The 57,671-nt window shown below is 42.2% G+C and carries 54 protein-coding genes and 2 riboswitches (1 of these 56 running past the window's edge); of the genes, 35 read left to right on the top strand and 19 right to left on the bottom strand.

Features of this window, described 5'->3' with window-relative positions; genetic code table 11:
• Positions 1 to 1,109, bottom strand: partial view of an MFS transporter gene (locus V6259_RS13405; RefSeq protein ID WP_341584953.1) — the 5' portion only. Its footprint begins 70 nt before the window's first position; the window shows 1,109 of its 1,179 coding nt (coding positions 1-1,109); its start codon is at positions 1,107 to 1,109; the stop codon falls past the left edge of the window.
• Between the two features lie 142 nt (positions 1,110 to 1,251).
• Between V6259_RS13405 and V6259_RS13400 the strand changes: the two genes are divergently transcribed.
• Positions 1,252 to 2,136: a LysR family transcriptional regulator gene (locus tag V6259_RS13400; RefSeq protein ID WP_341584952.1), complete on the top strand. Its 885-nt coding sequence runs from the start codon at positions 1,252 to 1,254 to the stop codon at positions 2,134 to 2,136.
• A gap of 143 nt (positions 2,137 to 2,279) precedes the next feature.
• Here the strand turns inward: V6259_RS13400 and V6259_RS13395 are convergent, their stop codons facing one another.
• The 4 genes from V6259_RS13395 to V6259_RS13380 form a co-directional block, all read right to left on the bottom strand.
• Positions 2,280 to 2,951 (bottom strand): energy-coupling factor ABC transporter permease, encoded by a 672-nt coding sequence (locus tag V6259_RS13395; RefSeq protein ID WP_341584951.1) that lies wholly within the window; start codon positions 2,949 to 2,951, stop codon positions 2,280 to 2,282.
• Between the two features lie 67 nt (positions 2,952 to 3,018).
• A riboswitch (cobalamin riboswitch) is annotated at positions 3,019 to 3,211 on the bottom strand.
• Between the two features lie 136 nt (positions 3,212 to 3,347).
• A complete protein-coding gene (gene yegD / locus V6259_RS13390) occupies positions 3,348 to 4,712 on the bottom strand; it encodes a molecular chaperone (RefSeq protein ID WP_341584950.1) in 1,365 nt (454 codons plus the stop codon).
• Between the two features lie 252 nt (positions 4,713 to 4,964).
• Positions 4,965 to 5,546, bottom strand: a complete 582-nt coding sequence (locus tag V6259_RS13385) for an NnrU family protein (protein WP_341584949.1) — start codon at positions 5,544 to 5,546, stop codon at positions 4,965 to 4,967.
• A 145-nt stretch (positions 5,547 to 5,691) separates the two neighbouring features.
• Positions 5,692 to 7,014 (bottom strand): Na+/H+ antiporter family protein, encoded by a 1,323-nt coding sequence (locus tag V6259_RS13380; protein WP_341584948.1) that lies wholly within the window; start codon positions 7,012 to 7,014, stop codon positions 5,692 to 5,694.
• A gap of 355 nt (positions 7,015 to 7,369) precedes the next feature.
• On the opposite strand from V6259_RS13380, the gene nspC reads away from it, so the two are divergent.
• The 6 genes from nspC to V6259_RS13350 all read left to right on the top strand — a co-directional run bounded on the left by nspC (position 7,370) and on the right by V6259_RS13350 (position 15,735).
• Positions 7,370 to 8,467, top strand: coding sequence for a carboxynorspermidine decarboxylase (gene nspC, locus V6259_RS13375; RefSeq protein WP_341584947.1), 1,098 nt, complete (start codon positions 7,370 to 7,372; stop codon positions 8,465 to 8,467).
• A 46-nt stretch (positions 8,468 to 8,513) separates the two neighbouring features.
• On the top strand, positions 8,514 to 9,752 hold the full coding sequence (locus V6259_RS13370; RefSeq protein ID WP_341584946.1) for a saccharopine dehydrogenase family protein: 1,239 nt from the start codon (positions 8,514 to 8,516) through the stop codon (positions 9,750 to 9,752).
• A 324-nt stretch (positions 9,753 to 10,076) separates the two neighbouring features.
• Positions 10,077 to 10,907, top strand: a complete 831-nt coding sequence (locus V6259_RS13365) for a phosphatase PAP2 family protein (RefSeq protein WP_341584945.1) — start codon at positions 10,077 to 10,079, stop codon at positions 10,905 to 10,907.
• Positions 10,908 to 11,216: 309 nt separating this feature from the next.
• Complete coding sequence (locus tag V6259_RS13360) at positions 11,217 to 12,593, top strand: hypothetical protein (protein WP_341584944.1); 1,377 nt, start codon at positions 11,217 to 11,219, stop codon at positions 12,591 to 12,593.
• 221 nt (positions 12,594 to 12,814) lie between these two features.
• Positions 12,815 to 13,783, top strand: a complete 969-nt coding sequence (locus tag V6259_RS13355; protein ID WP_341584943.1) for a serine/threonine protein kinase — start codon at positions 12,815 to 12,817, stop codon at positions 13,781 to 13,783.
• On the top strand, positions 13,780 to 15,735 hold the full coding sequence (locus V6259_RS13350) for a RecQ family ATP-dependent DNA helicase (protein WP_341584942.1): 1,956 nt from the start codon (positions 13,780 to 13,782) through the stop codon (positions 15,733 to 15,735). Before V6259_RS13355 ends, V6259_RS13350 begins: the two co-directional genes overlap by 4 nt.
• Positions 15,736 to 15,790: 55 nt before the next feature.
• Here V6259_RS13350 and V6259_RS13345 read toward each other — a convergent pair whose 3' ends face one another.
• Genes V6259_RS13345 through V6259_RS13335 form a run of 3 tightly spaced genes read right to left on the bottom strand, consistent with a single transcriptional unit; the run spans position 15,791 to position 16,923 of the window.
• Entirely contained in the window at positions 15,791 to 16,072 is a 282-nt protein-coding gene (locus V6259_RS13345) for a GIY-YIG nuclease family protein (RefSeq protein ID WP_341584941.1), read from the bottom strand.
• 39 nt (positions 16,073 to 16,111) lie between these two features.
• A complete protein-coding gene (locus tag V6259_RS13340) occupies positions 16,112 to 16,723 on the bottom strand; it encodes a LysE family translocator (protein ID WP_240536909.1) in 612 nt (203 codons plus the stop codon).
• Complete coding sequence (locus tag V6259_RS13335; RefSeq protein WP_341584940.1) at positions 16,720 to 16,923, bottom strand: DUF1127 domain-containing protein; 204 nt, start codon at positions 16,921 to 16,923, stop codon at positions 16,720 to 16,722. Before V6259_RS13335 ends, V6259_RS13340 begins: the two co-directional genes overlap by 4 nt.
• A 291-nt stretch (positions 16,924 to 17,214) precedes the next feature.
• On the opposite strand from V6259_RS13335, the gene V6259_RS13330 reads away from it, so the two are divergent.
• The 8 genes from V6259_RS13330 (at position 17,215) to thiE (ending at position 24,634) form a co-directional block, all read left to right on the top strand.
• A complete protein-coding gene (locus V6259_RS13330; protein WP_341584939.1) occupies positions 17,215 to 18,633 on the top strand; it encodes an aminotransferase-like domain-containing protein in 1,419 nt (472 codons plus the stop codon).
• A gap of 169 nt (positions 18,634 to 18,802) precedes the next feature.
• A riboswitch (TPP riboswitch) is annotated at positions 18,803 to 18,904 on the top strand.
• A gap of 111 nt (positions 18,905 to 19,015) precedes the next feature.
• Positions 19,016 to 19,906 (top strand): bifunctional hydroxymethylpyrimidine kinase/phosphomethylpyrimidine kinase, encoded by an 891-nt coding sequence (thiD, locus tag V6259_RS13325; protein ID WP_341584938.1) that lies wholly within the window; start codon positions 19,016 to 19,018, stop codon positions 19,904 to 19,906.
• Positions 19,903 to 20,658 (top strand): ABC transporter ATP-binding protein, encoded by a 756-nt coding sequence (locus V6259_RS13320; RefSeq protein WP_341584937.1) that lies wholly within the window; start codon positions 19,903 to 19,905, stop codon positions 20,656 to 20,658. The genes thiD and V6259_RS13320 overlap by 4 nt, the downstream gene beginning before the upstream one ends.
• The gene (locus tag V6259_RS13315) at positions 20,651 to 21,475 is read left to right on the top strand and encodes an ABC transporter permease (RefSeq protein WP_341584936.1); all 825 of its coding nucleotides are present in this window, start codon (positions 20,651 to 20,653) and stop codon (positions 21,473 to 21,475) included. The genes V6259_RS13320 and V6259_RS13315 overlap by 8 nt, the downstream gene beginning before the upstream one ends.
• Positions 21,476 to 21,547: 72 nt before the next feature.
• Entirely contained in the window at positions 21,548 to 22,495 is a 948-nt protein-coding gene (locus tag V6259_RS13310; RefSeq protein WP_341584935.1) for an ABC transporter substrate-binding protein, read from the top strand.
• A gap of 11 nt (positions 22,496 to 22,506) precedes the next feature.
• Positions 22,507 to 23,172: a thiaminase II gene (gene tenA, locus V6259_RS13305; RefSeq protein ID WP_341584934.1), complete on the top strand. Its 666-nt coding sequence runs from the start codon at positions 22,507 to 22,509 to the stop codon at positions 23,170 to 23,172.
• 10 nt (positions 23,173 to 23,182) lie between these two features.
• Positions 23,183 to 24,016: a hydroxyethylthiazole kinase gene (thiM, locus tag V6259_RS13300; protein ID WP_341584933.1), complete on the top strand. Its 834-nt coding sequence runs from the start codon at positions 23,183 to 23,185 to the stop codon at positions 24,014 to 24,016.
• Between the two features lie 6 nt (positions 24,017 to 24,022).
• Positions 24,023 to 24,634: a thiamine phosphate synthase gene (thiE, locus tag V6259_RS13295; RefSeq protein ID WP_341584932.1), complete on the top strand. Its 612-nt coding sequence runs from the start codon at positions 24,023 to 24,025 to the stop codon at positions 24,632 to 24,634.
• A gap of 65 nt (positions 24,635 to 24,699) precedes the next feature.
• Here the strand turns inward: thiE and V6259_RS13290 are convergent, their stop codons facing one another.
• Positions 24,700 to 26,019, bottom strand: a complete 1,320-nt coding sequence (locus V6259_RS13290; RefSeq protein WP_341584931.1) for a methyl-accepting chemotaxis protein — start codon at positions 26,017 to 26,019, stop codon at positions 24,700 to 24,702.
• 377 nt (positions 26,020 to 26,396) lie between these two features.
• Positions 26,397 to 26,813, bottom strand: coding sequence for an acyl-CoA thioesterase (locus V6259_RS13285; RefSeq protein WP_133010220.1), 417 nt, complete (start codon positions 26,811 to 26,813; stop codon positions 26,397 to 26,399).
• Between the two features lie 135 nt (positions 26,814 to 26,948).
• Here V6259_RS13285 and V6259_RS13280 point away from each other — a divergent pair, with 135 nt between their 5' ends.
• Positions 26,949 to 28,133, top strand: coding sequence for a winged helix-turn-helix domain-containing protein (locus tag V6259_RS13280; RefSeq protein ID WP_341584930.1), 1,185 nt, complete (start codon positions 26,949 to 26,951; stop codon positions 28,131 to 28,133).
• A gap of 76 nt (positions 28,134 to 28,209) precedes the next feature.
• On the opposite strand, the gene V6259_RS13275 is transcribed toward V6259_RS13280, so the two are convergent.
• The gene (locus V6259_RS13275; RefSeq protein WP_341584929.1) at positions 28,210 to 28,728 is read right to left on the bottom strand and encodes a Spy/CpxP family protein refolding chaperone; all 519 of its coding nucleotides are present in this window, start codon (positions 28,726 to 28,728) and stop codon (positions 28,210 to 28,212) included.
• Between the two features lie 217 nt (positions 28,729 to 28,945).
• Between V6259_RS13275 and V6259_RS13270 the strand changes: the two genes are divergently transcribed.
• Both V6259_RS13270 and cpxA read left to right on the top strand, forming a co-directional pair.
• Positions 28,946 to 29,650, top strand: a complete 705-nt coding sequence (locus tag V6259_RS13270) for a response regulator (RefSeq protein ID WP_341584928.1) — start codon at positions 28,946 to 28,948, stop codon at positions 29,648 to 29,650.
• Positions 29,647 to 31,077, top strand: coding sequence for an envelope stress sensor histidine kinase CpxA (cpxA, locus tag V6259_RS13265; protein WP_341584927.1), 1,431 nt, complete (start codon positions 29,647 to 29,649; stop codon positions 31,075 to 31,077). Before V6259_RS13270 ends, cpxA begins: the two co-directional genes overlap by 4 nt.
• Before the next feature lie 79 nt (positions 31,078 to 31,156).
• Here the strand turns inward: cpxA and V6259_RS13260 are convergent, their stop codons facing one another.
• Positions 31,157 to 32,440 carry an amino acid permease gene (locus V6259_RS13260; RefSeq protein ID WP_341584926.1) on the bottom strand — a complete coding sequence of 428 codons (1,284 nt, stop codon included), beginning with the start codon at positions 32,438 to 32,440 and terminating at the stop codon, positions 31,157 to 31,159.
• Positions 32,441 to 32,553: 113 nt separating this feature from the next.
• Between V6259_RS13260 and V6259_RS13255 the strand changes: the two genes are divergently transcribed.
• The 5 genes from V6259_RS13255 to V6259_RS13235 all read left to right on the top strand — a co-directional run bounded on the left by V6259_RS13255 (position 32,554) and on the right by V6259_RS13235 (position 39,526).
• A complete protein-coding gene (locus tag V6259_RS13255; protein ID WP_341584925.1) occupies positions 32,554 to 33,570 on the top strand; it encodes a LacI family DNA-binding transcriptional regulator in 1,017 nt (338 codons plus the stop codon).
• Positions 33,571 to 33,817: 247 nt separating this feature from the next.
• Entirely contained in the window at positions 33,818 to 34,774 is a 957-nt protein-coding gene (locus V6259_RS13250) for a sugar kinase (protein WP_341584924.1), read from the top strand.
• Positions 34,775 to 34,778: 4 nt separating this feature from the next.
• The gene (locus V6259_RS13245) at positions 34,779 to 35,756 is read left to right on the top strand and encodes an NAD(P)-dependent oxidoreductase (RefSeq protein WP_341584923.1); all 978 of its coding nucleotides are present in this window, start codon (positions 34,779 to 34,781) and stop codon (positions 35,754 to 35,756) included.
• Positions 35,757 to 36,252: 496 nt separating this feature from the next.
• Positions 36,253 to 37,635: a glutamate decarboxylase gene (locus tag V6259_RS13240; RefSeq protein WP_341584922.1), complete on the top strand. Its 1,383-nt coding sequence runs from the start codon at positions 36,253 to 36,255 to the stop codon at positions 37,633 to 37,635.
• A complete protein-coding gene (locus V6259_RS13235) occupies positions 37,628 to 39,526 on the top strand; it encodes an aspartate:alanine exchanger family transporter (protein WP_341584921.1) in 1,899 nt (632 codons plus the stop codon). The genes V6259_RS13240 and V6259_RS13235 overlap by 8 nt, the downstream gene beginning before the upstream one ends.
• A gap of 108 nt (positions 39,527 to 39,634) precedes the next feature.
• Here the strand turns inward: V6259_RS13235 and V6259_RS13230 are convergent, their stop codons facing one another.
• The 3 genes from V6259_RS13230 to V6259_RS13220 form a co-directional block, all read right to left on the bottom strand.
• Positions 39,635 to 40,504: a DUF2076 domain-containing protein gene (locus tag V6259_RS13230; RefSeq protein ID WP_341584920.1), complete on the bottom strand. Its 870-nt coding sequence runs from the start codon at positions 40,502 to 40,504 to the stop codon at positions 39,635 to 39,637.
• Positions 40,505 to 40,812: 308 nt separating this feature from the next.
• Positions 40,813 to 41,121, bottom strand: a complete 309-nt coding sequence (locus V6259_RS13225) for a DUF6172 family protein (RefSeq protein ID WP_133013376.1) — start codon at positions 41,119 to 41,121, stop codon at positions 40,813 to 40,815.
• A 190-nt stretch (positions 41,122 to 41,311) separates the two neighbouring features.
• The gene (locus V6259_RS13220) at positions 41,312 to 42,211 is read right to left on the bottom strand and encodes a LysR family transcriptional regulator (RefSeq protein WP_341584919.1); all 900 of its coding nucleotides are present in this window, start codon (positions 42,209 to 42,211) and stop codon (positions 41,312 to 41,314) included.
• Positions 42,212 to 42,335: 124 nt separating this feature from the next.
• Between V6259_RS13220 and V6259_RS13215 the strand changes: the two genes are divergently transcribed.
• The 5 genes from V6259_RS13215 to V6259_RS13195 all read left to right on the top strand — a co-directional run bounded on the left by V6259_RS13215 (position 42,336) and on the right by V6259_RS13195 (position 49,516).
• Positions 42,336 to 43,484, top strand: coding sequence for an alpha-hydroxy acid oxidase (locus tag V6259_RS13215; protein WP_133013374.1), 1,149 nt, complete (start codon positions 42,336 to 42,338; stop codon positions 43,482 to 43,484).
• Positions 43,485 to 44,100: 616 nt separating this feature from the next.
• Positions 44,101 to 44,574, top strand: a complete 474-nt coding sequence (locus V6259_RS13210; RefSeq protein ID WP_341584918.1) for an Lrp/AsnC family transcriptional regulator — start codon at positions 44,101 to 44,103, stop codon at positions 44,572 to 44,574.
• A gap of 127 nt (positions 44,575 to 44,701) precedes the next feature.
• Positions 44,702 to 46,381: an aminotransferase class V-fold PLP-dependent enzyme gene (locus tag V6259_RS13205; protein WP_341584917.1), complete on the top strand. Its 1,680-nt coding sequence runs from the start codon at positions 44,702 to 44,704 to the stop codon at positions 46,379 to 46,381.
• A 345-nt stretch (positions 46,382 to 46,726) separates the two neighbouring features.
• Entirely contained in the window at positions 46,727 to 47,743 is a 1,017-nt protein-coding gene (locus V6259_RS13200; protein WP_341584916.1) for an amino acid ABC transporter substrate-binding protein, read from the top strand.
• A 54-nt stretch (positions 47,744 to 47,797) separates the two neighbouring features.
• Positions 47,798 to 49,516, top strand: coding sequence for a sensor domain-containing diguanylate cyclase (locus V6259_RS13195; RefSeq protein WP_341584915.1), 1,719 nt, complete (start codon positions 47,798 to 47,800; stop codon positions 49,514 to 49,516).
• Between the two features lie 6 nt (positions 49,517 to 49,522).
• Here the strand turns inward: V6259_RS13195 and V6259_RS13190 are convergent, their stop codons facing one another.
• The 3 genes from V6259_RS13190 to V6259_RS13180 all read right to left on the bottom strand — a co-directional run bounded on the left by V6259_RS13190 (position 49,523) and on the right by V6259_RS13180 (position 51,104).
• Positions 49,523 to 49,972 (bottom strand): MOSC domain-containing protein, encoded by a 450-nt coding sequence (locus V6259_RS13190; protein ID WP_341584914.1) that lies wholly within the window; start codon positions 49,970 to 49,972, stop codon positions 49,523 to 49,525.
• 64 nt (positions 49,973 to 50,036) lie between these two features.
• Complete coding sequence (locus V6259_RS13185) at positions 50,037 to 50,555, bottom strand: GNAT family N-acetyltransferase (protein WP_341584913.1); 519 nt, start codon at positions 50,553 to 50,555, stop codon at positions 50,037 to 50,039.
• A 309-nt stretch (positions 50,556 to 50,864) separates the two neighbouring features.
• The gene (locus V6259_RS13180; RefSeq protein ID WP_133013367.1) at positions 50,865 to 51,104 is read right to left on the bottom strand and encodes a DUF6500 family protein; all 240 of its coding nucleotides are present in this window, start codon (positions 51,102 to 51,104) and stop codon (positions 50,865 to 50,867) included.
• A gap of 168 nt (positions 51,105 to 51,272) precedes the next feature.
• On the opposite strand from V6259_RS13180, the gene V6259_RS13175 reads away from it, so the two are divergent.
• The 7 genes from V6259_RS13175 to V6259_RS13145 all read left to right on the top strand — a co-directional run bounded on the left by V6259_RS13175 (position 51,273) and on the right by V6259_RS13145 (position 57,009).
• Positions 51,273 to 51,533, top strand: coding sequence for a DUF4212 domain-containing protein (locus V6259_RS13175; protein WP_133013366.1), 261 nt, complete (start codon positions 51,273 to 51,275; stop codon positions 51,531 to 51,533).
• A gap of 6 nt (positions 51,534 to 51,539) precedes the next feature.
• Positions 51,540 to 53,306, top strand: coding sequence for a sodium:solute symporter family protein (locus V6259_RS13170; protein ID WP_133013365.1), 1,767 nt, complete (start codon positions 51,540 to 51,542; stop codon positions 53,304 to 53,306).
• Between the two features lie 105 nt (positions 53,307 to 53,411).
• Positions 53,412 to 53,927 (top strand): hypothetical protein, encoded by a 516-nt coding sequence (locus V6259_RS13165; protein ID WP_341584912.1) that lies wholly within the window; start codon positions 53,412 to 53,414, stop codon positions 53,925 to 53,927.
• 430 nt (positions 53,928 to 54,357) lie between these two features.
• Positions 54,358 to 54,921, top strand: a complete 564-nt coding sequence (locus V6259_RS13160) for an acetate uptake transporter (RefSeq protein ID WP_133013363.1) — start codon at positions 54,358 to 54,360, stop codon at positions 54,919 to 54,921.
• 205 nt (positions 54,922 to 55,126) lie between these two features.
• On the top strand, positions 55,127 to 55,783 hold the full coding sequence (bluB, locus tag V6259_RS13155; RefSeq protein ID WP_341584911.1) for a 5,6-dimethylbenzimidazole synthase: 657 nt from the start codon (positions 55,127 to 55,129) through the stop codon (positions 55,781 to 55,783).
• A 159-nt stretch (positions 55,784 to 55,942) separates the two neighbouring features.
• Positions 55,943 to 56,146, top strand: coding sequence for an RSP_7527 family protein (locus tag V6259_RS13150; RefSeq protein ID WP_133013361.1), 204 nt, complete (start codon positions 55,943 to 55,945; stop codon positions 56,144 to 56,146).
• 395 nt (positions 56,147 to 56,541) lie between these two features.
• Positions 56,542 to 57,009, top strand: a complete 468-nt coding sequence (locus tag V6259_RS13145) for a GNAT family N-acetyltransferase (RefSeq protein WP_341584910.1) — start codon at positions 56,542 to 56,544, stop codon at positions 57,007 to 57,009.
• Here the strand turns inward: V6259_RS13145 and V6259_RS13140 are convergent.
• Positions 56,978 to 57,568: a uracil-DNA glycosylase family protein gene (locus V6259_RS13140; RefSeq protein ID WP_341584909.1), complete on the bottom strand. Its 591-nt coding sequence runs from the start codon at positions 57,566 to 57,568 to the stop codon at positions 56,978 to 56,980. The two genes, V6259_RS13145 and V6259_RS13140, sit on opposite strands and share 32 nt — an antisense overlap.
• Positions 57,569 to 57,671 lie beyond the last annotated feature (103 nt).

The following is a 57,671-nucleotide window of genomic DNA, read 5'->3' as shown; positions in this document are numbered from 1 at the left end:
ATTACCACACCTAACCAACCATCCGCTCGCCAAAAGGGGTCTAGGTAATAACCGCCGATACTCGCCCCTAAATAATAAAAAACGAGATACAACGACGATGCACTGGCCTTCGCAAATTTCGCATTACGACTGACAAAACTGCTGGCTGTCGAATGGCACAAGAAAAAACCAAAGCTGTTAATTAATAACCCTAAAATAATCGTCCAAAGCGAACCCCCTAAGGTCACTAAAGAACCTAACATTAAAATACAGGTTCCTAACACCATAATATTTGGCTGTGGCCAACGTTTTGCTAAACGCCCCGAAATAGCAGACCCTAGTGTGCCCGATAAATAGGTAAGAAATAACATGCCAATGTATTTGGATGATAAATGGTAAGGCGCTTCTTCAAGCACAAAAGTGATATAGCTGTACTGATTAATAAAAATAAAAAAGCTAAAGCCGCCGATGAAGTAACACGTAATTAAGCGACGATTTTTTAAATGTCCCAACATATTAGAAACAATATGTGACACCCGCAAAGGCTTAGGTTCAAAACCTTGAGACTTAGGCAACAGTATAATAAACGCGGTCATACAGATAAGACTAATAACACTCATCACACCAAAGGTAGAAGCTCTCCCTAACCACTCGCCAACAAAACCACCAATCAAGCGTCCACCGATACCACCGAGCGTATTTCCGCTTATATAAAGACCTACGGCAACCATCAATGCCTCAGGAGTGTACTCATCGCCTAAATACGCCACCGCCATAGCGGGTAGTCCAGCTAAGAAAAATCCTTGAAGCCCGCGCAGTAATAAAAGCGACTCATAACTTTGGACAAAAGAAAGGCATAAGGTGGTTAGCGTGATGCCAACCATGGTCATTACCATAATCCCCTTTCGACCAAAGGCATCCGAGATTGGTCCATAGAACAACAACGAAATCCCTAGGGTTAAGGTGGTAATAGTAAAACTGGCCGTCGCTTGCAAAGGACTAATGTTAAATTCCTTGGCAATCATTGGCAAAAGCGGCTGAGTAACATACACATTGGCAAATACCATAAAGGAGCCAATCACCAATGCGAGCGTGCCACGCCAAAAAACATTACTGCCAACTTCGATCACGTTCTACCCCAAGATATTAGTGTGCTGAAGGGAAAGTGCGCAGAAGAAAAACACACTGAATGCCTAATAATGCTGGCCACTATACTCTGAGTCTAATTATCAATAAAATATATCTTATTTATTAATTGGATCAAATATATTGATGGATATAAAGCCATTAAGGTACCTTCTCGCGATTGCGAAAACCGCCAGTTTCACACGAGCTGCCGAACAATTAAATGTTGCTCAACCTGCGGTCAGTATGGCGATCAAAAAACTAGAAACAGAATTGGGTTTGACCTTAATCCATCGTGCTGATCGTAAAATAAGTCTAACGGATGAAGGCAAACGCCTCCTGCTGCATGCTGAAAAAATTGTCCAAGCCACCGATGATGCCTTATTAGAAATGAATGAGCTTAAAGGCTTGAGCCAAGGAGAAGTTCGTGTGGGCATTCCAGGTATGCTGGGATCTTACTATTTCCCTCCGATCCTAATGGCCTTTCGTCACCGTCATCCAACCATTAACCTAAAAGTCGTTGAAGGTGGTACTTGGCAGCTACAAAGGATGTTAGAACAAGGCGAGCTGGATTTAAGTGTTATCGTTGCTGAAACCTTACCTAATGGTTTAGAAACACACCGCCTACTGAAAGAAGAAATGCGCGTCACCATTGCTAAAGATCATTCTTTCAGTCAACTAGATAGCATTACACCAGACGCTTTTTTTGACGAAGAATTAGTCATGTTTAAAGAAGGCTATTTTCATCGTCGCGTGGTAGATAGACTCGCCAAGGAAACGGGTAAAATCCCCAAGATAGGCTTCGAAACAAACTTAATTCCACTGATTAAATCCATCACTCAACAAGGTTTTGGTGTGTCGACTCTTCTCAGTATGGTGGTCGAAAGTGATGACGATTTAATCTCTCGGCCTTTTGATCCGCCTATTTGGCTCGACTTAGCCATCGCTTGGCGACAAGGTGCCTATCTCTCTCAAGCGAACCAAGCCTTTTTAGATTTCGTGTGCGAGCAAGGTCGCGAGCCAAGCACTTAATTCTCGAGCGGTAAGTTTATTTTTTAGCGATAGTGATTTAACTCAAAAAAAGCGCCCAATGTTAAAATCAACATTAGGCGCTTTATCTTCATTTTATGATGGGCGCGTAATAAGAACGCCTATATAAGAGTTAAATACTTATCTTAATTGAAGAGACGACGCTCAACCAAACGTGAATACTTAAGGCGTTTTAGTCCTTTTGCACCCGCCAATATAATAAGATCAAGAATCGGCTCAACCAATACGATGCTCAAGTAAGCGATACCAAAACTGGCCACAGAAGAAACATTAGACGCAGAAAAACCTTGTCCGTAGAAGGCCCAGAACGCGACCCACAAAACAATACCACCTTGATAAGTCAAAGACAGTTTCAGCGCTTGTGTATAACGAATGTCTACATAAGCAGTGCGTTCAGAGATAATACGACGTGACACAGCGGCCATCGCAAAGAGCGGCACAAGCAAGGTTGTCACATTCATACCATATTGAGGCAGATCAAACGGTGCGAAAAATACACCTTGAATTAGTAGCCCCATAAATAGGCCAATGGATGCCGCAGCGGGTCCAAAAATCAAAAATAAAGTCGATCCAAGAATAAGATGCACTTCTGATACACCGACTGCTTGATGAGGTAACACCTGAAAAAAGAAGAGTACTAAAGCACTTGTTATTACACTTCTTCCTAACAAGTTAATGAGGCCATTTTCACGAATCGCTTCAATCGAAGCTTTAGCGGAAAGTCCTAATGCTGCAAATGCTGTTGCGTAACTCAAAACAATTTTTACGCCGGTAACGACGCCTGGTTCAATATGCACGATGTGCCTCCAATAAATGTTTCATACTCACCCGTATGATTTCAATTAATCGTTTTTTGCTTGGCAAAAAACATAAAAAATAAAGGCCGGTCTCCGGACTCATAAGCAGTAACTTGTCCCTTCCCATTTTCACAGTGAGAGCAAGCGTGACGTCCTAACTTATTTACCGTTGCGGGGGCAGTACCAGATTAACTTCGTCCTGAAGCGCACTCGTTTCCCGTTTAATCAGTCAAACTGACACCTTTATTCGTACTGCTCATAATATGAGCAGATTCGCAAAGCCTACGAATTTAGTCATGAGTATGCAATGTAAAAAATTCATCGTAAGGCTATAAATGAAAACACGACACCTTGCTCGTGATCCCATTCAATTTTATTTATCTACTACAATGCGTATTAGCGAAAAAGACGCTGCGCCCAAACGGTTAATCCCGCCGCGACACTACCAAAGTGGTCTCCATCTAAAACAGGAACATCCCCTATTCTTTTTTGAATTGCCTCTCTGATAATAGGTGATTTTGCCGAACCACCGGTCATATAAATCACATCAGGTTGCACGCCCGCTTGCTTAATTGATTCGCTCATTAAAGAAAGCATTTTTTCTAACGGTGGTTGTATTGAATGAGAAAATTGCTCACGAGAAATACGACGATTTAGGCCCTTTTCAATGTAATCCAGCAACACATCATGCTCTTGCTGATCAGACAGTGCTATCTTCGCTTCTTCAGCGTTGCGAACCAAATGATAGTTATGTTTTTCCTCACGAAGATGCAAAAAACGTTCTAAAAGTTTTGGTTCAACAGCGTCTAAACGTAATTGTTCAATCTGCAGCTTGGTTTCTAAACTGTTAAACGTCGCGAGTGCGGTTACATCATTGGTGGTAACCGCATTCCAATAAATTTGTGTCGGCATGGGTAAGCTGGTTTTTAAATTAGACTCCATGCCAAACAAAGGCATAAGATGCTTGCCCGCAACACGAATATCTAGGTCATTACCGCCAATTCGCTCTCCAGTATGACCTAGAAAGTCAGCCGTTCTATCTTCTTTGGAAGAAAAATCTGGGCCCATTTTCACCATGGCACAATCGGTTGTACCACCACCAATATCGACGATCAGCACGGTTTGGTTTTGCGTCATTTTCGCTTCAAAATCCAACCCTGCTGCAATCGGTTCATAAAGAAATTCGATTTCTTTAAAACCGGCTCGCTTGCCTGCCGTCGTTAGGATATCAAGCGCTTGCCGATTACTCGCTTCGGAATCGATGCCTTGAAAGTTAACAGGCCGACCGATAACTGTATGCGTAATTTCTTCACCTAGGTTTTTCTCAGCTTGTTGCTTGATGTTTTGCATCATCGCAGTGACGACATCCTCAAAAAAGTGGATGTGTTGCTCACGAAGCCCACTGCCGCCTAAAAAAGACTTTGGTGATTTTACGAAATAGCCGTCTTCTGGCCACTGATAGTATTCAGCAAAGGCGGCGCGCCCAAAGAATAACGTTTGCTCATCGTTCGCAATGTCTTCTTCTCGGCGCACACGCTGTGCTCGGGATAGAATCAATCGACGCTGCTCAACGAATAATTCTCTCGCCTGAGGATCGGTAAGATTGCGAGCGACTGATTCAGAAATTAAATCTCTATCAAGCGCATAAAGAGTAGAAGGTAAAAAAGTATTTGTGCCTTCAAGAGGCACCAGTCGAACCGCGTCATCTTGTTCAATACCGATTGCACAGTTCGATGTACCGTAATCAAATCCACAAATCATGTTAAGCCACTGCCTATCTTTACAACCAAAAAGGGCGCGGAAGATAACACATTCAAGTAAAAGCTGTCAGCAATCTATTTTGTTGAAAAACGCCAAAAATGTAAGCCTATAATAAGCGTGCTAATACGAGCATGACAGTTAACAACAATTTCAACACGCTAACGACCCAGCATTGTTCATTTTCTATACACATAAAAAAACCTCCCATTAGGCAAACTAATGGAAGGTCTATAGACAAGATTTCGCAATAGATTAAACCAGTGGAGAAACACCGATCAATAATTTATGTAAGAAAAATACCATAGCGAACCAACAAACCATAGTCAGTACAAAAGCAGCCAAATCCATATGAACGCCAATGTATATTGGCTTTTCTACACCCGCAGCTCGATCACGACGACGTGCAACGGCAAAACTAACGATAGCCCAAATCAAAAAACTACCAAACAGAATCACATCAGCTAATGTGCCATTACTTATTAAATGCGCCAGTGCCCACACTTTAATAGCAATTAACAAAGGATGCCCGATCATTGATTTCACTTTAGTGCCAGGAATAATCGCGGCCGCAGCAAAGTAGAAAGAGATCAACATTAGTACCGCTGATATTTGATGAGTCCAAACCGGTGGATACCAAAGCCAAATTGGAGACGGTCGCAGTTGCATATAACCAATAATAATTGAGGCAATGGCCAACAGTGATATTAACCCAAAACGAATACGCCAGCGCATTGCACCACTTTTCGCCATGTTGCGGTCACGCCATTCTGGGGCAAAAATATGAATAGAATGCAACCCAAAGAAAATAACCAAACCAATAACTAAATTCAACATAGAGCAGATTTCCTTAACCATTGAGAGACATCAAGGCTGCATTCTATCATTATGAGAAGCAGCCACGTTAAAAAATGAAAACCTAAATACCTTAGCTACATGCACTCAAAGCATCGCCCTATGCTCTGTTTACATTAATAGCACGTTAAAGCACTAAGGAAGCCACCCAACCCATAACTAAAAGTGGCAAGTTATAATGCAAGAAAGTTGGTATAACACTGTCGCGAATATGGTCATGCTGACCATCGGCATTTAAGCCAGAAGTTGGTCCTAACGTGGAATCTGAAGCGGGCGAGCCTGCATCACCTAATGCGGCGGCGGTACCAACCAAAGCAACAATTGCGATCGGACTAAATCCTAACTGCATGGCCAATGGCGTATAAATCGTCGCGATAATAGGAATCGTACTGAATGATGATCCAATGCCCATAGTTACAATCAAACCCACCAGCAACATACTTGCAGAAGCCACCGCTTGGTTTGAGCCCATCCAGCCACCCAGAACATTCACAAGCGAATTAACTTCACCTGTTGCACGAATAACAGCGGCAAAACCAGCAGCACTGATCATAATAAAGCCAATCATGGCCATCAACTCAACACCACCCGTAAAGACCGTTTGTGATTGCTTCCAACTAATCTGTCCAGTGATGAAATACATCGCCAAACCACTTAGTGCCCCGAAGATCATCGAGCCAGTATACAGCTGTGTCACCAATGCCACGACAATAGCAATAAAAGACACAATAATAGCGCTGCGACTAGGTAAAACCAGAGAGTGAATATCAAATTCATCTTCCGACTCTTCATATTCTCTAGGCTTACGATAACTAATAAAAACAGCTATTAATAAGCCAATAACCATCCCAGTTGCCGGTAGCCACATAGCTGGTGCAATCTTACTAGGGTCTATCTTCAGGCCATTAGCTGCTAGATTACTAGCAAGCAGCTGATGAAGGAATACACCACCAAAACCGACTGGCAAGACCATATAGGGAGTGACTAAGCCAAACGTTAAAACACAGGCTACTAAGCGACGATCCAACTTTAAATAGGTCATTACGTGCAGCAGAGGCGGTACTAAAATGGGAATAAAGGCGATGTGCACAGGAATCAAATTTTGACTCATTATTGCCATCAGTAAAAGGACGCTACAAACTAAAGTTCGCATCAAAGCAACGTGCTTCGGTATTGGAGAACGATTGATCATGGCAATAATTTTATGCGCTAGCCAATCGGTTAACCCTGAACGAGAAATCGCAACAGCAAAGGCTCCCAACATCACATAACTTAATGCAATTACCGCCCCTTCTCCTAGCCCTTGTTCAAATACTTGGGTGATTTTAAGTAAGCTCATTCCGCCGACTAAACCTGCCGTGATAGCACTCACACACAACGAAATCACTACGTTTAAACGTGCCACACTTAAGATCAGCATTAAGGCAACACCTACAACAACCGCATTCATGTCAATATATTCCTAAAAAGGTAATGCACTTACCGACAAATAAGTGCAAGGAAATGCGCTAAATGGCAACAAAACCCATGAATTAAACCACGTTAAATGGCAAGAGAAGGCGGCATTGTAGGGGAGCAAGATGATTTCTCAAGAGGAAATTGGAAGATGATGATATTTTGTCTTATTTGCTTAGTTTAATAACAACTTGACCTAGCGCTTAAAAACACCAAAACCGAATTTTAGCTCACATTCGGTTTCATAAATAATTTTTGCGCAAAGATGAAGTAGTAAAATAGCAAAATCTTGCTAGAAAACGCCCCCATTTTTGCTCTAGAATACGCCTTTTCAAAAATGGGCCCTTGCCATGATCAAGACACCATATTATCTCATTGATAAAGCCAGTCTTCTGAAGAATTTAGAGAAGATTGCTTACGTGCGCCAACAGTCTGGTGCCAAATCTCTTTTGGCGCTTAAATGTTTCGCGACTTGGTCTGTATTTGATCTAATGCAAGAGTACATGGACGGCACCACGTCTTCTTCTTTGTATGAAGTGAAATTAGGCAAAGAGAAATTCCGAGGTGAGACTCACGCTTACAGCGTGGCTTACACTGACGATGAAATCGAAGACGTTCTCGCCAACAGCGATAAGATTTTGTTCAACTCAATCGGCCAATTAACACGTTTTAAAGACGTCAGCGAAAACCACATTCGCGGTCTACGAGTGAACCCTCAAGTCAGTACCTCTGACTTTATTATTGCCGACCCAGCGCGTCCATTTAGTCGTTTAGGCGAATGGGATCCAGAAAAAATCGCCACTGTTAGCGAACAAATATCCGGTTTCATGTTCCATAACAACTGTGAAAACAACAGTTTTGAGCGCTTTGATGAGATGTTGACTCACATTGAAACTCGCTTTGGCCATTTGATTAAACAAATGAAATGGGTCAGCCTAGGCGGCGGTATTCACTTTACTGGTGAGAATTATCCACTGGATCAATTCTGCCAACGCCTTAAAGCCTTCGCAGATACCTACCAAGTACAGGTTTATCTTGAGCCTGGTGAAGCGGCGATTACTAACAGCACAACCCTAGAAGTATCTGTATTGGATACCTTATTTAACGGCAAAAACTTGGCCGTGGTAGACAGCTCAATTGAAGCACACATGCTGGACTTATTAATCTATCGCGAAAACGCTAAAATGGCACCATGCGACGGCGATCATGAATACATGGTTTGCGGCAAGTCTTGCTTAGCCGGCGATATTTTTGGCGAATTCAAGTTCGATAAAGCATTGCAAGTGGGTGACCGTTTGTCTTTTCAAGACGCTGCCGGTTACACCATGGTGAAAAAGAACTGGTTTAACGGTGTTAAGATGCCGTCTATTGCCATACGCCAATTGGATGGCAGCATCGAGGTCGTGAGGGAATTCGACTATAACGACTTTGTGCAGAACCTTTCTTGATCACAAGTTAAGACGGTTCACACTTTTTATTTTGGAGAGAGTTACTATGAAAAAAAATGTTCTAATTATCGGTGGCGGAGGCGTGGCTCGTGTTGTAGCCCACAAATGCGCCCAACACAATGACACACTGGGCAATATCGCAATTGCTTCCCGTAGCGTTGCGAAATGCGACGATATTGTAGCCAGTGTCTTAGAAAAAGGCAGCATGAAAGTCGAGGGCCGCATTCAAGCATTTGCTCTTGATGCTCTTGATGTACCAGCCACTATCAAACTGATCAACGACACAGAGTCTGAAATCGTTATTAATGTCGGTTCTGCTTTCATTAATATGTCGGTTCTTGAAGCTTGCATCGAAACCGGTGTGGCTTACTTAGACACTGCGATCCATGAAGATCCAGCGAAAATCTGTGAAACACCACCATGGTATGCAAACTACGAATGGAAACGCCGCGAGTTATGTAAAGACAAAGGCGTGACCGCAATTCTTGGCGTAGGTTTTGATCCAGGTGTAGTAAATGCTTATGCAGCATTAGCTTACAACCACTATTTCGACAGTGTTAGCGACATCGATATCATTGATATTAATGCCGGTAGCCACGGTAAATACTTCGCAACTAACTTCGATCCAGAGATCAACTTCCGTGAATTCACCGGTCGTGTTTACTCTTGGCAAAAAAGTGCGTGGCAAGAAAACAAAATGTTCGAGATCAGTCGAACAGACGACCTTCCTGTCGTTGGTAAGCAAACCGCTTACATGACAGGCCACGACGAAGTACACTCGATTTCACAAAATCTAGACGTGCCAAACGTACGTTTCTGGATGGGCTTTGGTGAGCATTACATCAATGTCTTCACGGTTCTTAAAAGCTTAGGTCTACTCTCTGAGCAACCAGTGAAAACCGCAGAAGGCCTAGAGGTTATTCCTCTTAAAGTGGTTAAAGCAGTACTTCCAGATCCTTCTTCTTTGGCGCCAGATTACACAGGTAAAACTTGCATCGGCGATGTAGTGAAAGGCATCAAAGACGGCAAAGAAAAAGAAGTCTTTATCTACAACGTAGCGGATCACAAAGACGCTTACAATGAAGTAGGCAGCCAAGGTATTTCTTATACCGCGGGCGTACCACCTGTTGCCGCTGCTATCCTCGTTGCTAACGGCACTTGGGACGCAAAAGAAATGCGCAACGTCGAGCAACTTGATCCAAGACCTTTCTTAGGTTTGTTGAACGAGATGGGCTTACCGACTCGTATAAAAGATGAAGATGGCGATCGCCCTTTCACGCAGTAGTAACGCAACACAGCCACTCTAAGCTTACATAATAAAGCGGCTTTTGTTTATGTACCTAAAAACCATCACTTTGGCGTAACATGAAGTGATGGTTTTTTTATCTACCGCTTTAACCTCAAAAAAATTCTACTATTTACAACACACTCACCAAGCGATGCCCTTTCAGTTGATGTTATTTTAAATAAAAAATATTTATAAACACCCACCTTCAAAATAAGCATTAAAAACGCAAAAAATGTTTATTAAAATTTCACATTCGTGAGATTACTCTCTATTTTTCAAAAGCATTAAACATTTGCTTATATATTATGGAGACACTCAATCATGAAGGTATCTCAGCTATTTCGTTATCATTTACTATCGAATAAGGAAACAAGTCAGCACCATTACATTCCTTTTCGTTTCATTATTGGTACCAGTATCACATTTTTAATTTTCGCTATACTGCTTTGGATTACTAATGGATATCATGCAGGTTTTTACACACTAAACACACTTGGCAGTAAGCTACCGAATGTGGTTTGCTCCTTCATCACTTTATTGGGAGATACTCAAGTCGCTATCGCGTTGCTTTTGTTTATTGTTTACGTCCACCCAAAACTATTGTCAGCAACCATAATAGCCATTATTCCAACAACATTTATCACCCACGGAATGAAATCTTTTTTCGCAATGGCTCGACCTGGCGGGGTATTACCCGAAAATAGCTTTCACCTCGTCGGAAATTTATTGCGAACACATAGCTTTCCATCTGGCCACTCCGCCACCGCAGGTGTGATTGCCTCGTTTTTCTTAGTTGTTGCAAAAAATAAACAGCAGAGAATCGGAGTTATTTTCGTTCTTATGATGGTCATGCTGAGCCGAGTAATGGTAGGGGCTCATTGGCCTATAGATGTCTTTGTTGGTGGGGCTATCGGCTTACTTTGTGGACTTATCTGTTACATGCTAGCTAAGCGTTATCACTTTTGCCAATCAGCGCTCAGCCAATGGGTAGCGATGACGGTACCTCTTTATTGTGCGCTGACCTTACCGTTTCATAATGGCGGCTATCCTGAAGGGCATTACGAGGTTATTTTGGTCGCTATTGTTGCGCTACTTTACTACTTAAGCCAACTGCAAAAACACTGGTTTATCAATAAAAAACTAGCGAGGTAGGAGAAGATATCACAGCAAAAACAAGTAAGAATGAGCCCAAGAAGGGCTCAATTATTTTGCTAAAAAATGTATTATCAGTAGCCTACTAAAATGAGGCTCTTTTTTCCTTTTCCATGCACAACTCCCCTTCTCATATACCTTTTTCGCTAGAATTATCAGTGCCTCCTATACTTGCTTGCTGCAGGTAGCTACTATTACTTCCTTCAGTAAAGTGTCAGTATTTTGATTAGAAAACGACAACAACCCCATTTTATTGATCGATACGACGCGTGATATCGCTTTCTACTATTCTGCAATAAGGACAATGTAATGAAATACAGCGTTAAAATGGTAGCCATGATGGCCACAATCACCCTAACGTTAGCTGGCTGTGCCTCTTCTCCAAGCAGCTCATCCGCACCGAGTAAAGTCGATAGCGCGGCTCAATCACAATTATCCACAGAAATAAGCGCCGTTAAGGTATCGATCGATAACGCCTCTGCTACATTGACCTCAGCCAGTGACAGTCAACTCGATTGGTTTGCAACCAGTCACGTCAACAAGGCACGACAAGCACTTGATAAAGCCAAAGGCTACTATGCTGAATTTTCTTCAGACCCAAGCGAAGCCAATGACAACATTGGCTTCTTCAATTCTCAAACTAATATGGAAGCCGCACTCGAAAACTTAAGCACCTTTTCTGCCGAAATAAGCCAAGCTCAAGCCATTCGAGAGCAAGCACTCAATACCCTTGAAGATGCGTTTGCCAACCGCAAACAACTAAAAGTAATTGGAGCCGACACACTTTACCCTACTACTTACAAGCAGCTGGATAGTGATCTGAAGCATTTAGTAGACCAAGTTGCAGAAGGCAAAGCCGATGCTGCCATCAAAGCACAGCCTACTTTATTAGGTAAACAGCGTGGTTTAGAAATAAAAACCGCCATCAAAGTGTACCTATCAGACGCTAAAGACAAATTAACCAGACTTGAACTTGCGCTGGTAAAAAACTCTGCGCCACAAACATTAGCGCAAGCCTCAGCGGCACTAATGGACGCCGAAGCCTTTATTGCCTCAGAACCAAGAGCCAATGCAAAAATCAAAGAAAAAGCTGACTCTGTAATGTTTGCCATTAATCATGCAGAACAAGTGTCTATTGCGGTGAAAAAACTACGCGCTATGCCGCCGAGCGCCGATGAAGGTTATATTTTGAGTTTTGAGAAACTCTTATTGGCTATTTCTAACGAATTGGGCGCTGTCGATTCCCGCGACCAAAGACTCAGTAAACAGAGTGAACTTATTGTTCAATTCATCAGAGACAGCATGAAAAATGAGCAGGCTGTTCAATCCGCTCAACAAGCATTAAAAGCTACCATTGTTAAGCAGAACAATAACCTAGACATACTAAATAAGCAAATTGACACTCTTAACACCAAGCTTGCCGATAAAAGCGCATACGCTACCTCGCTGCAAAACCAAGTCGCTAATTTAATCACACAACTTGAAATAGCGAAAAAATCAGCTCAAGCAAAAGCCACGACCATCACAACGCCTGCTAACGCTGAGGCGGAAGAAAACCTAGCAACAACAGACGCTAAAGCGAGTACTACGGAAGTAACAGAAAAACAAGCTGTGAATACTCTAGATAAAGACAGTACGCCAGTGCCTTCTAGCGGCACTAGCTCATCGACAGGTGAGACTAAGTAAACCTCAATACAGCGAAAGTAATTGAGCCATGATCCGAAAAACAGTCAGGCGCTAAACGTCTGACTGTGTTTTCAAAACTTCCAGTAAACGCCCCACGCGCTATAAACATCTTGCTATAATGACGCTGCTCGGCTGTCATCGATTTTTGTTTTGCTATAACGAATTATTCTTACTCTCAGCCATGTTTATTATTGCCCTTTGATTTTTTTAGAGCCAACACTATGTCCGCGACACACACATTTTCAGGTCTTATTCCTGACGTTATTTTAGACGCCGTAGAATCCACAGGATTATGGTGTGATTCGCGTATTTATCCGCTCAACAGCTATGAGAATCGCGTTTATCAAGTCGGTATTGAAGACAGCTCACCGGTGATCGCCAAATTTTACCGACCCGGGCGCTGGAACGATGCGCAAATTGGTGAAGAGCATGAGACCTTGCTGGCTCTGCAAGCACAAGGCATTCCTGTGGTCGCACCATTGACGTTTGAAGGGAAAACCCTATTCCATCACAACGACATACACTTTACTCTTTCGCCCAAATTAACAGGACAACATCCTGAAGCCGACAACCTTGATCAGCTGTATCAACTTGGCGAACTGATTGGACAAGTTCATCAAGCCATGTCGACACCTTTTAAGCATCGCATCAGTGTCTCGCCGTTAGATCAAATCGAACAAGCCGCCGCGTGTATTCTAACGGGCGATCATTTACCTCAGAAACTCAAAGCAGAATATCAAAAGCAAATTAGTCGTCTTCATGAGATGAGCGTAGCGCAACTCAATATCTACTGGCCAACACAGTTACGTCCGGTTCATGGCGATAGCCATCGCAGCAACTTAATGCTTCACAATGATCAATTCCACCTTCTCGACTTTGATGACTGCCAAAATGGTGTGGCGGTTCAAGACCTGTGGCTACACCTAACGCAAACGGAAAACCCAAGGCAACAACTCAGCGAAATAATCGAAGGGTATGAAACTTACTTGCCTTTTGACACGCGTGAACTAGGTTTAATTGATGTGTTTAAAAGCGCTCGAATAATCCACTACGCCGCTTGGTTACAAGAGCGTTGGCATGACCCTGCTTTTGTCAAAGCCTTCCCTTGGTTTGCCAGTGATGAATACTGGATCAATCATTTGAATGAACTTAAAAGCTGCGAACTAGAATGGGGAAACATGTCTCTATGAATGCATTAGAATCCAAATTAGAAGCGCTCTTTGGCTTTAACCAATTCCGCCAAGGTCAAGAGCAAACGATTCAACAGTTACTCGCTGGGCACTCGTCATTAGCAGTATTCCCTACTGGCTCTGGCAAATCATTATGTTATCAATTTACAGCGACACAACTGCCTAATCTGACCTTAGTTATTTCGCCATTAATTGCATTGATGCACGATCAATTAGACTTCTTGCGAAGCAAAGGCATCGCCGCCGCCAGTTTGGATTCCAGCCAAACCAAAGAAGACAGCCAAGCGGTCATGGAAGGCGTGCAAAACGGTCACATTAAAATACTGATGATTTCAGTGGAACGTTTTAAAAACGAGCGTTTTCGCCGTTTTATCAAACAAGTACCGATTTCAATGTTAGTCGTTGATGAAGCTCACTGTATTTCTGAATGGGGCCATAATTTTCGACCAGATTATTTAAAACTCCCCCATTATCAGCAAGAGCTTCAAATTCCTTTGGTCCTGCTTCTCACGGCAACGGCAACACGCCGAGTACAAAGAGACATGGCGCAGAAATTTAATATTTTTCCTGAACACATCACTCAAACCGGTTTTTACCGCGCCAATTTAGACATCGAACTGATTCCAGTACAAAGCGACGGCAAGATGTCTGAGCTTAAAAAAGTACTTATCGAGGTATCGGGCCCTAGCATTGTCTACGTCACCCAACAAAAAACAGCGGAAGACATTGCCAATACTCTGATGGCGAATAACTTTCCTGCAAAGGCCTATCATGCCGGGTTAAAAGACGATGTCCGTCGTCAAATTCAAGCTGACTTTATGTCCGGCCAGACGCCGATTATCGTCGCCACCATTGCCTTCGGCATGGGCATCGATAAAGCGGATATCCGCCTCGTGGTCCATTATGATTTGCCCAAATCGATCGAAAACTACAGCCAGGAAATTGGTCGCGCTGGACGTGACAATTTACCAAGCCGATGTGTCATGTTGGCGAGCTTAGACGGTTTGCACACCTTAGAAAGCTTTGTCTATGGCGATACCCCACAACGCCATGAAATAGAGGCGCTGTTAAGCCAAATCAAAGAACAAACAGTTCATGATGAGCAGTGGCATACGGATCAGTGGGAAACGCAACTGTACGGCCTTTCCAACCAAACCAATATTCGCTCTTTACCATTGAAAACCCTATTAGTACAACTTGAAATGTTTGCTGCCATAGAACCAAAATACAGCTATTACGCCGACGTTCGACTCAAATGGGAAACCGATCGCTTTGCCTTTAAAGCACGCATTCCCGCTGAGATGCAAAACACTTATGATGCGATATTAAACGGGATTCAGTATAAGAAAATTTGGGGAAGTCCAAATTTTGATGCCATCTATCAGCAAGCAGGTATGTCACGAGGGGAGGTATTGCAAACACTAGACTTTCTTGCTGACCAACATGCCATCACACTGGAAAGCAAAGGGCTGACTGAAGTTTATCAAGTGAACACTCGAGTCTTTCATCAGGAAACACTGCTCAACCAGCTTAGTCAGTACGTCGAAGAAAAAGAGGTGTCAGAGATAGAACGCATCGCGACCATGATTCGTTTTTTCCAACTGGATCGCTGCCTAAACCACAACTTAGCAAAATACTTTGGTGATAAAAACGCGCCCGAACATTGCGGTCATTGCTCGGTCTGTAAAGGTAAGGTACTAGCGTTTACTTCGCTCACCTCACAGCAGGATAATTGGCAACAAGATCTGGCTTTTTACGTCCGTGAATTTGTCTCTCATCTGCAAAGCAAAAGCCCTAACACTGTCGTTACTGATGTGTTAATAACACGCTTTTTAACCGGCCTGACTCAGCCTATTTTTACCAAAGTAAAAGCGCGCACATTGTCTGGCTTTGCAAAATACGAACAACAGGCTTATCGAGACGTACTTGATGCTGTAAAGAGTTTTTCTTAAGTTAAGAGACGCCTACGTCAAAAATAGCCACATAGATAAGCAAATATCGATGTGGCTAGTTATTGGTTAACGTTTCTAAACACATATTTCCATCAATCAGCTGTAACTTCTGACGTTTATCGAGTTGCTTGACGCGATACTCTAATACTGAGGCATCACTTCTGGTACCAACAGTTTGATGCCACATTAACTCTAAGGGGCCTTTTCCTTTTAGGTATCGAGCACCTCGTTTATTCACTCCAGAATGCTCTCTAAAGCGGCGCTCTACGTCGGTTGTAATACCAGTATAAAGTGTATCTAGCCGAGTTTTGATGATGTATATACTCCACTCACTCATTGTCGAATCCATTAACACCCAAACCCAAAATAGTATTATCTAATTACCTATCATCAACAGCAAGGTCGATGCCGTAGCGAATCCCATTCCATAGTTGAATATTCGTTGGCGCTTGTCATCAGTTAACCAACGACGAATAGTCACGCCCGCCCACGCCCAGAGCGTTATGGCAAGAAATCCCATACAAGCAAAAAATACGATAATCCAAAAACCAGATTGAACATACAAATCGCCAGTCAAAGAAAATGAGCTGACACAGCCAATCGACATCATCCACGCTTTCGGATTCACATATTGAAAGAGAGACGCTTGCCACCAGCGCATAGGAGCCGCCCGTTCTTTTGTATTCGATAATTGCCCTACGGGAGCACTTGCCACTTTCCAAGCTAGCCAAAGTAAATAAGCACCACCAATCCATTTCAATACCAAATAAATCGGTGGATACAGTACAAATAAAGTCCCTAAGCCAAGCAATACCGAAAACAATAAAGAAGCCATACCCAATACAATGCCCACCATATGAGGCAAGGTGCGGCGGAAACCAAATTGCGCACCAGAGGCCAGTAACATCATATTATTCGGGCCGGGTGTCACCGACATAATAAAAGCAAACAATGCCAAGGTGACAAAGAAAGAGGCATCGGTAATCACGACAAGTCTCCTTTTGAGTTCGTTCGAAGCAGATCGCTAACAACCCCAATAAAACTGGCTTGAGATAATTCCGCTTGGCGCTTTTCATGACTCAACCCAATATCTTGCATTTGTTGCTCGCTCAGTTTGTTCAGCGCTTTGCGTGTTTGATAGCGCTCTATACAGTGTTGTATGTGAGTCAATAATGAAATAATCAACATGATCTGCTCTTCCTTTTAAGCGTCTATTTCTAATATCTTTAGACGTTCGTTCTAAGCTTTGTCCCTATATCCATTAGGATAATAAAAGGCACTGCGTGTATGGGCAGCTAGTATAGAGAGTGACTTGAAATCAATACAGACTCAAAAAATCACTTTATTAACCATACAGAAAAAACTTTATTTGACTGTATGGTGGCAATTTCCAATATCTGTATGGTAATTTGATGACGCAGGCTCAGCTACAATATCGCGACGAATCAATACAGCTATACGTGCAAAGGAGAATACACCATGAGCCTATATCAAGATCTATCAAAGCGACTAAGAGAACACATCGAATTAGGCTTTTATAAACCGGGTGATAAGTTACCTTCTGTGCGTCAATTATCCCAAGAACATGGCGTCAGTATTTCGACGGTTCAAGAAGCATATCGTCAACTAGAACAAGATATATTAGTCGAAGCTCGTCCAAAATCAGGCTATTTTGTCGTCCAAAAACCCCGTGTTGATAATCTCCCTCGCGTATCGCGCCCACCTCAACGGCCGCTTGATGTATCCCAATGGGAAGAAGTCTTTAATATGCTAATGATTCGCGGCGACGAAAAAGGCGCTCAATTACAACATGCAATGCCAGATATGACGGTATCAACATTAAAACCGCTGTTAAAAACACTGGCAGACCTTTCTAAGAAAAGCCCAGAATTAGGTCTCGGCTATGGCGACATCAGGGGTTCTCAAGAGTTACGAACTCAGCTATGTCGCTTAGCTGGCGCTTCTGGCTGCCAACTTCACCCTGACGATATCGTGGTCACATCAGGTTGCCAAGAAGCACTTTCTGTTTGTCTGCGTGCCGTAACTGAGCCTGGGGATATTGTTGCGATTGAATCACCTAGCTTTTATGGTTCTATGCAGGCCATTAAAGCCGCTAACCTTAAGGCAATGGAAATACCCACTCACCCAGAAACAGGAATCAGTCTAGAAGCCTTAGAGCTCGCGCTAGATCAATGGCCAATTAAAGCTATTTTAGTCACACCGACCTGTAATAATCCTCTTGGCTACACCATGCCAGACGACAAAAAAGAGCGCCTTTATCGACTCGCTCAAAGCTATGACATTGCCATTATCGAAGATGATATTTATGGTGATATCGCCTACCAGTTTCCTCGTCCTAGGACCATTAAGTCCTTCGACGAAGACGGTCGAGTACTACTTTGCTCATCGTTTTCTAAAACTATCGCACCTGGCATGCGAGTTGGCTGGATTGCACCAGGACGTTATCGAGACAAGGTAACTCACATAAAATACGTCAGTAGCTCCATGTGCCCAACACTTCCACAACTCGCTATTGCGCAATTCATTCGCCTCGGTGAATACGATAAACATATTCGAACTATGCGCCAACGCTATGAAAAACAAAGAGATCATATGCTCACCGTGATCAAACGTTATTTCCCTAACGATACTCGAGTAAGTTTTCCTAATGGCGGCTTTATATTATGGGTTGAGCTTAATAAAAGTGTCGACAGTATAAAGCTAGTAGAGCAGTGCCGATTAGAAGGGGTGGGATTTGCTCCAGGACCATTATTTTCTGCGACAGGGAAATACCGTCACTGTTTTAGAGTGAACTTTAGTGGGCAAAATATGGAACAAAGAGAATGGGGAATAAAAACCTTAGCCCACATTTTGCTTAGGTTTAGCAAAACACTTTAGGCTATGTGAATATAAAACAGAGTGCCAAGCAAATAATTCATAAAAAACAATCCATAATAAATACCTAAGAACAAATACCTAAGAACAAAATAAGACTCTAATTATTATTGACGATGTTTACATTATTAAAAAATGATGAGTCTTTGACCAAATCTTGTTACCATCGTTGCCATCATAGTCGGGGGGCATTTTTTTGCTGAGATCGTATAACACGAGACCCGTTGAACCTGATTCAGTTAACACTGGCGTAGGGAACTATTGTGATAACAGTGCTTGCCACTGTGTCCCATATACCAATTTGGGCTTCTCGATAAAGCGTTCAGATAACACTTTCTGATCAAATTGGCTTATGCAGTTCCTTGCGTCACCGTTAGGAGCTCATATGTCTAGTCACTCTGTTCCACACAGCAACCCGGTTAAATACAACCACCCAACGTCTCAGCCAAACGGCCTTGGCACACCTATTGTGTTGACCATCGCTGGGTCAGACAGCGGCGGTGGCGCCGGCATTCAAGCAGACATCAAAGCCATTTCTGCCACTGGCGGCTTCGCCTGCTCAGCCATTACCGCGATTACGTCGCAAAATACCCTCGGCGTTGCGGCTATTTTTCCGATTCCACTAGACCACGTTAAGAGCCAATTAGACGCGGTCTTTAGCGACATCAAGATCACTGCCGTTAAAATAGGCATGCTAGCGGACAGCAGCATCATCAACACCGTGGCCGATACACTGCGCCAATATCGACCCAAGTTCATTGTGTTAGATCCCGTAATGATTGCCACCAGTGGCGACTTATTACTGCAAGAAAGCGCCATTAACACACTCAAACAGACGCTCTTCCCTCTGGTAGACATCATCACGCCCAACCTTCCTGAAGCTGCTGCGCTCACCGGGTTACCAAGACCAACCAACGAAGATGAGATGCTCGCCATGGTGCCCACGCTCAGAGCGTTGGGGGCAAGTTGCATACTGCTAAAAGGCGGTCACTTAGACGACCAAGAAGAAAGCCTTGATCTACTCATCACGGCCACCACAGTCGAAAGGCTCTCTGCTCCACGGATTCACACGAAAAACACACACGGCACCGGCTGTACTCTCTCCTCTGCGATGACGTCTTATCTGGCCCAAGGGTACTCTTTGCTCGACGCCGTTCACCTCGCTAAATCCTACATTAGCCAAGCAATCAAGCACGCCGACCAGCTCCATATTGGTCAAGGCCATGGTCCAGTGAATCACTTTTTTGCCCTGCATCAAGATGGCTCAACACAATGAGCCAGACACCACTTGGACTCTCTATTCAGCATGCTTGCTTGCATTACCATGGAGCAGAAACAGCCACCTTACAAGACATCTCGATGGACATTCCCGCGGGAGAATGGACCTGTTTGCTGGGGCGCAGCGGCAGCGGAAAAACCTCGCTACTGCGTTATTTGGCAGGTTTACTAGACGATAAAATAGACTGGCGCGGTAACGTAACCTGCAGTGATGGCCTGCCTTTTCAGCACCGCATTGCTTATATGGCGCAACAGGATTTGCTGCTGCCGTGGTTATCGGTCGAAGACAATGTCTGCTTAAGTTACCGTTTTAACCAACAAAAAATCACCCGTGAAGTGCGTGAAAAAGCGCGTTTCCTATTGGATCAAGTTGGCTTGCTAGCAGCGCAAAATGCACTTCCTCAAACCCTGTCTGGAGGCATGCGCCAGCGTGTCGCTCTGGCTCGAACACTGATGCAGGACAAGCCTTTTGTGTTAATGGATGAGCCCTTTTCGGCGTTGGATGCGGTGACCCGCCATAAACTACAGAAGCTGTCTTATACCCTGTTAAAAGGCAAAACTGTCATGTTAATCACCCACGATCCACAAGAAGCAGTTCGCCTAGCAGGAAGCTTATACATTTTAACCGGTTCACCTGCGCAAGCCGAATCATTGCCCTTGCCCAATCTGCCGCCACTACGAGAATTAGACCCAGAGTCTGCGCTTGTTCAGCAACAGATATTCCAGACATTGGAGCGAGATAATGACTGATTTAACGCCTCTGGCCAGCCGGACAACAAAACGCCATTGCAGCAATAGTTCTAACAACAATAGTTCTGGCAGCAAGGCACTTTACGCACTAATGCGTGGCATTATTATCGTCTTCGCCATTCTGATAACTTGGCAGGGATTGATTGTCGCTTTTGATCTTCCCTCGTTTATCTTGCCGACACCACTGTCGGTGTTGGATCGCTTATTACTACGCCACGACGTATTGATGCGCCACTCATGGGTCACCGCTCAAGAAATTATATTCGGTTTATTGCTCGGCCTCAGTATGGGGTTGTTTTTTGCCTTGCAAATGCTGCTGTTTAAACCAGTCAAGCGCTGGTTGCTGCCAATATTGATTGCCAGCCAAGCAATCCCCGTGTTTGCCATTGCGCCGGTATTAATGCTTTGGCTGGATTACGGCATTGCTTCAAAAGTCGTGATGGCCGCCATCATCATCTTTTTCCCTGTCACGACTTGTTGCTACGACGGGCTGAATAACACGCCGAAAGGCTTTCTTGATCTCGCTCACACACTGCAAGCCAGCCGTTGGCAGCAACTTATTCATGTCCAACTACCGGCCGCTCTTCCCGCCTTAGCCTCTGGCATTCGTGTCGCGGTCGTCATCGCGCCAATCGGAGCCGTCGCAGGGGAATGGGTCGGCTCCAGCGCTGGTTTAGGCTACCTCATGCTACAAGCCAACGCCCGCATGATGATAGATGACATGTTTGCCGCCTTATTTATTTTGTCTCTACTCTCGGTGGCTTTGTATTTCATCACCGACTTTGCCCTCAAAAAGCTCATCCCTTGGGAGCATTAATGTTCTTGCTAAAACCAATTTCCCATAGAAACAAAGCACTCTGATCTCTCACTAACAACAAAAGGAAAGCACGTGAAAAAAATCATCGCAAGCACTCTACTGACCTTGGCGTCTGCGCTCTTGGCAACACACGCCCTCGCCGAGACGCAGAAAATCACCCTAATGTTGGACTGGTTTGTTAATCCAAACCATGGCCCCATCGTGATCGCAAAACAGCATGGCTACTTTAAAGAACAAGGGTTAGACGTAACCATTCAAGAACCTGCAGATCCAAGCACGCCGTCTAAATTAGTGGCGGCCGGCAAGGTCGATATGGCCGTTTCCTACCAGCCAAGCTTGATTATGGACATTGCTCAAGGCTTGCCCTTGGTGCGCTCTGGCACCTTGGTCGCGACACCGCTTAATTCAATGATCACCCTAAAAAAGAGCGGCATCAGCACTCTTGCTCAGTTAAAAGGTAAAACCATTGGTATTTCGATCGCCGGCAACGAAGAAGCTACCGTGGGCACCATGCTCAACAGCGTAGGTTTGAGCATGAATGATGTGAAAATCGTCAATGTCGGTTGGGCGCTGTCTTCATCACTGGCCTCTGGAAAAGTCGATGCCATTTGGGGCGGACTGCGCAATTTTGAAAAGAACCAACTGATCACAGAAGGCTATCATCCTGTTATGTTTTACCCAGAAGAAAACGGTGTGCCAAATTACGATGAACTCATCTTTGTCGTAAACGCAAATAAACACAATACTAAGGCGATTCACGCGTTTAATACCGCCATTGAAGAAGCCACCACTTACATAGTCAACCACCCTAATAAAGCGTGGCAAGAATTTGTCACTTATGCGCCAGATACGCTGGACAACAAGCTCAATAAAATGGCTTGGCAAGATACGCTATCTCGCTTTGCACTTCGCCCTGCCGCGATCGATTTAGCACGTTACGATGATTACGCCCGCTTCTTATTTGACCATAAAATCATTACCACTTTGCCAGCAGCCAAAGACTACCTTCCTACTTTTTAATCAGGTGATTTATGCAATATCAAGATTTAATCGACGCTTGCCAAACCGAGTGGCAAGCTTACACACAACATGACTTTGTCACACAATTAGCGGCAGGAACCTTACCTAACGACAGCTTTTTACATTATTTAAAACAGGATTTTTTGTTTTTAAAACAGTACGCCAGAGCCTATGCTTTGGCGGTGTACAAAGCCAATTCTCTAGCGGATATGCGCCAAGCCTTGCCGACATTGAATGCGTTATTGAGCAGCGAGATCAGCCATCATGTTAGCTTTTGCCAAGACTGGGGCTTAAGCGAAACGCAAATGGAACAAGAGAGAGAAGACTTTGGCACCCTAGCCTATACTCGATACGTTCTTGATGCGGGCATGAGCGGCAACCTCGTTGACCTTTATGCCGCCCTAGCACCATGTGCCATAGGGTACGCGGTGATCGGTCAACAAATCAGTCTCGATAGCAAGACTCTATGGGAAAACAACCCATACAGAAGCTGGATCGAATTGTATGCGGGAGACGATTACCAAGACCACGCCAAGCAAGGCGCTCAGTACTTCAATACATTGCTGGCCAACATTGACATCGACAGTGAACGAGGCCAACAACTTGTCGAGGTATTTTCTACCGCCACGAGAATGGAAGTGGCTTTTTGGCAGCAAGGCTTAAACGCAAGCAATTAGGAGAATGGCAATGCATACTCACATGATTCTCAATGCGCTGCGCATCTTGAGAGAACAAAAACCGCTCGTGGTTAATATCACCAATTACGTGGTAATGAACAATACCGCCAATGCGCTACTGGCTGTCGGGGCGTCACCGATTATGGCGCATTCTCGTCAAGAAATGGCGGAGATGATGAGCTTTGCTGGTGCTCTAGTCATTAATATTGGCACCTTAGACAGCGAATGGATCGAGCGTATGACGTTTGCTATCGAGCAAGCTAACCTGCATAAAAAAATCATTGTGCTTGATCCTGTTGGCTGTGGCGCAAGTCTGCTTCGCACCGCGACCTCTCGCCGCTTTGCAGAACTGGCCGAACGCTTGATCATTCGCGGCAATGCCTCGGAAATCATTGCGCTCGCGGGCGAATCCTCACAAGGTAAAGGCGTCGATGCAATGGACAGCAGCAGCGCGGCAATAAAAGCGGCCATGACCTTGATGAAAGCCTATGATGCAAGCGTCGTGGTCTCTGGAAAAACCGACTACATCATCAATAAAACGTTTATTCAGCAAGAAAAAAACATCCTCGCGTTAGACAACGGTCATGCCATGATGCCATTGGTAACAGGGATGGGCTGCTCTCTTTCTGCACTGACTGGGGCATTTTCAGCCATTGGTGAAACCAGTGGTTTGGCGGCTGCCGCAGTGTTTGGCGTCGCAGGTGAAATCGCAGCCGAACACGCAAACGGCCCAGGCAGTTTACAATTGGCGATTTTAGACGCGCTCTACAATCTCGATGAAGCAACACTGGCAGAACGCTTAACGCTCACAGCGATAGACACCTCCGATAGAATCATAGGTTAGTATCAGATGAACCCATATCAGCTTTATTTGGTCACGGATGAAAATCTAACCCTAGAGCGACTCAAATACGTTGTCGCTGAGGCGGTTAAAGGCGGTGTGACCATGGTACAGATTCGCGAAAAGCACCATGATGTGCGCGCTTTTATCGAACGGGCAAACGCCATCAAAACCGTCCTCCAAGGCTCTGGTGTGCCCTTGATCATTAACGACAGAGTAGATGTGGCTTTAGCGGTCGACGCCGATGGCGTTCATTTAGGACAATCTGATATGCCGGCAAGCTTAGCGCGACAGCTGATTGGCCCAAGCAAGCTATTGGGCTTGTCCATTGAAAGCCACCAGCAACTAGCAGACGTTGTTGACTTGCCGATAGATTACATTGGACTCAGCGCCATTTTTGCCACACCGACAAAAACCGATACGCTCAATCATTGGGGAATTAGCGGTTTAAGGGACGCATTGCAAACCACCTCATTGCCGATTGTTGCTATCGGTGGAATTAATCCCACCAATATCGAAGAAGTCGCAGCAACAGGTGTTCATGGTATTGCGCTGGTATCGGCCATTTGTCAGGCCGAAGACCCAAGATTGGCTAGCGAAGAGATAAAAGCGTTACTATAAAAAATGCCTCTCGTTTAATCAGGTTAAGCGAGAGGCATTTTCAATTAACTCGGAATATTTTCACACTATGGTTTCAACTGGCTAGCAAATTCGCCAACGGCATCTACGACGTCCTTAACACCATTTTGAATTTCAATAATTACATCACCAACTTCACCAGTAAGCTCTAACCCTTGCTCTGCTTTTTTCCGGCTATCCTCCACCATGTTTACTGCATTTTTTGCTAATTCTTGATTTCGCAGAACAACACCCACAATCTCTTCTGTGGCTTTAGTCGTTCTAGAGGCCAGGAGCCTTACTTCATCAGCAACTACTGCAAATCCTCGGCCTTGTTCACCGGCTCTGGCTGCTTCAATGGCGGCATTTAAGGCCAATAAATTCGTTTGATCTGCGATATCTCCGATACTTTTTATGATGCTACCTACTTTTTCAGATTGCTCATCTAAATCAGAAATACCTTGTGACACTAACGTCATCTGCTCCGCGAGTTCATGCATGGCAGAAACGGTATCTTTTATAATACGACGCCCTTTAATAGCCGTTTCATCTGTGACTCTTGATGTTTCATAAGCAATCCCTGCGGTACGGCTAATGGCTAACTCTTGATTAACTTGATCTGTGATTACCGTAGCGAATTTCACTACTTTGTAGAAATGACCATGGGCATCGGATATTGGATTATAGGACGCCTCTAACCAGACGGTGTCTCCACGACTATCAAGACGTTTAAAACGACCAACAACAAACTCTCCACGCTTCAGCCTTTCCCAAAAAGCAGTATATTCTTTAGACTCTACCTCTTCTTGTGTGCAAAAAACACGATGATGCTTCCCTTTCAGCTGCTCTTTGGTATAACCCATTGACTTAAGAAAGCGATCATTTGCAGTAAGAAAAAGGCCATCTAAATCAAACTCAATCACAGCAGCTGAACGCTGGAGGGCCTTAACTAAATTTTCATGCTGGATCGATGATTCAATGGTACGAGTAAGATTGTTGGCGTGAACGGAAATATACTCAATAGCACCATCAACCGTTTTTACCGGCTGTAAGATCACTCTAAGCCAAGCATTACTATGGCTGTTCATTGCTACTTGATAGGCACCTGACCAGTGTTTCCCTGATGCGATAGCGTCTTTCAATAGCTTAAAATGAACGGTATCCCTTAACTCGTTAGGAACAAGGTCGATCATTCTTTTGCCTAAGACATCGCCTTTATCAAGTGCCAACTCTTCCAGAAATAAAGCATTAACCTTGACGATTTCACCCGTAGAGGACAGCGTCAGACTTAACATTTCTCGGTCTAAGCTATCTCGAACCTGACGCATAGATGAGATCTCTTGCTTTAAGAGATCATAATCCTGTTTGTTTTTCTTCCATCCAAACATATTCCCTTGTCCTTTTACCTTCTATGCACCAAAACGGTTAATGTAAATTGATCATTCGAAAATTTCACAGTTGCTCTATTCTCTGTGTAAACGATAACACTGTATCACTCTCTAGTATTAATAATCTTTTAAACACTCTCTAGTAGAAGCCACTGCTGTTATAAATATGTTACAAGATGTGAATACTGTCAACGTTGATACTCGCGTTCATTCATAGCAAAAAACGGATTCCATGATCTACATAAAACCCTATGTCGCGATATTTTGGTAATTTATGGCCATAGTTATCAATTAACTTATGGAACTGGTACTTATGGGAAGGCAAAAAACTTAAGAAGTTCGCCTTTTTATGAAAAAAGGCGTTTTTGAATGCGTACTTATTGACTTGATAACGCTATTGCTTGCTCTACCTTAATACGATATTCCTCTGGCAAGGGTATTGCGGCTTTCAGCTTTTGAGAAAAACATACGTAGGTGACCTGAGCCTCTGCGACAAGCTCCTGCGTTTTATCATTAATAATATTTTGTTGCATGCTAATACTACGATTACCTAGCGCCGAGAAGGCTGTCTGCACTTCTAGCACATCCCCAAAACTCGCTTCTTTCTTAAAATTAATATTGATATTTACCACAACCCAAGCAATACCTTGCTCCATCATGTCGGAGCCAACACCAAAATCGTCAAAGAACGCCCAACGTCCTTCTTCAAGAAACTCAAGATAGCGTGCGTTATTCACATGCTGAAAAATATCTAGATGGTATCCTCGAACTTTTATTTGGACCTTATTTATCATTATTTTCTCCCAGTTAAACAATCAATTAGAAAATCCTACTTAGACAATGAGTAGAAAAAAATAACAAAATCGCTCGACTTTACTAGCATTGCCTTCTAAGGCACACTCGCTTACTTCCTCAACGGTAGTGGAACTATGGCAAACACCCTTTCAATACAACAAGCTCGTAAACTCGCCTTACTTTCACAGAGATTACCGAGGTCTGATTATTCAGGGATATCCGGCACCCAGTCCGCGATTCAACAGCTCGGTTACATTCAAATAGACAGTATCTCTGTCGTCACTAGAGCACATCATCATACGCTTTGGAGTCGAGTGAAAAATTATCAGCCAGAGTTCATTGATACGTTATTAAAAGAGAAGAAAATATTTGAATATTGGTCCCATGCAGCAGCGTATTTACCTTTAGAAGATTTTCGTTATTCGTTACCTAAAAAAGCGAAAGTAGCCGAACAACAACATTGGTTCGAACGCGACCTAAAGGTAGAAAAAGAAGTCTTATCTAGAATTCGTATAGAAGGCCCATTACAAGCGAAAGACTTTCAAAGACCTAAAGAGCATGTGGGAGGATGGTGGCAATGGAAACCAGCAAAAAAAGCCTTAGAGCAATTATTTATGGCAGGGGAATTAATGTGCCCTTATCGTGTTGGTTTTCAAAAAGTCTATGACCTAACAGAGCGCGTACTTCCTTCGAGTATAGATCATACAATGCCTAGTGATGCAGAAGTGGCCCGTCATCTCATACTCCAAGGTCTGCGCAGTCATGGCCTCGTTCAGCTTCAGGAATTAACCTATCTTCGTAGCGAACTTAAGGATCATATTAAAGAACAAATACAAGCCATGCAGGATGAAAATACGCTTCAAACCATCTCAGTTAACAAGCAATTATACTTCACTAAAAATGAATTATTAGCACAGCTCAATCAACCGCTTTCTAGGCAGCAAGTTAAATTACTTTCTCCCTTCGACAATTTAGTCATTCAACGCAAACGTATCAAACAATTATTCGACTTTGACTATCGTATTGAATGCTACCTTCCCGCTATCAAAAGGCAATATGGTTACTATGCTCTTCCTATCATTTGGCAAGGTCAGCTTGTTGCACGAATGGACGCTAAAGCGGATAGAAAACTAGGTGTGTTCATTATTAATAAACTCGTATTAGAAACAGGTTATTATCATAATTTTGAGGTTTTTCTTCATGCCTTACTGCCGGAATTGAAAGCCTATGCAGCTTTCAATCACTGTCAATCAATTCAGATACTTGAAACGCTACCGACATCACTAAAAGTTAAGCTGGCTTTTATGTTAAAAGAGTAAAGCTGAAAGCAAAAAAGCGACCCAATGGTCGCCTTTTCAATCATTATTTATAAGTAAAAATGAGTAAAAAAATTACTTATTTATCACCTTTTTCCATAGGTTTTTTGCCTTTACCGTGATTCATTTTATCGCCACACTTTTGGTGTTGTTTTTTCTCAATGTCAGCAAATTTCGCTTTTTGCTCTGGCGTTAAAATATTCAGCGTTTGGAATTGCTTTTCTAATCTGTTTACTTGGCGTTCGACTCGATTATTTTGTTCTTCTTTCACCATTGCTGTCGCTTTGGATTTATCGAATTTGTCGGCAAGTAATAATTCATTCATTTGCTTATCATGTTCCGCCATTTTGGCTTTCATCTCTGCGCCATTAGCTTGACGAAGCGCTTTAATTTTCTGTTTCTGTGCATCGGTTAAGTCTAGGCGCTTAATAATGCGAGGCGTCAAATTTAGTCCTGGAGCGCATTGCTCCATACGAGGATTTTTATGATCACCTTTTTGATTGTTCTTATCTCCATTACTCGCTGCAAATGCACTCGCAGTACCTAAAGCAATTGGAAACATAATCGTAGCTAAGATAATTTTTTTTGCCATTTTCATAGTATATTCCTTATTAATAATTTAGATGTTCGCTACATCGGGTGCTTCCTAAATAGCGAGTGAGACTAGAATAGAACGTAGAAAGTAAACTGACGTATATCGAAGGTAAATTATCGTAAAGTCAGGACGACTACTGACATTTCTCAGTAAAATGAAGCCTGTTCTTGCTTATCTTTAGGCATGTATTTTTTTAGAACTCTTTTGTTAGGAATATTCCATGGCACACATTCTCTTAATCGATGACGATACTGAGCTCACAGACCTACTCAAAGAAGTCTTAACACTGGAAAACTTTACTGTTTCAACCGCTCAAGATGGCGAAGCAGGGCTAAATGCAATGGACAGCAGTATCGACTTAATCTTATTAGATGTGATGATGCCAAAATTAAATGGCATTGAAACACTAAAACGACTTCGTGAAACGTGGGAAGTGCCAGTGCTTATGCTTACAGCAAAAGGAGAAGAAATAGATCGCGTTATCGGCCTTGAATTAGGTGCTGATGATTACTTACCTAAGCCATTTAGTGAACGCGAACTGCTCGCTAGGATTCGAGCCATCTTACGCCGTGCTCAAAACACAAAAGACAACAAAGAAAGTAACAACAATAAACGCAACGACTATATTACCTACCAAAATATTAAACTTTACCCTGGTAAAATTGAAGCCTATTGCAATGATCAACTATTGGATCTGACCAGTACAGAGTTCGCTCTTTTACATCATTTTTTACTTCACCCAGGGCAAGTGATTACCAAAGACACCTTGAGTTTGGATGTCCTTGGCAAGCGTCTTGCGGCTTTTGATCGAGCCATTGATATGCACGTGTCTAATCTTCGAAAAAAACTACCAGAGAGGGTCAACAACAAGCCTCGGATTAAAACCCTTCGTGGTCGTGGCTACCTATTAGTGGAGGAAGAATGATACGTTTGCCTAAAATTACCAGCTTATACGGTCGTATTTTTGCTATTTTTTGGTTCACTATGTTTCTAGTGTTACTTGCGGTTCTGGCTTTACCACACCTTGATCCACGTAAAGTGAAAGATATTCCTAACAATAAATACAAAGAATTTTTAAACATTAGGAATCATATCGAAAATCGTTTTTCCCTCGAACATAATATTTCGAAAATCACTCAAACCATGGTATCCAAATACAATCAGAACGAGTCTAAAGAAGCACAAAAACAAATAAAAAATGATGAGAAAAATTTCAAAATCAATGGTCAACCAATGTTTTTTATCGTTAATAATGAAGGGAATGTTCTCACTCAATATAAAGCCCCAAATTTCATTTATCGAACCTTGCGAAACTTCATTACCTCGCTTGAAGATCCAACTATTCCAAGGCAAAGACTTTACGGACGTTTTATGGTTTCAGGACCAATACCAATCGTCTTAGCAGGTTCTAATTATCAATTTTATATTGGTGAAAAATGGAACCGTCCACCCAGTTTTTTAATCAATTTATTTGATCATCCATTCCAACTTTTATTAGTCGTAATGTTAGTCAGTACACCATTTTTACTCTGGCTTTCTTGGGCACTAAGCCAACCCGCCCGTCTATTAGAAAGAGCCGCTCAAAGCGTAGCAAGGGGCGAGTTTAAAATAGACCCTAAGTTGGAGAAGGGCTCTTCTGAGTTTCGTCAGGCCGGTGCTAGCTTTAACCAAATGGTGGAAGCAATTAATCAGATGATATCCCGCCAACAACGCCTACTGTCAGATATTTCTCATGAGCTTAGATCCCCACTCACTCGCCTTAGAATGGCGCAAGCGCTAGCAATAAGAAAACAAGGAGAAAGCCAAGAATTAACACGGATTGATACGGAAGCCCAACGCCTTGAACAAATGATTAGCAAACTACTTGAGCTTTCTCATATGCAAGTAGATAGTCATTTAAATCGGCAAAATCAGCCGCTACAAAGCATTTGGGAAGCGCTATTAGAAGACACTCAATTTGAAGCAGAACAAATGGGCAAACACTTAACCTTCACGGCAATCCCTGAGCGTAATATTAACGGCCACCCTCAACTTCTGGTAAGCGCCTTAGAAAATATTGTTCGTAATGCGATCTACTATGGAAAAGACAAAATACAGGTGTCTATGAGAGTCATTGCTGAGCAATTAGTGATTCGAGTAGAGGACGACGGTGATGGGGTTCCAGAAGAAGAACTAAATGCTATTTTCAGACCATTTTATCGAGTCTCGACAGCCAGAGATCGCCATAGTGGTGGAACAGGGCTAGGGCTATCCATCACTGAAAGTGCAGTACGCCAACATAACGGAAGTATTAAAGCCGCTCGAAGCTCTCTTGGAGGACTGCTAATAGAAATTCATCTGCCATTAAACTGATGACCATCAAATGACAGTAGACTAGAGGCCATCAATTATCTCATTGAACGCCTCTAATCTACTTTTAGAAGTTTAATAACTATTCCGTTACTAGATCACCTATATTTCCTGAGCGTTTTTTAATCACAAAAAAGCTACAGATCAACATTACGCCTGTCACACCGATGGTGGCAAAGGTTTCAGGGCGATAGTCTGGGGAAATACACATATAACCCAGCACCATCAAAATCACGGCTATTGCTGCCCAAGTTAAGCCAGGGAAAAACCACATTTTAAAGTCAGGCGAATTACCTTCTTTTTCCATTGCTGTGCGCATTCTTAATTGTGAAACCGCAATCACAAGGTAAACAACAAGAGCGATTGCCCCTGTTGTAGAAAGTAGGAAGCTAAATACCTCTCCTGGAAATACGTAGCTGGCAAAACAACCAATAAAACCTGCAATGGTTGACGCTAGAACCGCTAAATGAGGAACACCATTTGAGGATAGTTTTTTTGCAACCGCAGGAGCATCGCCTCGACGAGCAAGCGAATAGAACATACGAGAAGCAGTATACAAGCCAGAGTTCATACAGCTACACACGGCAGTTAGCACAACAATGTCCACCAATAATTTTGCATGGGGTACATTTAGTGACATCAACACATATTGAAAAGAACCTTGTTTAAGCGCAGGATCGTTCCAAGCCACTAAGGACACGACAATAAAGATAGAAAGCAGGTAAAACAAAGCAATACGATAGAGAACAAGCTTCGTTGCTAGACGAATTTTTGCTTTTGGATTTTCTGATTCAGCAGCGGCAATTGTTACAATTTCAGCCCCAAAGAAAGAGAAAATAGTGACTAACACACCTGCCAATACAGCCCCAAAGCCTTTCGGCATAAAGCCACCATGAGAATATAAACTAGCGATACCACTCACATGAGCAAGCGGCCAAAAACCAAAAACAGCTAAACCTCCCACAATTATAAAAGCAATAATGCCAATAACTTTAATCAGAGCAAACCAGAATTCAAACTCACCAAAGCTCTTTACATGCCATAAATTGGAAATTGTCAAAACAATCATGATCGCAACAGCAAATTCCCAAGAGGCAATATTTTGAAACCAAGCATGAAGTATATTAGCCCCGGCAATCGCTTCAACAGGGATAACTAACACCCAAAACCACCAATATAGCCAACCAATGGTAAAACCTGCCCACGGCCCAATTGCCCGCGCTGCGTAGGTTGAAAAAGAGCCTGAGTCAGGATTAGACACGGCCATTTCACCCAACATTCGCATTACCAATAAAACCAGTAAACCTGTTAATGCATAAGAAATTAGAATCGCTGGCCTTGTTGTAGAGATCGCATTTGCCTGCACACGCTACACCAAGATAATAATTTGCAGTGGTCTGATAATTTGCCTGTTTGTGACGTTCAAATAAGATATGATTTAATTCAAAACCTTCATTCTAAAACATAGCGAGATACACATTGCAGAAAAAAAACAGTAAAAACTTCGCTACTATTTCGGATGTTGCTAAATACGCTAAAGTCGGAAAAACCAGCGTGTCCCGCTATCTAAACGGTGAACAAGATAAACTATCTGAGCTATTAAGAGAGAGAATTTCCAGCGCGATAGAACATCTGGATTTTCGCCCAAATCATTCAGCTCGTATGCTAAAAGCAGGCCACTCAAAACTGATTGGATTATTACTTGCGGATGTCACAAACCCTTATTCCATTGATATTCTTCAAGGCATAGAGCAAGTTTGTCGACGTGAAGGCTACATGTTGATGGTATGCAATACTGATAACGAAAAAGAGTTACAGAAAAGCTACTTAGAGCTACTTGAAGCTCATCGAGTAGATGGACTCATTGTTAACACTACAGATATGGCCTCTCAGCAACTCAATCACCTTAAACAAGTCTCTTGTCCTCTGGTTCTTGTCGATAGAATTGACACTTCCTTAGGAGTTGATTCAGTTAGTCTCGATAATGAAGCGGCTGCGATCGTCGCTTGCGAGCATTTACAAGATAGATCGTATGAAGCCATTCTTACCATTACAGAATCAATGGAAGTGGCTCCTCGTAAAGCGCGGGTAGACGCTATAGAAGCCTTTTGCCAACAAAGTTCGACACTCTCATGCAAGTCTGTGGAAATAAATAAAAGCAACGAACCTCACCTTATCAAAACTATTAGCGATTTTATGGGTGCTAACAAGGAGCTCAAAAAAACCATTTTTTCGATCAATGGAGTCACGACCCTGTGCGTAGCTAAAGCGCTACAAAAAATGGGGCTGAGTATTGGTCCACAACTCGGTCTAATCAGCATTGATGATCCAGAATGGGCTCAACTTTTCGAGGGTGGTATTACCGTTATGCGACAACCTAACCGTGAAATCGGAGAGCGAGCTTGCAATAGACTGCTGTCTCGCATCCAAGGAAATATGGAGCCTGCACAACACATCCAGTTGGCAGCAAAGCTTATCATTCGCCAATCAACCTAGATCCCAAAGCGCACTTCAGAAGCAATAGACTCTATTCATGGAACCGATCCCATGATATTGTTATTATGCTTGATGTGATCAATATAAATACAAAAAGAGTACTCACAGAGTCTGTTTTTAGATCATTATTCTCGCACTGATTCTTGTTACTGTGAGGCACTATCTTTTAGTGGATAACCTTCTCAATATAAAAACACAGCTAAAATCGCTCTATACAGTCACTATAAATCTAAGAAGAGAGACAATAATGCAAAACAACCCTACGCCATCATTTGTCACACTGGGTGAAGCCATGGCACTATTTATTGCGAAAAATTCTGGTGCTCTTTCTGAGGTAGAAGAGTTTAGCCGCGCGCTCGCTGGGGCAGAAGTAAATGTTGCAATAGGAATGGCACGTTTAGGATTCCCTTCTTCCTACATAAGTAAAGTGGGCCAAGATTGTCTTGGTAAATTTATCCGACAGGCTATTGCAAAAGAACAGATTGGAACCGAGGGCATCACAGAAAGTACTGAGCATGCCACCGGCTTCATGATGAAATCAAAGCAAACTGATGGTAGCGATCCTAGTGTTGAGTATTTTCGTCGTAACTCTGCCGCCTCAACATTAAATGCCTCGGACATTGATCGTGAGCTTTTCACTGCAGGCAGCCATCTACACTTAACTGGCGTTGCCGCGGCAGTTTCAAGCTCCATGAGGGAAGCCGTACAACAAGCACTGACGTTCGCAAAAGAACAAGGTTGCAGCATCAGCTTTGATACCAATTTACGCCCTTCCCTTTGGCCGGATACCGCCACCATGGTCCGCACGATTAATCAGCTCGCCTTTGCTAGCGACATTGTTCTACCGGGCGTAGAAGAAGGTAAAATTCTCGTTGGCAGTGAAGATCCTGAAACCATCGCAGATTTTTATCTCAACCACGGAGTAAAAACCGTGATTGTAAAACTAGGTGGCCAAGGTGCTTATTACAAAACCTCAACCGGCGAATCCGCCACCATTGCAGGTTTCCCTGTCGCGCAGGTTGTAGATACGGTCGGCGCGGGAGACAGTTTTGCAGTGGGAGTGATATCTGCATTACTAGATGGAGAATCAACTGAACACGCCACTCGCCGAGGCAACCTATTTGGCTCTCTAACCGTGCAAGTTCGCGGTGATAGTGAAGGCTTACCAACTCGCGCTCAACTCAATGAATTAGTACAGGTATAATCCAATGCGCCAAAAAGTCATCTTATACAAAGCCATTCCATTGCAGGAACGTAAACGACTTGATGAAATATTTGATGTCACTTACTTTGACTCGATAGATGACTCAAATAGAGACGCTTTTTTTACTGCACTAGCGGAAACCGAGGGCATTATTGGTAGCAGTGTCGAGATGAGCTCTAATGTATTAAACAAAGCACCAAGGCTCAAAGCGGCTTCCACAATTTCTGTTGGTACAGACCAATACGATTTAGACTATCTTGCTAAGCGCAATATTCCATTAATGCATACTCCTGATATTCTTAATGAAACCACTGCAGATACGATTTTTACTCTTATCATGTGCACCGCTAGACGCGCCATTGAACTGTCAAATATGGTTCGAGAAGGGCGTTGGAAAAAGAGCATTGGCGAAGAGCAATATGGCACAGATGTGCATGGAAAAACCTTAGGTATCATAGGCATGGGGCGCATTGGTTACGCCATTGCAAAACGCGCCCATTTTGGTTTTGACATGCCCATACAATATAGTAATCGCAGTCAAAATGAGGTCGCTGAAAACGACCTAAATGCGACTTACATGAACATGGAAACCTTACTGAAAACGTCTGATTTTATCTGTGTAATGGCACCATTAACGGCCCAGACTAAGCACCTGATCGGTGAAAAAGAATTTGCTCTCATGAAAGAAAGTGCCATTTTTATTAATGGCTCACGAGGCAAAGTTATCGACGAATCAGCGCTTATTGACGCGTTAACTAGAGGCTCAATACGCGCAGCAGGGTTAGACGTTTTTGACATTGAACCATTACCAGCCAATTCACCTCTGTGCAAGCTCGACAACGCAGTATTATTTCCACACATCGGCTCTGCAACCGCAGAAACCCGCCTAAATATGGTTACTTGCGCGGTTGATAACCTTATTCGTGCGTTAAACGGAGACCTATCCAAAAATTGCGCTAACAAACACTTATTCAACCGCTAATCCTTCTATACATACGAGTTATTAAGTCACCCTCATTTAGAGGACCTCTGATATGAATTAAAAGACGTAAATGGCATTCGATTAAACATTAAAATCGTCGTCGAACCCACCACCGAAGTCATCAAAGCCGCCTTAATAAAAATATATATAGAAAATTACACATATCTTACAGTCTTTTCTAGGTTAGAGTTTTTAAAGATATTCCACTCCTCACTTTAAAATTAAATAATTGTTTTATAAGGATTTTTATTAACTTTCAAACTTAATAGCACTATTCTCATTGATGGGAAATAGAGTAGAAATTGCTATTTAGTACATATGAAAACTTAATCCACAGACAAACATCAATGCCATTACCTTGAACTTGATCCAGATCATAGCCCTGAGACTTTTAGTGGAGCATTCTACATTTCCACGTAGAGGATTCCGATAAATATTGTGATTTTGTCAACCTCTCGTTGACCGGACTCCGAAATTTATAAAAAGGATCAAATCCATGCCTATTCATAAAGTTAAACTAAACGATGAATCAACATTAAGAGATATCTACGCAACCTCAGCCTCAGAACATATTCTTCCTAAATATCGAATCCCCGACGATGGTACCGAGCCTCACGCAGCCTATTCACTAGTGCGAGATGAGCTATTATTAGATGGCAACGCACGACAAAACCTAGCTACGTTTTGTACAACTTGGGTCGAAGATGAAGTTAAGCAGCTAATGACTGATGCAGTTGATAAGAATATGATCGATAAGGATGAGTATCCACAAACGGCAGAGATAGAGAACCGTTGCGTACATATTCTTGCAGATCTTTGGCATGCACAGAAATCATGGGACACAGTAGGATGCTCCACTACTGGATCAAGCGAAGCCGCAATGCTAGGCGGACTTGCTTTCAAGTGGAAATGGCGCAACCGCCGAGAAGCAGAAGGGAAAGATACCAGTAAACCAAACATTGTCACGGGGCCAGTGCAAATATGTTGGAAAAAATTTGCTCGTTATTTTGATGTTGAGATTCGTGAAGTGCCTCTTGAAGGTGATGCATTAGGGATACAGCCAGAAGATCTTCGAAAATACTGTGATGAAAACACAATTGGTGTAATTGCTACTTTAGGTGTGACCTTCACTGGAATTTATGAACCAGTCAAGGCTTTGGCACGTGAATTAGACTCTATAGAACGTGATTTAGGGCTTGATATTCCGATCCACGTCGATGCAGCATCAGGCGGATTCGTTGCTCCCTTTATCCAGCGTGATTTAGTATGGGATTTTCAAATTGAGAGAGTGCGCTCGATCAATGCATCTGGTCATAAATACGGTCTTGCACCACTTGGTGTAGGCTGGGTTATCTGGGCATCAAAAAAAGATCTACCTGAAGATCTGATTTTCTACGTCGACTATCTGGGTGGAAATATGCCAACTTTTGCTCTCAACTTCTCTCGTCCTGGCGGCGAAATTATCGCACAATACTACAATTTTCTACGTCTAGGTCGAGAAGGATATACTGAAATTCAACAAGCTTGCTCAGATACTGCACAATGGCTAGGCGCTGAATTAGCTAAAATAGAACAGTTTGATATGGTCTATAACGGTCATGGTGGCTTACCTGCTGTAGCTTATAAACTTACCGATAAGGATCATGGATTTACGCTTTACGATCTTTCTGAACGAGTACGTATGCGTGGATGGCAAATAGCGTCTTATCCCCTACCACTAAAACGTCAGAATACTGTAGTTCAACGTATTTTGATCCGTCATGGCGTAAGCCGTGATCTTGCGCGGCTTCTTCTTGATGAAATCAAACGTGCCATTGACCATCTAACCAAAAACCCTGTCCCAAATTCAACTGCAAAACCGGGATTTCATCATGGATAATACGATAAACCCTTGTAAGGCTATTATGAAATTCGTTGTACGATTCGCAGACTTGCCTCTGCTTTTCGTCGCTGGACCAGTATTAGCCAATGAGAGCTCTTCTTCTGTAAATAAAACTACTGTTGGACAGATATTTGATAAAATAGAGCCAGTTACCAATGCAGGCTTTCATGGTTTTTTCCAGCTATTAGGAAACCAACCAATTGCCTTCATCTTGCTAGCACTTGCTCTTGGCACTCTAATCGGAAAGATCAGCTTCAAAAGTATTTCGCTCGGCTCAACAGCAGGCACACTACTAGTCGGAGTGATACTGTCGATGGCGGCAGAAGCCAATTATGGAATAACATATTCCATTCCCGGAATCCTGTCTTCATTCATGTTATTACTATTTATGTATGCTCTAGGTCTGAAAGTAGGTCCTCAGTTCTTTTCTGGTCTTCGAAAAGGTGGCTTAGCCTTTGTAGGGATAGGTTTGATCGTGTGGGTTTTAAACTGGGTCATCTGCTATTTCGGAGCTAAACTAGTTGGACTAGCCCCAGGCTATGCTACTGGCTTGATCTCAGGCAGTTACACCATCACAGCGATTTTAGGTGTTGGCCAAGGAGCTCTAGCAAGCGGGGCCTACGTGCCGCCTGCAGGTATGTCTATCGAACAGGTTGGAGCGAATATGGCAGCGGCCTATGCCATTAGTTATGTACTATCGAGCGTAGGCATTATCATGTTAATTCGCTACCTACCACGTATTTTCGGTCATGATGCCGTAGCCGACGCTAAACTGGCTGAGGCTGAGTATAGTGGTGGCGCTACACACCCTGTTCCCGGTGCACCTGGAGCGCTAACAATAGGTTTTTCACCCTATGACTTACGCGCTTTTAGCGTTACCCACAAGCTTTTTGTCGGCCGCAACATAAAACAACTGAATACCGATTTTCCGCAAGTACCTATCCTTCGAGTAATTCGTGATGGTGTGGTTCTTAACCCAGATGAAAATCCCACTCTTAATATGGGCGATATCGTAACCGTACGTGCCAATGTCCATGATCTAATTCTCAAGGAGGGTGAATTGATTGGAGCGGAATCAGACGATCCTCTCGCCCGTAACGTCCCAATGGAAGTAGCGGACATTCATATTAATTCACACGAGGTTTCCGGAAAAACACTTGAAGACCTAGCTAGTCATGGTACTGGCGGTGTTGAAATACAAGCCTTATTTCGTGCAGGTAATGAGCTACCTTTCGGTCCTAAAAGCGACATCCGCTTTGGAGACGTACTACGTCTGACTGGTCCTGATACTGCGCTCAAAGCGGCTGCAAAGTTTTTGGGTGCACGAGCAATTTTACCGACAATGAAATCAGAAGTTCTATACTTAGCACTGGCTATGCTGGTGGGCTATTTAGTTGGTATTATTAATTTTACTGTCTCAGGTATCCCGTTTGCGCTAGGAACCTCGGCTGGGTGTATCCTTGCTGGAGTTGGCGTTAGTTATTTCCGAAGTCGTAATCCAGACTTTGGTGGACCCGTACATGAAGGTGCCCGTAGCTTTCTTCAAGATTTCGGCCTTAATGCCTTTGTTGCAGTATTATCCGCAAATGTAGGGCCTAAGGTTGTAACAGCTCTAGGTGGCGATACTATTTGGTGGCTGGCACTAATTGGGACTATTGGAGCACTTCTTCCACCATTTATTGCCTTCTGGGTCGGTATCAAGTTCTTCGGTGTAAACTCAGTTATTGCTGATGGCGCCACTACTGGTGGACGAAATAGTACTCCTGGTCTGAATGCCATTATTGAAGAATCGCAGAGTTCAGTTGCTGCCGTTCCCTATCCTGTTAGTTATGCATTAACGACAGTTCTTGCGTTAATTGGCGGCTATTTATCGATGATCCTATCATAATTAAGTAGACGTTATTAACATATTCATATAAAACCTCGTAAGCATATGCTTACGAGGTTTTTTAGTAATTAAGACAAAAAATGAAGTGAAGTCTATTAGAATATATTCTTAAACATTAAAATCGTCGTCGAACCCACCACCGAAGTCATCAAAACCGCCTCCCATATTGTCAAAACCGCCTTGATCCATGCTGTTATCTGCGAAACCACCTTGATCGAAGCCTGATTGACCAAAGCCATTATTTTGATCGAAACCTGCTTGTCCGAAGCCGCCTTGATCCGCACTGCCGCTATCAAAGTCATTATTAGCAAAATCACCTTGTCCAGCATCACCTTGTCCCATTCCATCTGAATTATAGTCTTGTCCCATTCCAGCTTGCCCTGTGGGGTCTTCTTGAATGACATCTACCATTTCAGTCGGTGTATGATGCCCAAACATATTCATCAACATGCTACCGACTACCACACCGCCAGCAACACCTGCGGCGGTTTGAAGCGCTCCACCTAAAAAGCTGCGATTACCACCATTCGCGGCATAGCCTTGGTTTGGTTGACCTTGACTAGATTGACCTTGAGTAGATTGCCCTTGTGCATAACTTTGATTTTGAGAGAAGCCTTGGCTATTTTGTTGAGTACCACGACTGCCCCAACCAGATTGTCTATTAGACTGTCCATTGGATTGCCCATTGGATTGCCCATTATTATGAGCTCCGCCGCCAAACAAGCCTGATAAAAACCCTCCGGAACTGGGCTTTTCTGCTTGAGCTCGCTCCAAATGCTCTACTCTTGCATTTAATCGTTTCAGTGCGGCTTCCTGCATGATAATCGTTTGTGCCATGTAATAAGGGGCTGATGGCTGCTGAACCAGGTGTTTATTAATTTGAGACTCTGCCTGCGGATCTCGCTCCCCCGTTTGCTTTTCAGCCTCTTTTACACGCTCAAATAATTGGTCAATTAGTCGTCCTGCATCATCACTCATAGCCATACTCCCAAAACAATAAATCATCATATATTTATAAGAGGTCATCTAATCCTCACTCCTTATTAGAATAAGGGCGGTCGAGATACGAACAAGCGAGTAGAGAGTCAGGAAAAAGGAAAAATAATCAGCAATCGAGGGATTGTCTAATAAACTGGCGGGACTTGCTTAATAAGGGAGCTTACTTAATAAAAAGACGTACTTAGTAAGTAGAGTGAATCCAAGAGCTGCTAGGGGAAGGAGCGGCTAGAAACACAAGCGCCAGACTCACTAGCATGAGTCTGGCTCTTTAAAATAAAGACAGCGACTTATTCGTCGTCTGCTTCACCTTCTGGGCGTTTCATACGATTAGTAGGTGTCGCCAAGATTTCTAGATAAAATGTTTCCCAAGCTTGGCTTTCTGCAAAACTGATTTTGTCATTAATTTCAGCAACATGAATCACATCTGCGGTTTCAGCAGTTTTGCCAAACTTACAGTCAAAACCCCAAAAATCAGCGTAATCAGGTAATGTCTTATTACGCTCGCGTTTTAGGTATTTTTTAACGTCTGCTTTGGCAGCTTCAATTAAACGAGGGTAAGCAATTTTTGGGTGAGATAGCTGAAATGTCTTTTTCATTGGAATCCTACAGGTTAAGAATGAGGCTGCTATTAAATGCCGCCTTCTAATGATGCGCATGATAACGGAATATCAAAGCGCTAGCCATGAATATGCAAATCTTGTACTCGAAATCATCACAGAAAACCGTAGAGAATTAAGCATGCGATTCGCCTTACGCAAAAAGACGCATGTACACCCAGTGAATATCTCAAAAGTACTCTTTTTTATCCTGATAAGCCTGCTTAAGATGCGCAATAAGTAATCTGAGTTTTTCTGGCAAATATTTAGTAAAAGGATAAATCGCGTAGACACCTAACCGTCTAGGTTGAAACTCAGTCAAAATAGCCACGAGGCTTCCTTGTTGTAAATCTTCATAGACGCTACAGCGAGGCACATACACTATTCCAAAACCGGCCAAGGCAGCCTTGCGTAATGCTTGAGCATTATTGGTTGCAAAACTGCCATTGATTCGAACACTTTTTTCCTCTCCCGCTTGAGTAAAACGCCAATCAAATGAACCGTGAGCTTGGTAAGTATAAGCAAGGCAGTTATGATTTTTCAGCGCCTCTAATGTCTTGGCTTCACCATGCTTTTTCAGATAACTTGGCGAACAACAAACCACCCAATTTGACTGAATTAGCGGTTTAGCAATCAAACTAGAATCTTCTAATTTTCCGGTGCGGATCGCCAGATCAAGCCCTTCTGCGACTAGGTCAACAAAATCATTTTCTAGGCGAATGTCCACGCTGATATTAGGGTATTGCTGACAAAAATCCGCCACCGCCTCAGCGAGTAATAATTCACCTGAAATCGTCGGCACTGACACCTTTATCGTCCCCGTTAAGCCTTGGCTATAGGTCGACACCGAGGCGATCGCGTCACTCACTTGGCCTTCAATGTTTTTAGCATGGACGTACAAACTCTCCCCTGCTTCCGTCAGGCTTAGTCGTCGTGTGGTACGGCGAATTAATTGAACGCCAAGGGACGCTTCCAATTTACTGATTTTTTTACTCAACGCAGGCGTGGATAAACCCACTTGCTCTGCCGCTTTATTAAAAGAACCATGATCAGCCACACTTACAAAAAGCGTCAAATCTGCAGCATTCACTTTAATTACACCGTTTTAAGAAATAGTTTATTAGTTTATGTCGTATTTATCGCAAATAGAACTCAGTCTATACTTTGTTTTTAAAGAATTTATCCCTCATTAGCTGATTTCTAGGAGTAACGTAATGCGACTCAAGGACTGCCATAACTTTCAGGATTTTCGAACGCTGGCCAAAAAACGCCTGCCAAGTCCAATTTTCAATTATATTGATGGCGGCTCTGATGATGAATCGACTTATCGACGCAATACCGCCGCTTTTGAAACCTGCGACCTGGTGCCTAGCGTCCTAACTGGGGTAAAAGACATTGATTTGTCCGTCACCGTGATGGGCCAAAAATTGGCCATGCCGGTGTACTGCTCTCCCACTGCATTACAACGTTTATTCCACCATCAAGGCGAACGTGCCGTAGCAGGCGCCGCTGAAAAATACGGCACCATGTTTGGCGTGTCTTCCCTCGGTACCGTCAGTATGGAAGAAATCGCGAAGCAAGTTGATACACCGCAGGTTTACCAGTTTTACTTCCATAAGGACCGAGGTTTAAACCGCGCCATGATGGAGCGAGCAAAAACCGCCGGCGTTCAGGTCATGATGTTGACGGTAGATTCGATCACCGGTGGTAATCGTGAACGAGATCTGCGTACTGGTTTTTCCATTCCCTTTCGTTTAACACTCTCAGGGATGCTGCAGTTTGCGCTGAAACCCATGTGGGGCATCAATTATGTCACCCATGAAAAGTTCCGTTTACCGCAACTGGATGAACACATAGACATGGGCTCTGGCGCGACCTCCATCGGTGATTACTTTACCAATATGCTCGATCCATCAATGAACTGGGATGACGTGGCTGAGATGGTGAAGTTTTGGGATGGCGAATTTTGCTTAAAAGGCATTATGAGTCGAGAAGATGCCCGTAAGGCGGTAGAGATTGGTTGCACAGGAATTATCATTTCCAATCATGGTGGTCGCCAACTCGATGGATCTCGAAGCTCTTTTGATCAGCTTGCTGAAATAGTGGATGAAGTTGGTGATGAAATAGATGTCATTTTCGACAGTGGCGTACAGCGCGGAACTCATGTTTTAAAGGCATTGTCACTGGGGGCTAAAGCCGTTGGTATTGGCAGAATGTATCTTTACCCTCTCGCGGCAGCAGGGCAACCTGGAGTGGAAAGAGCATTAGGCCTTATGAAAGCCGAACTAGAACGGGATATGAAATTAATGGGAAAAACGTCGGTGAGCCAACTTTCTAGAGACAATTTAAGGTTTCGATCTTAGCCTTAAAATAGGCTCCAAATCGAAAGCTAAATTCAGATACTAAGTGCGAACAAGTGGAACTAAAGGTTCCACTTGTTCATCGCATTTTTCACAATGAGCGATAACGCTATATTACGCTTTTTTCTTTAAAGATTTTTTTAGTTTATCAATTTTGCTTTTTTGTTTAGCCACTTTTTCTTTACGTACTTTGATTTCTTTTTTGATTGATTTCACTTCTTTATTAGACATACATCTTTCCTTTTATGGTTGAGGGATACACTTGAATGAAGGGTTAGACTAAAGCTTTTTCTATAAATCAGATACGTAAAAACAGAAATGTCATCAAAGATTCACGCAACTGAAACCTAATAGAAATATTTAAAATATAGAAAAACAACCGATAAATGAAACAATAACACTGACCAATACCTTACATAATCCCCTTTCAAACAGTCTAAAAAAATAGATTTTTCGTTACTATTTAGTGCTTTGAATTTAGAAAAATATTTATTTTAAATATTTTTCTAAGTTTTTCATTTCTTAAAATGACCTATCTTTAAAACAGAGTTGCGCACATTAAAATTAAACGCCATCATTAGAAATAAATTTCCAATATAAACAAATAAAAGAGAACAAAATGCACTTAGACAACATAGATATGCAACTACTTGCCTTAATTCAACACGATGATAGTATCTCCGTAGATCTAATAGCGAAGCACGTTGGGCTTTCTAAAACACCGTGCTGGCGACGCATTCAAAAGCTTGAAAAAGCAGGTTATATAAAGCGTCATGTTGCTTTATTAGACGCAGATAAATTGGAATTGGGTGTATCGGTTTTTGTTCAAGTCAAAACCAATCAACATGATGCCAATTGGGCAATGGAATTTGCCAAGGTAGTGGCTGAATTCCCTGAAATTGTTGAATTTTACCGAATGGCAGGAGACTACGATTATTTAATGCGAGTACTGGTAAAAGACATACCTGCTTATGACCGATTTTATAAACGATTAATTAGTGCAACAGCGTTGACCGATGTCACCTCAAACTTCGCGATGGAACAAATCAAGTACACCACGGAGTTACCGCTACCCTTACAGACAAGTAAGTAATGTCTAAAAGATAGCTTACAAACATAAAGTAAGTACTTACTTTTAAATTGGTAGGTTTTCGAATTGGTAGGAGTAGAGAAGTGAACACACGTCGCGCTGGCATAATAACGATACCGAGGAAAAACGAATGCTGAGTACCGACCAGACCTCTTGCACACAGACCAATGTAGAAAACATTAAAAACGCTCTAATCGACCGAATTCATGAAAGTATTATTGGCAAAGATACTCAGATAAAAACACCGTTTGGTCTACGTACATTAACCTACGCAGACTACACAGCTTCCGGTCGTAGCCTTCAGTTTATCGAAGACGCTATGCTCAATTACGTACTGCCCTTTTACGCAAACACTCACACGGAAGCCAATGCGACAGGCCAACAAACTACAGCATTTCGTGAGCAAGCAAGACAACAAATTCGCCAAGCAACTCATGCTAGTGACGAAGAAGACCTTGTTCTCTTTTGTGGCAGTGGCGCTACCAGTGCTATTAACACCCTTATCACGCAGCTTGATTTACGCACTTTAACGAAAGACGAGAAAGCGAACACCTACGTATTCATTGGCCCCTATGAACACCATTCCAATGAACTCCCATGGCGCGAGTTAGGTGCTAATGTCATTCGTATTGATGAATCATCAGAAGGTGGTGTTTGTTTAAATTCATTGGAAAATAATCTCAGAAAGCACCAAGGGAAACGACTGATTGGTAGTTTTAGTGCCGCTTCCAATGTGACTGGCATATTGTGCGATCAAGACGCCATCACTTCTCTATTGCACCAGTATAACGCCCTGTCTTTTTGGGATTTTGCGGCGGCGGCTCCCTATATCGACATCGATATGAACCCTATAGACAATAAAAAGGCGCATAAAGACGCTCTTTTCTTTTCAACCCATAAGCTCGTTGGTGGCCCAGGTACACCAGGTGTTTTGATCGTAAAACGTGCCATCATACAAAATACAACTCCTAGTACGATCGGTGGTGGAACTGTGTCGTTTGTGACACCGGATGACCACACCTTTTTACCCATAGGCGAACGTCGAGAAGAAGGCGGTACCCCAGCCATTACAGAATCCATTCGAGCGGGCTTGGTATTCCAAGTTAAGCAAAGTGTTGGGGGGAAAACCATCGAAGAACGCGAACATATCTGGGTTCAGCAGACCAATCAACGCTGGGCAAAAAATTCCGCCATAGAGCGATTAGGTCACGCAACAGCGCCAAGGTTATCCATTACCGCTTTTCGTATCCGCACAGATTACGGCTACCTACATCATGGTTTTGTAACAGCGCTATTGAATGATTTATTTGGCATTCAAGTACGAGGCGGCTGTTCTTGCGCCGGACCTTATGGCCATAAACTATTAGGAATTAATCATCAGCGTTCGCTTCGCATTCAAGAGGCTCTTTCTCATGGAGAGAAACTCGTTAAGCCAGGCTGGGTACGCTTTAACCTTAACTACTTTTTGAATCAATCTGATGTGGATTTTATTCTTGATGCCATTGATTTTATAGCAAAAAATGGCCTTACTATTCTGCCTTATTACGCTTATGACCAAGCTACTGATTTATGGCGTTTTCAAGGTCAAGAAACAGCTTGCCTTGCTCTCAACAACCTTTTTGACTGCCCTACTATTCCAACAGAAAAAAATATATCTAGTAAAGCAAGCACATTTAAAAAAGCCTATTTCGAAGAGGCTCAAAATATTATGACAAACTGTCAAAACAACGTATATATCAAACAAAATCAACCCTTTAATACGCGATACAATGATATTCGAGATTTCGTTTTGGTAGAAGATATTCTCTAGTGACTATTAGATAGTATTTTCTTATTTTGTCATTGGCTGCAGCGCTTTTTATGTTGCACCAATGACAAAATACATTGGCGTAGAGCAAACTCCTTTCATTAATTCTCATCTTTAATTTCTTTAAATACTGATAAAATAACCATATATAAGAATAGCAATCATTCTTCTCAGTGTGATTTACAACATACGATTACAGTACACCGTTATATTTTTTTTATTCAATGAATGACATAAAAAGTTGATAAAGTTCTTCCTATACCCCGAACTTGTTTACATAAAAACACTCTACAGTACATAACAATAGGCAAATCTCACAAATATACGGATATTTATCGGGATAATTTTATGTATTTTAGGCACCCTAAAACCTTATTTTCTTTTATTTTACTGATAGTTGCTGCCAGTATAAGCAGCCACGCATCGACATTGAAAAGTGTTCTTGATCGTGGGGACTTAAATTGCGGAGTCTATCCTGATGACCCTGGAAGAAGTGCAATTTCTATCAAAGGACATTGGCAAGGTTTTTACGTCGACTTTTGCCGCGCCGTTGCAGCCGCCGTTCTTAAAAACCCAAATTATGTAAATTACGTCGAAGTTCGTTCAAAAACACGCTTTACCAGCCTTATTGATAAAGCGACTGATGTAGTGATGTACAGTTCAACATGGACGTTAGGCCGAGAGAGCACTTACCATGTTAGCTTCCCTGCTATTTATTTTTTTGATACTCAGGGTTTTCTAGTACGAAAAAGCTCAGGCATCCATTCAATTGCGGATTTAGACGGTAAATCCATTTGTGCCACCAATAACACAACATCTCAACGAAATCTTGAAGATTTTCTCGCAGCAAAGCGGTTTAAAACTCGTATCATCTATTCAAAAGGAGATCAGTTTTTTCGAAGTAGTGCCTGTGACGCTTACAGCGCAGACAAGATGAATTTATTAATCACTTTAGAAAATAATACGGATCGTAAAGATGAGTACTTAATCCTACCCACAAACCTTTCACGAGAGCCAATAAGCCCAACGGTTCGAGATGATGACTCACAGTGGAACCGTATCATTCGTGCTGTTATTTTGGCCACAATTTTGGCAGAAGATAAGGGCATAACCTCTGAGAATGTTGACGCCATTCGAAGCCATAGTAATGACGTAGAAGTGACAAATTTATTGGGTATTACAGGAAATATTGGTGAGGTACTTGGTTTAGATAAAAATTGGGGCTATCGTATCATCAAATCCGTTGGCAACTACTCGCAAATATTTGAGCGTAATTTAGGGGCACTCTCTCCAATAGAGGCGAATAGAGGCCTAACTGCATTATGGAAAAACGGAGGTGTTTTATTCGCACCACCGTTTAAATAAATTAATACAACAAGCTGTATGTCATAGTTACAGAAAGTGGTAGGGAGACAATGAATGATAAGTACTACCACCGTAAAATTAGACCCAAGAAAGCAATTAGGTTTTCGTCTAAATTTGGTGCTTCTTTGTGTGCTCTGTTTTTATCTTATTACCACAGCTTACAGCATTTGTGTGCTCTGGCAGCAAGCACAAGAATTTAAAAACCTTAGTAACATTCATTTTGAACGCGCTATACATGCAGCTGAACTGTCTAGAGACGCTGAACAAATAGCATCTCAAGCCTTAGAAAAAATGATCATTCAAGATTATAGCAATGTCTACTATCAGTCTTTAAGTAACACTCCGGGAAAAGTATTCGAGTCTATTAGGAGTAAGCTCTACGCCAACACGCCTAAAGAACAAGCCATTCTTAATGACATTGACGACATGACAAAGCCCTACTTCAAAACCCTTAAAATACTTGATTCCTACCTGCTTAAGGAACAGAACCTTGCTCTACAGCAGAAATTTATCTCTAAATCATTGCGTAATTTACAAGTCGCTATTCCAACCGGAGAAGATCTCGCACCACAGCAGCAATTTTTTTCTAATTTGTTTTTAAAAGCCATTAATATTACTGTTCTTGTCCAGAACTCAACTAGCCGTGGAGAGCTACAACGCCAAAAAAATAATCTTAGCGCCCTCATGGCGAACATGTATTACATGAACAAATTATCACCATCACAATCATCTCTTCTTAATGATTTACAGCAGACTAGTGAGCAAGCCTTTTCAATTCGACAGCGCTTTCAAAGCCAGCATTTGGCGACACTTTCTGCGATTAGACAAACAAGGCAATATGCCCAGCGGTTAAGCGCTACTTCTTTTGACTTCTACATGCTGCTAAAAAATGCGACATCTAAAGCCACACAGAAACACGATGCATTAATTCGTCAGGTCATTATTAATATCGTGCTTTTCAGTATCGCATTTTTGGTGTTAACGGCTTTCGCATATTGGTTCATCCAGCATTATCTAATCTATCGGCTTCATCGTTTAAACTCAGTCATGCTAAAACACGTTAATGGCTTAATAGTGCCGATTCCACAAACAGGAAGTGATGAAATAGCAGCAATGGGGAAAGCTTTTTCCATTTTTGTTGAAGCGACAGAAGTGGCAAAAAGAACGTCTATTGAAGCAAGAAAAGAAGTTGAGAATACCAACGCAAAATTAATAGAATTAAACCAATCCCTGCAGACCCTAAGTCACACCGATGATTTAACTCAAATATCTAATCGGCGACATTTTTTTCAGTACTTAACAAGCTATTGGGAAAAAGCAATTTTAAGAAATTATGATGTAAGCTTAATCATGATCGACTTGGATTGGTTTAAGTTATTTAACGATCGCTACGGGCATCAAGCTGGTGATAAATGTCTTTTTCAAGTGTCGCAAATTTTTAAGGATGAAGTTGATCATGCGAAAGGCATGGTTGCACGTTATGGCGGCGAAGAGTTTATCGTTTTATTACCCAATACAAAACAATACGACGCACTCGTATTCGCTAATCAATTAAGTAAAAAGGTAAAAGAAACGAACATTATTCATGAAGGTTCACAAAAAGGCAGAGTGACTTTAAGCCTCGGTATAGCCAGTCACAACCCTAAAAAAGGAGATGATTTAGATAAATTAATACAATTAGCTGACCAAGCGTTATACCAAGCAAAACATAACGGTCGTGATCAAGTATCAGAATCAGTCATCATTTTGGGATCACCTCCAGAGCTTAGCTAAATCCTATTATCTCACCAATGACATACCGATTTTTAGAATACCTGTGGTTAACACGTTGGCTCTTAATCCACCTCGATTCAACCATGCTTTAACAACCTGGGGCGCAGTAAGCGTTCCATTTGCGAGCGACCTTCCTAGAGCAGAGCATGGTTCACACATTTCAACCCCGTAAAACCGTACCTCACCAATTGAAAACTCTTTACCCACCAACTGATTAAGACGCACACCTTGAGTCACTATGTTTCGGCGCGTATCAGACAAGGCAATATTCTGACCGAAATTGGTATTAAAAGCCTCAATCTCTTCATACTCAACAAAAGTAATATTCAAACCGGCTTCGTAACGTTTTGCGTAGTTTCTATCCCCTACAATTCCTTTACCAGCATCTACCTTCACCGCTTCAATAGAAAGCTGGAGAGAACGATTTTTAGGGGCAACAAAGATGGCTTTTATCAAGATGTATCCTATTAAATAGCAGAGAGTAAAGTGCATGAAAAATGAGTGTTACTCGCTATTCTAATCACACTTTCTTTAAATAAAATTCAATCGTAACATCACTTCTTTTTGGTTTGCCAATGTTTAAATGAACAGGATATGGCTCAGTATTTCCTGTTTTATGATAACCACATTTTTCATAGAATTTTTTTAGCGTATTCTGCCCAGTTAATACAGGTAAAGAGAAAAAAGTGACACCGTATTCTTTCGTCGCAATCTGCTCAATCTCAGCCAAAAGGTGCGTTCCAATACTCGACCTTTGGTAAGTCGGTAATACGGCAAACGAGCCAATGTAAGCTTCGTTACCGACAAGGGTTAGCCTAATGCAGGCCAACAAAGCGGTATCATTTCGACAAACAAAAAAGTAAGTACCGCTTTCCTTCATGCTACGCTCTACTAATGAGGGCGATGCTCTTTTTCCATCTAGTAATGTTGTTTCTTCTGTCCAATTGTCTAAGCCTCGATATGCAAGGTTTAGCAAATCGCTAATGTCACTCGCTTCATCAAATTCAGCAAATTGCCATTTAAATCTATTTCCTTTCATGAACAACCTCCTCATGATCTGACCATATGCCTAGCACACCCAACGACTTATGCTTTCGTAAGTCGTGGAGGGAAACAAAGAAAGTACTGAGTAAGATTATCTACGCGAAAACAGCCAAACGAGATCATCATGAGGATATTTTTTAATGGATTCCAATCAACTTTTCAAAGAGTCACAGTGCTATTCTAATTTTTTCCCATCTGGGTCTATTAAGTATAAAGAATCGCACTCATTTATAGTCTATTTACACTCCAACTTTGCATTAATAGCCTTATTTGGCGCAATTCATCCATGGTTGCATAGGTCGCACTAATCGCAAGTAGAGAAAGTGAAGTCTGTCTCGCTAAGGATGTCGCGTATTTTGGTGGCTTTTTCAAAGTGATTAAATCGATTTTCTTCTATCCACCAGCGAGCAACCAGCATTAAGGTCACAGGATCATCGTTCTTGTTTGCAAAAAATGCATAAAAGGAAACCTGAACCTCTACTCCTTTTTTATTGATTTTCTCTGCACAAATACGCCTCATCTTATCTTTAATATTACGGTCCATAAATTTTCCTTATTAAATTTTCGACTCTTATTTTTTGCACTTTTGTTACATTTGCTAACATCTATGCATTATTTTTTCTTATTCGACTAAAGTAGTGATTCTTTATTTACAAAGCACTGCTAAATTCACTAGGTGTAGAAAAAATAATTATAAATAAGGAGATCTACCGTGTCAGATCAAAATCTTAATGCACAACAATATTGGCAAGCCAACCTACGGCTTATCCTAGGTTGTTTGGTCGTATGGGCATTGGCTTCCTATGGGTGTGCCATTCTTTTTCGACCTTTACTCAGCGGAATTCATATTGGCGGAACCGACCTTGGATTTTGGTTCGCTCAACAAGGCTCCATTCTCGTATTTATCATCTTGACCTTCTTCTATGCTTGGAGAATGAACAAGCTTGATGAAAAATTTGGCCTAGAGGAGTAAGTCAGTATGAGTCAATTTACCATTAACTTGCTTTTCGTTGGCGCTTCATTCGCACTCTATTTTGGCATAGCCTTTTGGGCGCGAGCTGGCTCAACGAAAGAGTTTTACGTTGCTGGCGGCGGCGTTCATCCAGTATTAAACGGTATGGCTACCGCTGCTGATTGGATGTCTGCTGCTTCTTTCATTTCAATGGCAGGGTTAATTGCAGCCGGTGGCTACGCAAACTCCACATTCCTTATGGGCTGGACTGGTGGTTACGTTTTACTAGCCATGTTACTAGCGCCTTATTTACGTAAATTCGGTAAGTATACCGTTCCTGATTTCATCGGTGATCGATTCTATAGCCGTACTGCACGGCTAGTCGCTGTAGCCTGTTTAATTATCGCTTCGGTAACTTATGTTATTGGACAAATGACAGGCGCAGGCGTTGCCTTCTCTCGATTTTTGGAAGTTGAAAACGATACTGGATTAATGATTGCCGCTGTCGTTGTATTCTTCTATGCGGTACTCGGTGGCATGAAAGGGATTACTTATACTCAGGTGGCTCAATATGTGGTGTTAATCATCGCTTATACTATTCCTGCTGTATTTATCTCTTTGCAGCTTACTGATACCTTCATTCCAGCTATTGGCCTTTTCTCTAATCACACTGAATCTGGTATGCCTTTGTTGCAAAAACTGGATGAGGTTGTGCGCGAACTAGGCTTCCAAGATTATACTGCGGATGTTGATAACAAGTTAAACATGGTGCTATTTACTCTGTCATTGATGATAGGTACCGCAGGTTTACCACACGTTATCATTCGTTTCTTCACAGTTCCTAAAGTAGCGGATGCTCGTTGGTCTGCTGGTTGGGCATTGGTATTCATTGCCTTACTTTATCTAACAGCGCCTGCTGTTGCCTCTATGGCACGATTAAACCTATTGAGCACTATCTATCCAGATGGTCCTACATCGCAACCTATTGAGTACGCTGAACGTCCTGATTGGATTAAAAACTGGGAAACAACAGGGTTAATCAAATTTGAAGACAAAAATGCTGATGGTCGTATTGAGCTTTATAACGATACTCCAGCGTTTAAAGCAGAAGCGACGGCACGAGGCTGGAAAGGTAACGAACTAGTGGTTAACCGAGATATTCTTGTATTGGCTAACCCTGAAATTGCAAACCTTCCAAGCTGGGTCATTGGTCTTATTGCTGCTGGGGGTCTTGCTGCCGCACTCTCAACTGCTGCAGGCTTGCTACTCGCCATATCGTCCGCGATCAGTCATGACTTAATAAAAGGAACCATTAACCCCAATATTAGCGATAAAGGAGAGCTGCTCGCCGCGAGGATGGCCATGTTTGTCGCTATCGTGGTTGCTACCTACTTAGGTCTAAACCCGCCTGGCTTTGCAGCTCAGGTTGTGGCTCTCGCCTTTGGTATCGCTGCGGCCTCTATATTCCCAGCACTAATGATGGGAATATTCTCTAAACGAGTAAATAGTAAGGGTGCTGTAGCGGGCATGTTGGCTGGTTTGATTTCTACCTTGGTGTATATTTTCCTATTCCTAGGTTGGTTATTTATTCCAGGTACGGCCTCTTTTGCCAATACACCAGACAACTGGTTATTCGGTATTTCACCATTGTCATTTGGCGCAATTGGAGCTGTTATTAACTTCTCTGTTGCTTTCTTGGTATCTTCTATGACAGAAGCACCGCCAAAAGCAATCCAAGATCTAGTAGAAAGTGTGCGTTATCCACAAGGTGCGGGTAAGGCAGTCGATCACTAATATTGATGGATAAGAAAGATCGAGTGTCATAATGGTACTCGATCTTTCTATTTTGATTTATTCTCGATTGAATACAAAACACACAATAATTAAAGAGAAATAATTATGTTTTGGGAATTAATAGCAACGGTATTTGCAGGAATAGGAGGCGCAGGCATCGCCCTTTTTATTCGTACATTATCTAAGAAAAAAGCCCCTAAATGGCTGGTCCCAACGTTTGCAGGTCTTGCAATGTTAGGTTTTCAAGTACAAGGTGAATACAGCTGGTACGATCACCAAAAAAGCATGTTGCCTACAGGTTTAGTCGTTGTAAAAACGGTTCAAGAGGAAGCCCCATGGCGTCCTTGGAGCTATATATATCCACAAACCATGCGTTTTATTGCTGCTGATGTCACTAATTCAGCCCAAAATAAAATAGATCCAGATCTTGTGTTAGTAGACCTATATTTTTTCGAGCGTCGACACTTAGCAAAACGAGTGCCTCAAATAGTCGATTGTGTAAAAGATGCTCGAACAGATTTCACTGAGTCTTTTAATCCTTCACATCTACAAGACAGTCATTGGTATCCGCTTAACGAAAATGATCCCCTACTCACGGCAGTGTGTCAAAAGGCAGGTTAATGATAAGAGGTGGAGTAGCTTCATCTCTTAGTCTTATCAGATCAGAAAATTGAGCAAAAAATAGGGAAATAAATTAATTTAACCGTCATTTCTTATTTATTTAATTCTAACAAATAAAATAAAATAGCATTACTTCAGTTCGCCAAAATATACCCTTCAATTCAGTAATCCCTTGCCTCAGCGCTGTTTTCTTAGCCTTAATCAAAAAAAACAATCTACTTCCAGTAGTACTATGTTCAATAAAATAGAGGTTAATGTCATCTTTATATTCGACTAAAGTCGGACTGTACTCACTACCTCAGCCAACATTATAGTCTTTGGCAGTTCATTCCTGAACATAAGAACTCACGGGATGACGAGATCTAGTCATGATAAAAATACTTCTAGATCGAAATGTAACTCCTAAAATAAATATAATAAGAAGGTATCTATGGAAAACCAAACAACGTTAATCAAACAAGTTGATCTAACAGCAAACCCAGCTCCCCTTGGCCTAGTGGCCTTCGGTATGACGACAGTATTGTTAAATTTTCATAACTCTGGCCTATTTCCATTAGGTTCTATGATTTTAGCCATGGGCATTTTCTACGGTGGGATGGCGCAAGTTATTGCAGGCATTATGGAGTGGAAAAAGGGAAATACTTTCGGAACGACTGCTTTTACTTCTTATGGATTTTTCTGGTTAACTTTAGTCGGACTGCTTCTTTTACCAAAAATGGGACTTTGGGACGGCCCTAAAGGATCGTCTATGGTTGCCTATTTCATTCTTTGGGGCATTTTTACAAGTATTTTATTTATCGCCACATTACGTATTAATAAACCACTGCAAATCGTATTCTCAACATTAGCTATCTTATTTTTCTTGCTCGCTCTTGGTGATTACACAGGCAATACCACTATCCAACATATCGCTGGTTATGAAGGGATTCTATGTGGTGCTTCTGCGATTTATGCCGGTCTAAAACAAGTAATAGACGAAGTTTACGGTCAATAGAAATACCTTAAACATTAGCGTCACAATCGCCACATACACATCAAACAGTTTATAACTTACTTTAAAAAGATATAAAGCCCACATTTTCTGATGTGGGCTTTATAAGAGATGAACAAAATTCATCTCTTAATGTTATCCACGCGTTAGCCTCCCCGTAAATTCAACGTCATAATGCCCACCTTTAGAATAGATCCAAAAGGCGATTATGAAAATATCTCAAGAAGAACGGGATGCGGTGTATAAAACTATCTTTTCTCGCCGTGACGTCCGTAGTGAATTTATTAATACGCCCATTCCAGATGATGTATTAGAGCGTATTTTACTGGCAGCTCATCATGCCCCTAGTGTCGGTTTTATGCAGCCTTGGGACTTCATTATTATCAAAAGTTCAGAGACTAAAAGCAAAATCAAACAAGGCTTTCTAGATGCTCACGCTCAATCTGCAGAAATGTTTCAAGGCAATCGCAAAGAACAATATAAAAATCTAAAACTAGAGGGCATAGAAGAAGCGCCCTTAGGTATTTGTATCACTTGTGATCGCAGTCGAACGGGATCTGTTGTATTAGGAAGAACGGTAAAACCTGAGATGGATTTGTTTAGTTCTGTCTGTGCTGTGCAAAACTTATGGCTGGCTGCCAGAGCTGAAAATATCGGTGTTGGCTGGGTAAGTATTGTTCACGATGAGGTTATTAAGAAAGCATTAAATATCCCCGATAGCATTGATGTGATTGCCTATTTATGCGTTGGCTATGTGGATAAATTTCAGACAAAACCGGACTTAGAACGCTTCGGTTGGCTTCCAAGACGAGATGCAAAAAAAGCAATTCATTTTGAATCTTGGACAGGCGATAAAAGCACATAATGCTTATTATTTTCAATATTGACTAATTGGTTAGTTTTATTCATCTTCTAGTGTATATTTTCTCGTTTGTCTTCCTTAGCGATACTTTCTACTATATAACCATCGAAACGGAGTTTGTTTTGATGGTTTTGAAAGTAAACAACTAACAAGGAATACATCATGAAAAACACACAATCTATTGCTACTATGCTAACAAAAGTAAACACACCTTATCTAAGTGAAGCTGAAAAATACGAAATGATTGCTCGTGCTGAACGTGCCGAATACATTGTTGCTAGTATTTCTTCTGCTGTAAAAGCCGTTAAAAAAGTAGCGATTAAAATTAAGTCTGCATTTGTATCGTCTTCTGCTCAGCACGCTTAATCTGTTCAGCTCAGTAAACCAAACATACCATTGAGTAAGCGCCTTCTTTTCTAAAAGAAGACATTTGGCTTACTCCATCCGGGAATGGTCCTATAATTAAAAAAGCCTCTATGCTTATCTTTTTGTGCTTCTTTATTTCTTCATAAAGAAACAACACAGCTCTTACCCTATCTTGCTTTCGCTTTATTAAAAAATTCGAAACGTCATTAATTTCAAAGTAAAATTTCATCCAGTAAAAGCAAATTCCTATACCACTCGTATGCTAGAAATATTGATATTTTTCAGGTATATAGGTTGCAACGGTGACGTCTATAGCCCTTTTTTCATTCTCTATCATATTCATAAAGAGACTTCCTAGGCATAATAAGCTAACAAAAAAATCATAGGTAATAATAATGATCACATGGCATTGTCAGCCGTTTAACGCGCTATCCACTTTCATTTTATATGACTTACTAAAGCTGCGCTGTAATGTCTTTGTGGTTGAACAGAACTGCCCTTTTCCTGAATTAGATGGCCTAGACACGCTTCCTAATACTCGACACCTGTATGCTCTGAAAGACAACCATATCATTGCTTACGCCAGGCTCTTGGCAAAAGAGGATTGCTACCCAGCTCATACCAGTATAGGGCGAGTTGTTGTTGAGCAGGACAATCGTAAAGATAAAATAGGACACATACTCATGAAGAATGCAGTGCAAGAGACACTCAAGCTATGGCCAAATATACCGATAAAAATTGGCGCACAATCGCATCTTGAAAAATTCTATCAGTCACATGGTTTTATTACGGTTTCCGCCCCTTATATAGAAGATGGAATAGAACATTACCTTATGACTCGGGATCCTGAAGCAACGAATTAACGCGCACTTTGAGCTCCGGTAGTATCTCTGTAGAAAACCATGGATTTTGCTTAAGCCAACGATTGTTTCGCGGACTAGGATGGGGCAAGGCAATTTTACCTTGTTCGAGCCAAAACTCTGAGGCTTTCACTTGCTCTGTTACTGACATTTTACCTGTTGTTTTCAAATGGTACGCCTGTGCATAAGTACCAAGCACAACGGTTAGTTTTATTTTTGTCAGCTGACAAAGAAGCTTAGCGCGCCAAAGATCGGCACATTCTTTTCTTGGTGGCAAATCTCCAGACTTTCCCGTTCCCGGAAAACAAAACCCCATTGGAACTAATGCTACTTTTGTTTCATCATAAAAAACGTCTTTTGAAATACCGAGCCAGTCTCTAAGCCTATCACCACTAGGATCGTCAAAGGGCAACCCTGACTCATGGGCTCTTCGACCAGGAGCCTGTCCTGCGATTAGAATTTTGGCATCTGGATGAATTTGTAGAATTGGTTTAGGGGGTAAGGGTAAAAAAGAGGCACAGGCTTCGCAGGCTAATATGTGAGCGTCGGCTAAACCCCACATAGCAGTCTCTTCCAAAAACCATAAAGTCTTTCATTTTTTAAATTGGAATAAAAGACTCATGTTTACGGCTTCTGATCAACTTAATGTGACCCTCATTTGTGGG

The sequence above is a fragment of the Marinomonas sp. TI.3.20 genome, assembly GCF_038155025.1.
GTDB classification, from domain to species: Bacteria; Pseudomonadota; Gammaproteobacteria; order Pseudomonadales; family Marinomonadaceae; genus Marinomonas; species Marinomonas flavescens.
Note: the sequence above shows the minus strand (reverse complement) of the source record. Positions and strands in the feature narration are given on the sequence as shown.

Coding starts and splice junctions, on each gene's coding strand:
- V6259_RS13400 (WP_341584952.1), top strand. CDS start 1,252: ATGGATATAAAGCCATTAAGGTACCTTCTCGCGATTGCGAAAACCGCC.
- yegD (WP_341584950.1), bottom strand. CDS start 4,712: ATGATTTGTGGATTTGATTACGGTACATCGAACTGTGCAATCGGTATT.
- V6259_RS13385 (WP_341584949.1), bottom strand. CDS start 5,546: ATGTTGAATTTAGTTATTGGTTTGGTTATTTTCTTTGGGTTGCATTCT.
- V6259_RS13380 (WP_341584948.1), bottom strand. CDS start 7,014: ATGAATGCGGTTGTTGTAGGTGTTGCCTTAATGCTGATCTTAAGTGTG.
- nspC (WP_341584947.1), top strand. CDS start 7,370: ATGATCAAGACACCATATTATCTCATTGATAAAGCCAGTCTTCTGAAG.
- V6259_RS13370 (WP_341584946.1), top strand. CDS start 8,514: ATGAAAAAAAATGTTCTAATTATCGGTGGCGGAGGCGTGGCTCGTGTT.
- V6259_RS13365 (WP_341584945.1), top strand. CDS start 10,077: ATGAAGGTATCTCAGCTATTTCGTTATCATTTACTATCGAATAAGGAA.
- V6259_RS13360 (WP_341584944.1), top strand. CDS start 11,217: ATGAAATACAGCGTTAAAATGGTAGCCATGATGGCCACAATCACCCTA.
- V6259_RS13355 (WP_341584943.1), top strand. CDS start 12,815: ATGTCCGCGACACACACATTTTCAGGTCTTATTCCTGACGTTATTTTA.
- V6259_RS13350 (WP_341584942.1), top strand. CDS start 13,780: ATGAATGCATTAGAATCCAAATTAGAAGCGCTCTTTGGCTTTAACCAA.
- V6259_RS13345 (WP_341584941.1), bottom strand. CDS start 16,072: ATGAGTGAGTGGAGTATATACATCATCAAAACTCGGCTAGATACACTT.
- V6259_RS13335 (WP_341584940.1), bottom strand. CDS start 16,923: ATGTTGATTATTTCATTATTGACTCACATACAACACTGTATAGAGCGC.
- V6259_RS13330 (WP_341584939.1), top strand. CDS start 17,215: ATGAGCCTATATCAAGATCTATCAAAGCGACTAAGAGAACACATCGAA.
- thiD (WP_341584938.1), top strand. CDS start 19,016: ATGTCTAGTCACTCTGTTCCACACAGCAACCCGGTTAAATACAACCAC.
- V6259_RS13320 (WP_341584937.1), top strand. CDS start 19,903: ATGAGCCAGACACCACTTGGACTCTCTATTCAGCATGCTTGCTTGCAT.
- V6259_RS13315 (WP_341584936.1), top strand. CDS start 20,651: ATGACTGATTTAACGCCTCTGGCCAGCCGGACAACAAAACGCCATTGC.
- tenA (WP_341584934.1), top strand. CDS start 22,507: ATGCAATATCAAGATTTAATCGACGCTTGCCAAACCGAGTGGCAAGCT.
- thiM (WP_341584933.1), top strand. CDS start 23,183: ATGCATACTCACATGATTCTCAATGCGCTGCGCATCTTGAGAGAACAA.
- thiE (WP_341584932.1), top strand. CDS start 24,023: ATGAACCCATATCAGCTTTATTTGGTCACGGATGAAAATCTAACCCTA.
- V6259_RS13290 (WP_341584931.1), bottom strand. CDS start 26,019: ATGTTTGGATGGAAGAAAAACAAACAGGATTATGATCTCTTAAAGCAA.
- V6259_RS13285 (WP_133010220.1), bottom strand. CDS start 26,813: ATGATAAATAAGGTCCAAATAAAAGTTCGAGGATACCATCTAGATATT.
- V6259_RS13280 (WP_341584930.1), top strand. CDS start 26,949: ATGGCAAACACCCTTTCAATACAACAAGCTCGTAAACTCGCCTTACTT.
- V6259_RS13275 (WP_341584929.1), bottom strand. CDS start 28,728: ATGAAAATGGCAAAAAAAATTATCTTAGCTACGATTATGTTTCCAATT.
- V6259_RS13270 (WP_341584928.1), top strand. CDS start 28,946: ATGGCACACATTCTCTTAATCGATGACGATACTGAGCTCACAGACCTA.
- cpxA (WP_341584927.1), top strand. CDS start 29,647: ATGATACGTTTGCCTAAAATTACCAGCTTATACGGTCGTATTTTTGCT.
- V6259_RS13250 (WP_341584924.1), top strand. CDS start 33,818: ATGCAAAACAACCCTACGCCATCATTTGTCACACTGGGTGAAGCCATG.
- V6259_RS13245 (WP_341584923.1), top strand. CDS start 34,779: ATGCGCCAAAAAGTCATCTTATACAAAGCCATTCCATTGCAGGAACGT.
- V6259_RS13240 (WP_341584922.1), top strand. CDS start 36,253: ATGCCTATTCATAAAGTTAAACTAAACGATGAATCAACATTAAGAGAT.
- V6259_RS13235 (WP_341584921.1), top strand. CDS start 37,628: ATGGATAATACGATAAACCCTTGTAAGGCTATTATGAAATTCGTTGTA.
- V6259_RS13230 (WP_341584920.1), bottom strand. CDS start 40,504: ATGAGTGATGATGCAGGACGACTAATTGACCAATTATTTGAGCGTGTA.
- V6259_RS13225 (WP_133013376.1), bottom strand. CDS start 41,121: ATGAAAAAGACATTTCAGCTATCTCACCCAAAAATTGCTTACCCTCGT.
- V6259_RS13215 (WP_133013374.1), top strand. CDS start 42,336: ATGCGACTCAAGGACTGCCATAACTTTCAGGATTTTCGAACGCTGGCC.
- V6259_RS13210 (WP_341584918.1), top strand. CDS start 44,101: ATGCACTTAGACAACATAGATATGCAACTACTTGCCTTAATTCAACAC.
- V6259_RS13205 (WP_341584917.1), top strand. CDS start 44,702: ATGCTGAGTACCGACCAGACCTCTTGCACACAGACCAATGTAGAAAAC.
- V6259_RS13200 (WP_341584916.1), top strand. CDS start 46,727: ATGTATTTTAGGCACCCTAAAACCTTATTTTCTTTTATTTTACTGATA.
- V6259_RS13195 (WP_341584915.1), top strand. CDS start 47,798: ATGATAAGTACTACCACCGTAAAATTAGACCCAAGAAAGCAATTAGGT.
- V6259_RS13185 (WP_341584913.1), bottom strand. CDS start 50,555: ATGAAAGGAAATAGATTTAAATGGCAATTTGCTGAATTTGATGAAGCG.
- V6259_RS13180 (WP_133013367.1), bottom strand. CDS start 51,104: ATGGACCGTAATATTAAAGATAAGATGAGGCGTATTTGTGCAGAGAAA.
- V6259_RS13170 (WP_133013365.1), top strand. CDS start 51,540: ATGAGTCAATTTACCATTAACTTGCTTTTCGTTGGCGCTTCATTCGCA.
- V6259_RS13165 (WP_341584912.1), top strand. CDS start 53,412: ATGTTTTGGGAATTAATAGCAACGGTATTTGCAGGAATAGGAGGCGCA.
- V6259_RS13160 (WP_133013363.1), top strand. CDS start 54,358: ATGGAAAACCAAACAACGTTAATCAAACAAGTTGATCTAACAGCAAAC.
- bluB (WP_341584911.1), top strand. CDS start 55,127: ATGAAAATATCTCAAGAAGAACGGGATGCGGTGTATAAAACTATCTTT.
- V6259_RS13150 (WP_133013361.1), top strand. CDS start 55,943: ATGAAAAACACACAATCTATTGCTACTATGCTAACAAAAGTAAACACA.
- V6259_RS13145 (WP_341584910.1), top strand. CDS start 56,542: ATGATCACATGGCATTGTCAGCCGTTTAACGCGCTATCCACTTTCATT.
- V6259_RS13140 (WP_341584909.1), bottom strand. CDS start 57,568: ATGTGGGGTTTAGCCGACGCTCACATATTAGCCTGCGAAGCCTGTGCC.